Source organism: Parabacteroides hominis (genome assembly GCF_014287585.1).
Lineage (GTDB): Bacteria > Bacteroidota > Bacteroidia > Bacteroidales > Tannerellaceae > Parabacteroides > Parabacteroides hominis.
This window is the reverse complement of record NZ_JACOOJ010000018.1, coordinates 57,672-98,894: the sequence shown is the minus strand read 5'-3', so window position 1 is coordinate 98,894 and position 41,223 is coordinate 57,672. Positions and strand designations below refer to the sequence as shown.

The window sequence follows — 41,223 nt, the reverse complement described above, 5'->3', positions numbered from 1 at the left end:
GTAAACGTTCTTGAAGTTTCTGCAGACGATGTAATTGCAACAGACAACGAAACAATCGCAACATCTGAAGTAGCCGTTATCGCAGGCGAAGGCCAGGTAACGATCGCTAACGCTGCCGGTAAGAAAGTTGTTATCAGCAACATCTTAGGCCAGGTAGTAGCCAACACAGTAATCGCTTCTGACAACGCTGTAATCGCTGCTCCCCAGGGTGTAGTCGTAGTAGCTGTCGAAGGCGAAGAAGCTGTCAAAGCAATTGTAAAATAAAAGAAACAGAACAATTTCCCTTGCCGGGGGATTGATCCCCCGGCAAAAGAAAGATATTTTATAATCAAATAATTCTAAAGTGTTTGGCCGTGTGCCCGTTAAACGGCAATTACCCTGCGACAGGCGAACAAGCGGTCAGATTTAATATTAATAATACTAAAGTATATTGAAATTAAAAGTTCAATGTAGCCTGTAACCCTGTGAAGGACGAAAGCATACAGAAAACAAGCCCCGGAGGTGATCGACATCTTCGGGGCTTCGTTGTTTTAAGATTTGAACCGTTAAAAATTGATTTACCTGTTACTTTTGGCTTGATCCAAAAGTAACCAAAAGATCAAGGCTTAACCGTCCGGTCTACTCCGGGCAAAGGCTACGCTTTCTCTTGGGATTGCCGATACCGCCGGTTCTTCTGCGACCCCGTGTCAAGCACGGGGACAAGCCTGTTCCCGCACTTGATGCGGGATCGCAAAGAAACAGACGGTATCGGCAACCCCCCAAAGCCCCATCCGCCTCTCTTTTGCCGTCTGCTTCAGCAGACGGTTTAAAAAGCCTGGAGGCAAAGCCTCTTCCTTTGTGGGTTTTAACCCCTTTCATAGATTACATTTAAAGGGGTTAAAAACCCACAGAGGAACCGGCAAAGCCGGAACACAATCATCTATCCGTCTGCTGAAGCAAACGGCAAAAGAAACCTGCGGCATGAGGCTTGTCTCAATTGAATTGCAAAGGAGCAGGCGGTATCGGCCATCCCCAAAGAGCCGTCAGGCTCTATTTCCGGCCTAAGCTGGTGAGCGTTAAGCGCAGAGACCGCAGTGAGCGACCGGAGCGTCTGCTGTCCCAAGCGAAGCGAGTTTCAGACGCGACAGCGAACGAAGGGAACGGAGTAGCGAAGCAGGTTCGGCCTTGATCTTTTGGTTACTTTTGGATCAAGCCAAAAGTAACAGATACATGTACCAGACCAAATAGTTTCCTGCACGTATATTTTTAACTACCGGATGAAAGCATTCATAGAGAATTGCATGTATCTTTGCAGCCGGTATAACATAAAAACAATCTGTATGTCAATCTCACGCTTTAATGCAGTGGAGAAAGCATCCAACCGAAAGGCCGTGGAAGCCATTACTCCCAATCAGAAAGTATCCGAATATTATGGTGAGAACGTCTTCAACCGGAAGGCAATGCAAAAGTATCTCTCCAAGGAAACCTACAAAGCCCTGACCCATGCCATCGACAACGGAACCCCGATCGACCGCGAAATTGCCAATCATGTGGCTGCCGGCATGCGCATGTGGGCACTGGAAAAAGGAGTCACACACTACACACACTGGTTCCAGCCCCTTACCGACGGGACAGCCGAAAAGCACGACGCATTCGTCGAACATGACGGAAGCGGCGGCATGATCGAAGAATTCAGCGGCAAGCTGCTCGCCCAACAGGAACCGGACGCTTCGAGCTTCCCAAACGGCGGATTGCGCAACACGTTCGAAGCCCGCGGTTATTCAGCCTGGGACCCCTCCTCACCTGCGTTTATCGTAGACGACACCTTATGTATTCCGACCGTATTCATCGCCTATACCGGTGAAGCGCTGGACTACAAAACCCCGCTGATCCGCTCCATCGAAGCCCTGAACAAGGCTGCCAAAGATGTCTGCAATTATTTCAACGAAGATGTGGGCAAAGTCATCACCTATTTAGGTTGGGAACAGGAGTATTTCTTAGTGGACGAAGACCTCTATTCCGCGCGCCCGGACCTGTCGCTGACGGAACGTACCCTCTTAGGGCACGAAAGTGCGAAGAACCAGCAATTGGACGACCACTATTTCGGCGCCATCCCCTCCCGTGTACAGGAGTTTATGAAAGATCTGGAAACAGAATGCTATAAGTTAGGCATCCCGGTCAAGACACGCCATAACGAGGTTGCCCCGAACCAGTTCGAGCTGGCGCCTATTTATGAGGAATGCAACCTGGCCAACGACCATAACCAGCTCTTGATGTCGGTGATGAAACGTGTTTCCCGCCGCCATAACTTCCGCGTGCTGCTCCACGAAAAGCCTTTTATGGGTGTGAACGGTTCCGGCAAGCACTGTAACTGGTCGATGGGAACCGATACAGGCATCAACCTCTTCTCTCCGGGAAAAGACCGGGAAGACAACCTGCGTTTCATCACATTCGTGGTCAACTCGCTGATGGCTGTTTATAAATACAACGCGTTGCTGAAAGCCAGCATTGCTTCGGCTACCAACGCACACCGTCTGGGAGCCAATGAAGCGCCTCCCGCTATCATCTCTTCCTTCTTAGGAACACAAATCACCGAAATCCTGGACAAGTTCGAGAACTGTTCCATCGAAGACGCTATCGAGGTGGACGACAAGAAACGCCTGCACCTGGGCTTCGGACAGATTCCTGAACTGCTGTTAGACAATACGGACCGTAACCGTACCTCTCCTTTTGCTTTCACCGGAAACCGTTTCGAATTCCGTGCATTGGGATCGTCGGCCAACTGCGGCTCAGCCATGTTGGCACTGAACTCCGCCGTTGCCTACCAGCTCCGCCAGTTCAAACAGGATGTCGAGGCATTGCGCGCCGAAGGGAAAAGCAAGGAAGCCGCCATCTTCGAAGTGCTGAAAGCCTACATCAAAGAATCCAAACCGATCCGCTTCGACGGAAACGGCTACGGCGACGAATGGAAGGAAGAAGCTGCCCGCCGCGGACTGGACTGCGAAAACAGCGTTCCGTTGCAATACGATGCTTACCTGAAACCGGAAGTCATTCAAATGTTTGAAGAAACCGGTGTTTTAAGCCAGAAGGAACTGGAAGCCCGCAATGAGGTCAAATGGGAAATGTATATTAAAAAGGTACAGATCGAAGCCCGTGTCCTCGGCGACTTGTCGATGAACCATATCATTCCGGTCGTCCTCCACTACCAGTCCCTGCTGCTCAGCAACATCATGAAGCTGAAAGAGACTTTTGATAAAGAAGAATACGATGATCTCTCAGCAGAGCCACGCCGCCTGGTGCGTAACATTTCCCAACATGTCAACGCCGTAACCCGGATGACAGACGAAATGGTGGAAGCCCGCAAAAAAGCAAACCGCATCACGGATTTGCGTACCAAAGCGATCGCTTACCACGATACCGTCGCTCCCTACCTGGACGAAATCCGCAGCCATATAGACGAGCTGGAACTGATGGTCGACAACCAGATGTGGCCGCTGCCAAAATACAGGGAACTTTTGTTTATCCGTTAATTTAGATTAATCGTTTAATTATAATGCAAGTATGAATAGTTCGTATCTACGGATTATTCATACTTTTGTTTTTATAATCACTTAAATCTACGTGAATATGAATACAAAAGCACTCCTTCCCGCTATCTTTTTCCTTTTGGCAAGCCTTGCAAGTTGTGATTCCTCCGCCCCGAAATCGTTGGTGGCAGACGACGGCAGTGTCAGGATAATCGAAAACCCGGACGGCCCGCTTTACATCTGCGACCTGAAAGCGGCAAGCGATACGGTCGATATCCCACTTAGCGAATTGGTCGAAGACTGCCGGATCGTGCGTTTCGAAACCTCCGACGAGGCCCTGTTCAACGCCTGGTGGATCGAGGTGAGCGACAATTATATTTGTGTACGGCAGGAATCCAACGTAGTGAAGCTATACGACAAGGACGGAAAATTCCTCTGCAACGTAGGCGCAATGGGGAACGGCCCCGGCGAGTATTCGATGACTGTCTACGACGAAATCATCGACGAACAGGGCGGCCACATATTCTTCTCTCCCTTTTACGGGAAAAAAATCATGATGTACGGCCTCGACGGGAAGTGGATAAAAGATATCGACCTGCCCGGACAAATCAACAAGCCGAAAATCGAGATCAATGCCGACGGTACGCTCTCGGTCGTCCACATGCCATTTGAAGAAGGAGCGCCGATCGCTTTCCGGATGGATACGGACGGGAACATACTGTCACAGATACCGGCACGCGACTATATGTTGGCGAGAAATTTCGACGGTGAGATATTCTCCTACCGGAATACCGGGACATTCGACTTCTTCTATACCGGCATCGACACGACTTTCACATACGATACGGAAGTAAACAAGCTGATCCCCCGTTTCACGATTAACTTTCCGGATTTTGCTCAAAAACCTATCCATATTTACACGGAACTGCCTGATCATGTCCTTGTCCACTACTACACTTGGGACAAAGGCCGGTTCACACCCGGAGGGAATATATTGATAGACAAGAAGAAAATGTCGTCTTCCCAATACCGCCTGGTCAACGACTTCTACGGGAATCTTCCGATTCCCAATCCGAACAGCCGCTTCAACAAGGGCAGATTCATTTTCAATGTCGAACCGGCTACACTTCAGGAAATGATCGAAGCCCATCTTTCCTCCGGCAAATGTCCCGGCCAGGACAAAGCCAAGCTGAAAGAGCTGGCGGCAACCCTGCATGAAAACGACAACAACCTGCTATTTGTCGGGAAGTTGAAAAGATAGAGTCAGATATTCGCTCATCTGCTTATACACGGCATGGACATCCAAAGGTTTGGATATATGGGCGTCCATGCCGGCTTCCTTACTTTTCTCCACATCCTCTGCAAACGCATTGGCAGTCATGGCAAAGATCGGAACCGTACGGGCATCAAGACGTTTCAGCGCCCTGATATGCCGGGTAGCTTCGTAGCCATCCATATTCGGCATCTGTATATCCATCAAAATCAGGTCGTAATACCCTTCAGGCGAATCTTCGAACGCTTTCACCGCCTGCACGCCGTTTTCGGCACTTTCCATACACGCACCGGTAGCGCCGATCAGTTCCATCGCAATCTCCCGGTTAAGCTCGTTGTCTTCAACCAGCAAGATATGCTTACCTTTGAAATCATAATCGACCGCACTGTAGCCGTCCACAGGATCGGACAGTTGGCCGAAATCGGAAAAACGGGCCGTCTCGCCCTTTTCCTTGACTTTGCCGAAAGGCAGGTCCACCGTGAAGGTGCTCCCGCTACCCAACACGCTCTCCACCGACACGTTCCCGCCCATCAACTCGATAAAGTTCTTGACAATAGCAAGGCCGAGACCCGTTCCTCCGTATTTGTGGGCGACATCGATATTCTCCTGTTCGAACGACTCGAATATCTTGCCGTAATTCTCTTCGGAGATACCGCAACCCGTATCGATCACTTCGAAACGGATATGCACGTTATCATCATCTTCGGACGTCCGGGACACACGGAGTTTGATCGATCCTCCGGCAGGCGTGAACTTCATGGCGTTCGACAACAGGTTGGAAAGGATTTGGTTCAGGCGCAAAGAGTCTCCGACCAACTGTACCGGCATGTCACCTGCCAGCAGGGTTTCATAGTCCACCCCTTTGTTGCGTGCCTGTTCATGATAGAGGTTTTCAAATATTCCAAGAAAAGCCCTGAAATCGAAAGCCTCCAAGCGCAGTTCCACTTTCCCGCTTTCGATCTTGGACATATCCAGCACATCGTTGATAAGCATGAGAAGATGCCGGGAAGACATGACTACCTTTCCGAGGCAGTCTTCCACCTTAGCGTCATTGTCCAGATTTTGCATGGCGATGGCACTCATCCCCATGATGCCGTTGAGCGGCGTGCGTATCTCATGGCTCATGCGGGACAGGAATTCACTCTTCGCCCGGTTAGCCGCCTCTGCCCGTTCGAGGTTGTTCTGTATCACCGTTGCTTTCATCCGCGCCCGTGCAACCACCAACACTGCCGTTACCAGAATCAGCAGGATGGAGATCACAATAGCGAGAAACAACACGGGATTGGCATAAATAAAGTCAGAAAGAGAAAATTCGCTTACCACGATAGCCCCCAGGTTCCGGTCGCGTATGACAGCCTTTTCGGATTTGGAAAGATTATTGATCGCTTTGTTGAGCACCGTCAACAGATCCGGGTCGACCGGGCTGGACAGGGCAAAGCTGATCGCGCTCTGGTCATTGTCCAGAATGACGGGAGCAAGGTTGGAGAAATGATATCTCTGAAGGTCCTGCTCCATTTGGGAAGACATCGCATACACGAAATCGACTTCTCCGCGGTTGACCGCCAGCAATGCCGATGTTATGTCTGTAAACGTGCGGACCTCCCTTGCCGGAATTTCAGCAGGCAACCGCTGCCCTTCCACCACGGCGCCCACCAACTGTTCACCGGGAAAGTTACAAGCCTTGTTGCGTGCCACGATATTGTTCAAGTTCATGTACGACGCCGAGAGAGCCAGCCCATCCCGAATCGCATCATTTTCGGAACCCGGAAAAAAGCCCAATATATCAGCCTTCCCCTGTTGCACCAAACGGACCGCCTCATTATAACTCTTCACATGCATATACGAGAACTGCAAGCCGGTAAACTTCTTTATCTCGTTCAGCACATCCGCAACAATACCGGAAGAGCTTTCGCCACCCGTCCCCTTTTTATATAAAGGAAGACGCTTCTCCGGAATAGCCACCGTGATCGTTTCCTTTTCCCGGATATACGCCAAGTCCCGGTCACTGAGCTGGATATCGACAAACCGTACAGGGAAATTTGCAGCATAATGTTCGGCCGCGAAATTGGGATTGGCATCCAGAATCCGCTCCAACGCCATGTTCAAACCGTCCAGGACCTCCTGGTTTCCGGGATTCGTCACAATGTAAAAAGGTTGCGAATCGTAGGCCACCACCACCCTGACAGAATCCTTCTCATAAGAAATATTATTCAGCAGCAGATCGATCTCGCCATTCATTAGAAAGTCATGCCCTCCCCTGCCACTCACGATCTCATCAAAAGTTAAATACCGGAAGTTACAATGCAGGCCATTGATCGCTATGAACTCCTTGAGACGGCGAATATTCTCCCTGGCATTTTTATAAACCCCGATCGTTTTCCCGTTCATGCTCTCCAGATCATAGCTGTGGATGCTGCGATCGTCATAGCGCGCCAATAAAACGGAACGGCTGTACCCGGTATTGTAGTCAGGATAAGCATAAAACTGCTCTAAGCCGGGTATATAAAAGTGTCCTCCCAGCAACTCATACTTGCCTTCTTTAAAATCTTTCAGCAGAGTCTTGTTGTCCGTATCGATATATTCGTATTCCCAACCGGTATATTTAGCGATCTCGTTGAGATAATCCACCAACAAGCCATGCCGGCTTCCATCGGCAGCCGTCCAGCTCATACCTGCTACTTGCGGAAAGGCCACCCGGAGCAGACGTCTCCGGCTTTCTTCAGCCCGGCCTGGGGCACTCGATACCAACATCAGGAATGCCACCAAACATAAAACGATGTGCTGTCCGAAATGTTTACGAAGCAAATCCGCTATCATTACCCTATTCATGTATTATTTTTCTAATATCTTCGCAAATATAAGCACTAATTTTCATGTTATCTATAAATGATATTTGCATTTTCCCTTGTCTATCTAAGATTTTCTCGATACCTTGCCCCGTATTTCGAAATTCAGGGCAGCCTTGGTTTCAAGAAACTTTTATCTCTTATGACAGATACATATAAAAAACAGCTACAAAAGGCCGGAGTCAATTTAGACAAAGCCCTGAACCGTTTCATGGGAAATGAAGCGATGTATGACAAATTCCTCTTCTCTTTCACACAGGAGAAAAGTTTCGGAAAATTGGAAGAGAGCCTGAACAATAAAGACATTAAAGAGTCCTTCATACTGGCCCACACGATGAAAGGAATCGTTGCAAACCTGGAAATCCAATCTCTTCTGGACCTGCTATCCCCCATGACGGAGCAATTAAGAAACGAAAACATGGAAGGAATCGCAGAACAATGGGAACTGTTGAAAAGCAGATACAATGAGGTTTGCAACTTGATCAAGGATAATCATTGAGGGAGCACCTCCGCCGAAAACATTTCCGCCGGGAGCACTACCGGAACGACAGCTTCCCGGTAGCCGCATTCCAGCAAACGGTTCTCCGGGAAGAGCCTGCGTTGCGCCCGTGACATTCCGCCCAACAAAAGTTTTTCAAAAATATTCCTTCATTCCTTCATCCGCCACCTTACGCGGCTAAGCATAAGCGATTTGCAGATGAAGGATTTTTCATTTTATCTCCTCTACATGATAGATATTTCCCCGCTGAACATGGCGGCAAACCACATTGTTGCGGCGCAGCAGGCGGCCGAAAGCGTTGATTGTCGAGTTGCCGAATGTAAGACGGCTCCGTTTGCGAATCCGCTGCATGATCTCTGCCGCAGGGAGCCATTCGCCGGACACATCTTCTCCTTCGGGCACGGAACGGAAATATTGCAGGAAAAGCTGCTCTTCGACGGGAACCTGTTCGAACACTTCGTTCTGGCGGGTCACGGCCTTTTCCTCCTCGCGTGTCAGCCAATAGCGTTCGCCGGAGCGAAGGGCGTGGAGAGCCTGGGCGTACAACTGGTCATACTCTACCGGCCGGCGGTGGTCGATCTCCCCCTTTATCTCCACACAAAGGAAACGGCGGCTACCGGTCGGATCGGACAACAAATCCATATTATTGCAAGTCCCGACAAACCCGGCATAACGTCTCAGGGCACGGACACTCGACTTATAAGGACGCCGGGCGTTCACCTCCGGCTTCTGAAGCAGGTGTTTCAGGAAAGACTGGCGGGATGAACTTATCGAATCGAACTCGTCGATATTGATCAGGGCAAAACGGTGCAGCATCAGTTCAGCATCCCGGCGGTTCCCGAAATCGACACTGTCCGTATAGAACTCGCGCAAGGCGGGAGGCAGCAGATTGCGGCACCAGGTCGATTTGCCGCACCCCTGGTCACCGACCAACAGGGGCAACACGCTGTTGGCATGCGTCCGGTTCATCTGTTTCCACTGCGCGACAAGCCCTAAGAACCAAATATAAAAATGATCCGGCCACAACCGCGAAGCCGTCGGCACAGTCCCGGCAAGCCGGCGGATACGATCCTCCCCGTCCCATTCGGGCAGATGGTCCAGGTAATCGTCCAACGGGTTGAACGCCGGTATCTTGTTGGAATAGACATAACGTTTCACATCCCGGTCCCACAACTCCAGCCCTTCCGCCTGCGCCTGCAAGGAGATCGTGTTCAGCACCTCGTCGGTAACCGGGAAAAAGTCGTAATAGTAGGAACGGCGTTCACGATATTCCACCTCTCCTTTCAGCTCGTTACGCCGCAGCTCATAGCGGCGCTTCATGAATTCCTCCATACGGATCACAAGGTTCTGGCAGGCGGGCATCGCCGGTCCCGCCCCGAAATACCGGTCCAGCAAATAGGCGTTATGCACGGCAGCACGCAGTTCCATCTCGTTCCGTTCGAAATGAGCGTTCGCCAGCGACCATTTCACCACATCTTCTTCGGGCACGCCGGCACGCAAACAATTCTCCGCCAGCCGGACCAGCAAGGCATCCGCCGTCTGTTTTCCGGCTTCCCCTCCGGTTTCTTCAATGGCCTTCTTCAAAGCCGCCTGATAAAGCAGGTAGACCGAATGGCTCCGTTCGTTCCCCGCCTCCATGCGTTCGAGAGGCAGCGTCTCCCGTCGCTTCAACTCCCGGAACGTGGCTCCGGCCGGCATCTGCAAAGGCTGTCCGAGCGTCGCCGGGACGGCAGACGGGTTATAATAAAGCTCCGGATCATGGGAGAGACGGCACGCACGGTCGACAGCCGGTTGTTTATAAGTGATGTCCCGTTGCAACTGCATCCGGTAATAGTTATACGCCAACCGGTAGGCATGGGCATGAAACCATTCCGCCAGTTGCCGGTCCTGCGGCAAAGAGCCGTCAGGCAACGTAAAAGGGACGACGATCTTCACGCTTTTCCCGCTCGAACCGATAAAAGCCAGCAAAGTCTGCAAAGATGCGGCCGCAGCGTTTTTCACCTCCGTCGCCTCCTTATAGCCGGACAGATCCCCGACTTCCAACAGCACAAGTCCGTTATATCCGGCCATTTCCATCACTCCTTTCTTCTTCCTGAACCCGGCGCCGAAAACGACACAAGGGAGCTTGGCCGATGCCGGACACGGATAGCCCGGCGAATATTCCTGTAGTTTTTCACGAAACCCGACAACCGGCTTACCGGTCCCAGAGTCTCTCATGTTTTCGATTAATTCATTAAGGGAAAGCATCTTGACGGACTTACATCCGTCTTTAAACTGTGTTACATTCATTCTTAGCTGATTTAAAATTAGCATATCTTGTAAAGATAAGACAAAAAGATAGATACAACAAGCCTTTTTCCCATTATTCTTTGTACCTTTAGTGCCATGTTTGTTCTTGTCCGACAGCAGTGAAACGCTTGTAAGACACACGACAAACAAGCGTCTCACAACTGTCGCACAAGCGTCCGGCAGTTGTGAGGCGGGATAGGACATGGCAGTCAAGCGCTAACAAGTGCAATGTTTAACCTTAATATAATACGGATATGTGTGCAAGATATAGATTAGTCCGGAATCCGGACCCGACAGGAGAACATAAGAAACAGGCTTTACATCCTCGTGTCGTACCTTACGGGACGGTACGCATCAATGACCTGATGTACCAGGTCGAATCACGTAGCGGCCTTTCGGCAGGAGATGTCAAAGGGGTTTTGCAAACGCTTGCCGACGTGATGGCCGACAAATTGGAGGAAGGATATATCGTCGAGTTAGAAGGGATCGGCTTTTTCAGCATCTCGCTTTCCTCGCGCCCGGTCATGGACAAGAGCGAGATCCGAAGCGAATCGATCCACTTCCGCAACGTCAACTTCCGTTGCGGGAAATACCTGAAAAAGAAGCTGAAAACGATGCGTCTCGAACGTATGCCGGAAACCAAATCGACTCTCCCGTCCTTTGAAGAACGGCTCCGCCGCCTGACAAACCACCTGAACTCGCATCATTTCATCACATGCGGCGACTACCGTAAATTGACCGGCTGCTCCAAATACCGCGCCCTGCAAGACCTGAACAAACTGATTGATGAAGGAAAATTGACGAAACACGGGTATCGGAGCACGAGGGTTTATTCATTTCCGTATTTCTGAATTATTGGGGATTACTTGAAACAAGTTGTTACGGCATAGAGTGGTACATTCGTCATCCAATCCTGTTCCCGATAATCCGACATAGAGAAACGCAATCCGTGCATACCAGGGCGTGAAGACACAAAGGTATAAAGCGATTTTGCCCGAAGATTCTCTTCCGCTTTCGCCTCTATCGGTACTATTTCGCTACCGTACTGAATCAAGAAGTCGATCTCCAACTTCGCATCATTGCTATGTTTCCTATCTTCCTTATTTTTCCATTCCCTGAGTCGTTCTATGATATTTCTATACATAACAATCTTTTATTTAATGACATCGCATGCAAATATACATTTTTCCAACCGAACATAGGACGTCAAGCAACATTTTTCATACCGAATTTCAGCCTCATAAATACATAAATCTTACCGAATCAAAACAGATTCCCTTCATCCGTAGGCGAGTAAGGGACAATCGGATAGGCTTACGGATGAAGGAGTGCTGATTTAATTCGGCAATTTCACAGAAAAAGTGCTGATTTAATTCGGCAATTTCACAGAAAAAGTGCTGATTTAATTCGGCAATTTCACAGAAAAAGTGCTGATTTAATTCGGCAATTTCCGTATATTTGCCCATACGAACTATTCAACCGGACAGGACATGGAACAGCTTATAGAACTTTTCAGGAGATTGCTCAGACTCACCGACACGTCTTATGTCAGATACCTACATCGTGAAAGACGACATCGAATACGGACACAAGAATATCATTCCGCTTTGGCATTTCGGGTTTAATTATTAAGGATTTATTCATTTCCTTCAGCCGTAAGCGAGTGAAGGTTAACCGGATGGGCTTAGGGCTGAAGGAATGAAGGATTATTTTTGGGAAAGTTTATTTGCAATGGATAGCTGATTTAATTCGACAGTTTCAATATATTTGCTAATCATTGAATCTAACGCCTTTCTCCCAGAGAGGCAGTAACTTTTTTACAATGTGGGGCTTTTCTTGCGCTATATTTTTGCGCTCGATACGGTCCGGCCCGTATTGATAAAGTTCGGTGATTGTTTCTCCTTTTTTATTGTAACGAGTAAAACGATATTCCGGAGTTCGGAGTGTTATACAATTTCGGTAATAACTGTAAGCGGCATCTGTCCATTTTTTGTCATTAGGATTGTTGAGCAAGGATGCAAAACTATGTCCGTCCAGTCCTTTGGGTAAGGAGATTTTGCAAAGTTCCATAAGAGTCGGATAAATATCTATAGAACTGACAATCCGGTTATTTTTAATCCCGGGTTTGCACTTGGGGGCTTTTATTACGAGTGCACTGCTTAGAGAGGTTTCATGTAGTGTATGTTTCCCCCAAACACGCAGGTCTCCTAAGTGCCATCCATGATCTCCCCATAGAATAATAATCGTATTATCCATTTTTCCGCTGGCTTCAAGGGCATCCAACACTTTTCCCACTTGAGCATCCATATAACTTACGCAAGCGAAATAGGCGTGACGGAGTTTGCGTGCATATTCGTCAGAAACTCTATTTTCGATGGAAGGCATTTCGTCACCTAATTGATAGCTCTTGAATTCCGCGCTTTCATGTAGGCTGATCGGATCACATCCTTCCGGAATGTCGGGCATAGGAGAAATGGGGATAGAGGCTTCATCATACATATCCCAATATTTTTTAGGGGATGTGAAAGGCAAATGAGGTTTGAAGAAACCGACAGCCAGGCAGAACGGCTCATTTTTAGCTGTTAGCTCGTTTAGCTTTTTGACCGCCAGATTTGCCGTTAGTCCATCTGGATAACCCTCATCGCCAACGTCTGCACATTCGTATGGTTTCACTTGTTTCTTACGATTTTGCCGATTACTTCCATCTGCATATCCGAAAAAGGCGTTCCAACCGTTCCCCCATTTCCCTGCATCGAAAAGCATTTCATCCCAACTATAAGGCAGTTCCGGCTTATCGGTTTTCGGAGCATCATAGCCATACAGGCAACCGTCGACATAATGGCTTATCTTTCCAATGCCGACAGTATAATAGCCATTCCTGCGTAAATGATGGAACATTGTTTCCGGGATTTCCCCTTCCGGTTTATCAGACAGTCTTGTTCGGCATGCTTCGTTGGAGAGATCCGATTTGTCCTTAGGAAAATGTCCTGTCAACATGCTGGCTCGTGACGCTCCACTTGTCGGGACTTGTACATAATGCTGGAAAAATAAACTGCCTTGTGATGCCAGTCGGTCAACGTTTGGGGTTTTCACAACAGAGCCATAGGCCCCTAATTCACGGCGAAGGTCGTCTACACATATAAAAAGTATATTGGGCTTCGTCTCATTTGCCTTTTTTTGTGCGTAGCCTTGAAAGGGCAATGCCAGCAAACAAACCGATAGCAAAGGATAATTATTTTTCATGATGTCTAAATTAAATGTGAATACAAAGGATTTATAAATATAACCTACCGGTTGATAATAACCGGTAGGTTTAGGAATTATTGTTGATCGTCTATGACTGTTAATGGAGGAATATTTTTTTCGTACCCGATATAACCTTTATTCTGGTTAATGGTTCCTCCCTGGTTACTATCGATGGCGTTTGCCGGGATAGGCCAAAGGACGTGGAATGGGCTTATCTTGAATACGTTTGTTCCCCATAAAATATCACCTGCCTTATAAAATTCATTTTTGGCTATAGTCCGATCATACCAGAAATTCTTTTCGGAGAAATTTTCTAAGGAATAGCCGTTTAACCCTTTTTCAGCCATAATAAAGGCAATTCTGGTTAATTCCGTTTTTCTGAATTCTTCTGCGAAAAGTTCTCTGGCTCTTTCATCTAAAATATAATCTATTGAAACTTGCGAAGCTACAATTGGATCGGCTTTCGCACGTACTCTTACCGAGTTTATATCGGCAGCGGCTTTATCTGTTTGGTTTAACCAATAGTAGGCTTCTGCTCTTAAAAGATAAGTTTCAGCCAGTCTGAATAAATACCAGTCCGAATGTCCTCCGTATGGCTGATCGGGTCTTTCTTCATCTTCGACATACACCTTATAATAAGGGAAAGGATACCAGCAATGGATGGTATCTTTGGGATTTGTGTATTGTATCTGTACGGGTTGTCCGAAATATTTGGAAGATGGATTGTTGTAAATGAATTTATCGACGGAGAACCAGTTTACTTGATTGTCATGTCTCAAGTCCTTATTACAGTTATTCCATATTTCATAATTGTAATAACTGCAAGGCCGGACATAGCCGACTCCTCTTCCTATTTTTATGACAAACTCATTTCCTTGTGTATCGATAGTTCCTCTTTTTCCATCGGGATCTTTCATGTAGGACGAATTCCACCAGGAGGGAACATAACGACGCATGGCCTGGGTGCCTCCACTTATTTCTGCTTCCGGAAATCCGTAGCGTTCCTGTACGACAAGGATGCCTTCTTTATTTGAAGATGAGCTTTTATTGTCTTTTTGATGGAGATCCCAGATCGTATTAAACTGAGGATCGGAAGCATCTACCCCGAAGCGGTCAGTCATTAAAAAGTGAATTCCGTCGTTAATGACCGCAGAAGAGGCGTCGACAGCTTCTGTGAATTTTCCATTTGACAGATATATTTTTGTAAGTAAATGGTTGCCGGCTGCCTTAGAGACTGCTCCGGGAACAACTGTTTGGGGTAGCCACTGGACGGCCCATGCTAAATCTTCCTCTATTTTTGCAAGTATCGTTTTTCTCGAATGTGTATAAAAGTCGATTTTAGGAGCCGTATGTTCTATATTCAAAAAGGGGACATCTCCATATAAATGGACTAATCTATAATACCAATAGGCTCTGTGAAAATACGCTTCGGCAATAATTGCATTTTTGATTTCTTCTGTGTCGAATTTGCCATTGCCGATACGCGACAGAATTACATTCGCATTTCGTATCTGGTTATATCCTCTTGTCCAGATCTCATGGAAGTCATAGGTCGTACCGGTTCCTGTCGGTAATACTTGAGTATCGAAATTATGTATAGCATTGGCTGCTTTATTGGCACTGATTGCGATATCTGAGGCGATTAGCTCAGAAGCCAGACCTCCTCCCTCTCCATAAAAATCGGGGCGTAAGTTTTTACGGAGATTAACCAGTATTCCGTTAAATCCAGCCTTATCCGTGTAAATAGATTCCGGCGTGAAGATAGAAAGGGGCTTTATCTCCAAGAAATCGTCTCCGCATGAAACGGTTGTAAACAGAGACGCACAAATGATATATTTTATCCAGTTTTTCATAACTTGTTTATTTATAATGTGACATCGATTCCAAATGTAAAGATTCGCGGCATAGGAGTATTTCCAGATTCAGGATCCCAACCGGACCATTTTGTGAAAGTTAGCAGGTTACGTCCACTTAAATATACTTTACAATGCCCTACTTTCAGGTTTTTGAGAATATTTTCCGGGATATTGTATGCTATGGATAAGTCTTGCAAACGTACAAAACTGCTCTTTTCATAAATGTTATACCCAGGTGTGTTTACCGTATTTAACCGTGTATATTTGTTTGTCGGGGTTTCCGGAGTCCAGTAAGGCAATGCATAACTATTGGCTCTGTCCTCGACATTAGATGTGTTGCTCAATAAATTGTTCGCTCTCCAATGTCCTAAATCTGCACGGATGAAACAAGAAATCTGGAAATTTTTGAAAAGAGTAAAGTCATTTCGAAGCCCTAAACGAAAGCGTGGCTTCGTATAACCTTGAAATACTTTATCTTCTTGGGTAGATACTCCATCCCCATTAGGATCGTATAATTTGACATCGCCAGGAGCTTTTCCGAATGATTTAGCCAATTCTTCTTCTCCAAGTTGGTAAATACCAAGGAATTTGTAATCCCATATCCGATCTATTGATTGTCCGATAAACCATCCATTGTCGATATCATCACCTTCTCTTTGGCCGATTATATTGCCATTTTCGTCTAAAATATCGATCATTTCTCCATAGAGATGTTTGATCTTGTTTCTATTAAATGAGAACGTCAATGTCGAGTTCCAACTGAAATCCTTATTTTGGATATTGTAACTATTAAGAGTCATTTCAAATCCGTTGTTTTGCAATTCTCCCATATTAGACATTACATTGTCGTATCCAATAATTGTCGGCAGGCTACGTTTTAACAACAAGTCATTTGTAATCATGCTATAATAATCAACCGAACCATTTAACCGGCTGTCTAAGACGGAAAAGTCCAGACCTAAATTAAAAGCTTTAGTCTTTTCCCACTTTAGATATTGGTTCGCCAGTGAACTGCTGTATATGCCTGAGATCAATGTGCTTCCAGTCAGGTATTTGTTTGTTTCAAGTTTTGCCAATGCATCATAAATCCCTATATCCCGGTTACCGTTTATTCCATAAGAGGCTCTGACCTTGAGATTATTTATCCATTTGATATTGAAGAACGATTCGTCTGATAAATTCCAGGCTAAAGCTCCGGATGGAAAAGTAGCGTAAGGATTTTCCATACCAAAAGCCGAATATCCGTCTCTACGAATAGATAGAGTTAGGAAATAGCGGTTCATGAGCGTGTAATTCAGACGGCCCATTATTGCGGTACCGGTCGAATAAGTATCTTCGTTTTTAATAGTAGGTGATCCTCCCGCCCCTAATTGATGGAAGCCTAATGCTTCACTGGGGGTGAAATTTACATTTTCACCGGTATCTTTCCATGTTTGTTTCTTTTCTGCATTGTATAAGAACGTTGCATAAAAATCATGAACTCCAAAAGTTTTTTTCCATGAAACGATGTTGTCTATTTGCCATTCGTAAAGCGAATAATTGATACGCTGTCCGAAGCCTCCTGTCTTATTGCCACTTGGGATGCTTGACGGATCATAGTAATAATTTTTTTGCCAATCATAGCGGTTGATATAAGAGACTTTGTAACTAAAACCGAATGGCAGTTTCAGATCGGCATACATGGTGGCAAACAGATTTTGGGTGACATTGAATTTATCCCGTTTTTTGTATAAAAGAAATGGGTTTTGTTCAATTCCTGAATCGTCATGAGGATACCATTTTAGTTCTCCGTTTTCATCATAAGGTTGTCCCAAAGGACTCTGACGGCTTATATTCGATAATTTGATGGCTTCATTACTTTCATCTTTGTTGCTAAATTGAGCATTGATTCCCACAGTCAGGAATTCGGCAACTTTGGTATCTGCATTAATTCGGGAACGGATTGTTTTATACTCATCTCCCTTTATATAACCTTGATTGTCCGTATAGCCTAATGACCAGTAATATTTAGTTTTGCCAATGCCTCCGGATATGTTTACATTGTAGTTTTGCCTTAATCCGGGACGTGTAGCTTCTCCATACCAATCATAGGCATTTCCATTCAGATAGTTTTGTTGTTCGATATCACGCAAATTCAGACGTGTCATCCAAGTCAAAATTGGATCTGACTGGAATGACGCATCGTACTTTTGCCAAGTATCGACATCAATGCCTTTCGGTAACTGATTGGGACTATTGTAATATCCTTCCGGCTTGTCTGGATTTATTCTGCGTTGGAAATCTTGTCTGCGTTGGATGAATCCAGACAAATCATTCGGTTTGATTTCATTGGTGAAGTCTGTTAAACCCAGTTGGGCGGAGAAATTTATACTCATTTTGTCTCCTTTGCCTTGTTTGGTATTGATAATTACAACACCGGCAGCAGACCGCGAACCGTAAACGGCAGCAGAGCTGGCATCTTTCAATACGTCTATAGTCTCAATATCCGATGGATTGATATCATTGATAGAACCATTGAAGATAACTCCATCCAAGACAATCAAGGGTGAATTGTTAGCTGAGAGTGAAGCGGGACCTCGTATTTCCATTTCACTTGCTCCGGAAGCAGAAGTTCCGATGTTGGAGTTAAAACCAGCAACGGTTCCATTCAACATATCTAAAACGTTCGTACTTTGCTGAGTGGCATATTTGTCGGCTTTTACTTGAGCAATAGCTCCGGTAAGGTCTTTCTTCTTGACTGCCCCGTAACCGATTACGACAACTTCCTCCAAAGTTTGTTGATCTTCTTGCAAAACCACTTTTAACGTAGTTTTTTGGTCAATTGCGATTTCTTGTGAAATATAACCAATATAAGAAATAACGATAATATCTTTATTTGATATATTATCCAGGCTGAAATTTCCGTCTATATCTGTAATTGTTCCGTTAGTTGTTTCTTTAACAGACACATTTGCACCAATCACCGGCTCACCGTTCTGATCTTTGACAACACCGGTCACTTTTTTTTTCGTTTGTTGCGAAATTGCTTTTTCCGTAGAAAGTATAATCTTCTTATCCACCACCGAATAACGCACATTAGTACCAGCAAAAATATTATCCAGCACTTTAAATATATCACTCTTATTTGCATCAATCGACACCTTTCTATTCAGATCGACATGCCTTGTGTTAAAAAAGAAAGAGAACTCCGATTGGTTTTCAATCTCATATAGAACGGTCTGGACTGTCTGGTTCTGCATTTTCAGGTTAACGGTTGTTTTTTGCGCATAACTGTTCGTGGCTTGTACCAAACTGATCGAACAGAATAGTAAGAAGATGTATAGCTTCATAACTCTTGGAATTTTGTTTAAGGTAAACCAAAGCGACTCTGGTACCCAAAACAGTTGGGTATTAAAATGTTTTTGCATAACTTTGTTGTGATGTATTTAATAAAAAATGATTTATTACTGCTTGTCGCCAAACAAGCGTTTTAAAGTCAATTCATTTCATCCGGGAGAATACGCCAATATTTTTCCGGATGTTTTTCTTTACGGAGGTCTGTTTTTCATGTTTTCTTGATTGTTTAATAGATTTCTATTCTCGTTTTTTCATTCATGGTATCCTGCGTATCTAAATAACGCCATTTGATATTAGATGATATTTTGAAGATTTCCAATATACGCTCCAACCGTTGATGACTGAAAGATCCGGTAAATGCTTCACCACGGAGACGGTCATTGGATAAGACGAAAGTTACATTAAACCGCTTTTCCAGCATCCGCAAGGCTTCGGGCAGAGGGGTCGCCAGGAAAACAATCTTTCCGTCTTTCCAGGCAATCTCCGACTCGCCATTCGTTTCTGTCAGTTGTATCCGGGAAGAAGAAGAATCATAGGTCAGTTTCTGTCCGGGTTTCATCAGTACGGCCGTGGCCCGCTCGTTTTTCATATAATCGAAACGCACCTTTCCTTCTATCAGGGTAGTAGAGACAAAAGCGTCTTTTTCGAATGCTTCGACATTGAATGAAGTACCCAACACCTCTATTTTTGTTTCATGGGGAGTAGAGATGACAAAGCCATGTTCCGGGTCTTTCTGCACTTCGAAAAATGCCTCTCCCTGCAAAGTCACCCTTCTTTTGTCCTTATCGAAGGAAGACGGGTAAGACAGTTTCGATTCCGAATTAAGGTAGACAACAGAACCATCCGGCAGATTAACCGTAGTCGTCATGCCCGGATTCGTTTTTACTTCGATCGTTTGGGCGATTTCTACCGGGCGGGGTTTCAGGTTTTGTATACCGAAAGCTATCAAAAGAGGAATAAACAGAATCGCTGCAACACGTTGCAGCCAAGTAACCACAGTTACTTTAGGGCGAACACTGTCCTTGCTCATTTTTTGACAAACAGAAGACAAGGCTTTCTCCGTATCCACTTTCGATAATACCTGCATCGTATCCGTTGCCAGATAAAGAGTATGGATCTGCTTGGCAATCCGGTAATTTTCATCCGATTGCCTTATCCATTCCTCGACCTGCCGGCATTCCTCGACTGTCGCTTCGCCGGAGCAATAGCGGGGAAGAAGGTATTCTATCATATCTGTATTCGGTGTTTCCATGTCTGTCTTTATCCTTGTTTACCTATTAGACAAGAGAAGTCGAACGGATTCCTAAACGAAAGGCCATCTTTTTTCAATATTTTTTTTCTACCACAAAAGATTTATCTTTGTGAACAGATATATGGAAGGAGAAAAACTACAAACCACAGAGGAACGCTTTTTACTTTCAGCCATGCAACATGGAGATCTAAAAGCCTATGGTGTCTTGTTCAGAAGATACTATCCGATGCTCTGTGCTTATGCAACTAAGTTTGTGGAGTTAAAAGATGCCGAAGAGATCGTGCAGGATGTGATGCTGTGGTTATGGGAAAACCGGGAAACGCAAACCTTCGAAACGTCTCTAAGCCAATATCTGTTCAAAACCGTCTATCATCGCGCCATCAACCTGATTGTCCGCCATCGATCCCAACTAAGAGCCGATACTCTTTTCTACGAAAATATGCAGGAGATGCTACAAGACACCGATTTCTACCAACTCGAAGAACTGCAAAAAAGGATCAGGGAAGCGGTAGACGCTCTGCCTCCCGCTTACCGGGAAGCTTTCGTCATGCACCGCTTCGATAATAAAAGCTATAAAGAAATTGCCGAAGTCCTGCAAGTATCTCCCAAAACCGTCGACTACCGGATACAACAGGCATTAAAGCAATTACGGATAACGTTGAAAGATTATTTGCCGTTGATCCTGTTATTGCTGCCCAGAAATATTCTGTCGTAAACGCAGCACACATCCGCTATTCCCGGTCAGGCCGACAGTAACCTCATTGCGGTTATCCAACTTGATCTTCTTGATATCGACGACATCCTTTTTCTTCTCGGAAGCCTGGTAATAAAGTGTGGCGGTATAGCCTTTTTTGTTTTTCAGAAAATCAAGGGGCAAGGTGATTTGCTTCTTTTCTCCGGCATTCAACATACTTACATACCAATCGGAACCTGAACGGCGGGCGACCACAGCGTATTTACCCATTTCTCCCTCCAGGAAACGAGTTTCGTCCCATACGGTCGGGATAGAATTATAAAAACGGGTTGCGGCATCAGTTTTGATCACAGACTCGGCTGAGCCTGCACCACCGGCCCGTCTCGGTGATTTTTCGGGGCGGTCATACCAATAGACAAACTGCCAGGGACTATAAATAGCGACCAATTTAGCCAATTGGGCAGCACGTCCACCCATCTTTTCCGTGACTCTTTCCGCAAAATAACAGTTGGTATAGTCACCCGCTCCGCAGATCATGCGATTATATAATGTATAGATAGCCTGATCTAACGACGGACTTTCTTCGTCACCACGAATGCCTTCCTGAGTCAACAAATTCGGATAGGTGCGCGAATAGCCTGTCGGACGATACTCGTCGTGGATATCAACCATCAATTCATATTTGGCAGCTTTGCGCACTGCCTGATGCAACCACGCCGTAGCATACTGGTCGCCCACATTCACAAAACCATATTTCACACCTTTGATCCCCCACTTCTTATATAAAGGCAGGATTTCATCCAGTTGCTGATGCAGTGCCTTTTTATTCACATAAACCAGTATTCCAACTCCTTTTGAATTGGCATATTCTATTACTTTAGGCAAATCGAGCGGTCCTTTCGAACGGGCCGGATCGACCGTAACCGTGGTTGCATCCGATTTCACATCTTCTTCCGCCCCATACCAACCGGCATCAAACAGCACATAGGCGATATTGTTTTCTGCGGCAAAATCAATACAAGCCATACTGCCTGCCGTAGTCAACGTAACTTCACGAATCACCTGTCCGGGCTTGATCCAGCTGGTATTCGCTATTTGATTAGGTTCGTTCAGGTTAAGGACGAAGTAATTATTTTCGACTAATTTTCCCGGATGCCCGGCGACCATCACATAACGCCAGGGAGATCGATAGCCGGCCAGATCCAGATTGACTTTTCCCGACAAAACAGATTGTACCCCGAATCCAGTCTCACTCTTCTCCAACTTCATGCGGGAGTAATCGACAAGAGCAGCTTCTCCGATTGCGACAAACCGGTTATCATTGACCCGGATCACCTGCGGACGATCGGCAGCCCCTTCCAATGCACTCAACTTTGTTTCGGAATAAGCACCTTGCGCCATACCGGTCACCCAGGTCTTGCAATCTTCCTGAAAAAGAAATTGCGTCTTCTCATCGGTTACCGTACGGTTCCAAAAATCCAGTTTATCGAAGGCATAACGGAATGCCAGCCCCTCATCGTAGAGACGAACACACAACACCATCTCTTTCAGGTTCTCATCCGACTGAAGCGTTAGCTCAACCTCATTATACCGGTCCGTCACGACCGAACGCTCCCCATAGACGGGTTGCCAGGTCTGATCGACCGATTCACGTTTTTGGTTAGTCACCTTCCAGTTCCCTTTCAGGATATTCTCATCCAAAGAGAACTGCAAAGTCTTTGCCGTCACCACTTTTTCACTATTGGCAAATAAATCTATTTCTACATTCTTCCCCCCCGACTTTGATATCGGCATTCATTTTTCCGGAAGGGCTGACAAGCGGAAAAGTTGCTTGCTCACAAACACGCATAGAGGGATTTTTCTTAATAACGAGACACGCACCACCTCCGGGAGCCAGCTTCAAGGCCAGTTTATCATTGTTTGTCAGTTGCCGGGTCGTAACCTTCAGGCTTTCTCGGTTTGTCAAGTAGTGTGCATCGTCGCCGTCTTCAATGACTTCGACAGTATAGTTTCCTTTTTCCAGGAAAGAAAGAGGCAAATCGATTGTTCTTCCGGATTCATTCGTGGCCGCACCGACCAGGTAGGCCTCATCCGTTTCCCTCATCATAACGATATATTCCCCGATTTCACCGGCCAGGGTACGGCTCTCTCTCCACGGCATCTTCTGGGCAGACAGGAAATTCAGCAATACCGGATATTTCCGGTAATATTCCGGAATATCCGGCAAAATAGTCACACCCGAAAAAGCGATCAACGTACGGGCAGCCTCCGAAACTAATGTCGAAGGAACCGGCTGGCTCTCATCCACACGTGTCGTATGCCCTTGGCGAAGGTCGAACATCCCGTTGTTCATATCGACCGGGCCGGCAACCATATTGACAAAGACAGTTGTCACAAACGTTTTAGGCTCGAACACATGATGCCCGTCCAATTGCGCGTGGCAATATTCGCGTGTCACGGCATTCGGCCAAGTACGCATCTGCCCATAAGGATGAACCGGACCGTCATGGAAATCGACTAACAGGCGGTTTTGCGCACAAAGCTCGGTAATCTTCTTCGTCCACTGGTTCTTTTCTTCCTGTGTTCCACTCATAAAACCATATTTAACCCCGGCAGCACCCCAATCGCCATACTGTTTCAAAGTCTTTTCTATCGGATATTTCCGGCCTCCGACATCATTCAGATAAAGCCAGATTCCGACACCTTTCTCTTTTCCATACTTCAACAGCCGTTGTACATCCTGCGCTTTTTCTCCTTCAACCGGATCGGAATCCGATTCGAATTCCGGCCCGTACCAATTGGCATCCAATACCAAGTATTTAAAACCCTGTCCGGCAGCAAAATCGACCATCCGCACCCAGGAAGGATAAGACATCTCATACGTAAATCCATCCCACACGGCTCCGTTGATACGCCAGTCCCAGACCGCCAATCCCGGTTTTACCCACGAGAAGTCATAGCGAGGATTGGGATTCGGATTCAATAGCTCCAACAAATGCGAATCGGTCAACGTGCCGGGTGTCTTCCCATACAAAACGACACGCCAGGCTGAAGTATATCCCGGCGACAAACAAGCCGGCTTGGAAGCGACCGAGAAAAGCGATTCTCCCCCTTTGGATTGTAAGACAAGAGGTGCTCCCGTTTCCAGGCAGGCTTCATGAATAGCCATATAATGATTAGCCCCGGCTTTGACGGTCATCACCGGCAAACGGGTTCCATCTGTTTCCGTCAACTTTTCAGGTCCTATATTATGATTCTCGCCATTATAGAACCAAGCCGTATAATCCCCGGCAAAGTTATAGCCCGTCAGTTCTGATTGCACATTTACACGTTCTCCTTCTCCCTCCGGTATTTTATAACAGAAAGCAAAGCCGTCATTATACCCCCGGACCACCAACTGCATCCGCTGAGGTTGCCCGGCCGGATTCAGCAAATCGATCACCAATTCATTGAAATGATCTTCGACCACAGCCCGCTTTCCCCAAAGCGGTCTCCATTCATCCCGTACTTGCCGGTCAGATACTTTCTCTATTTTCCAATCGGAAGAAGGAACGGTCTCCTGCGATTCCAACTTGAAGCCCAGCGGGGATTCTTTGATTAACACATCCCTATCCGCGGCAAAAGTATAAGTCAACAAACCGTCGTTGTGCCGTTCTATCCCCATCATTAACTTTTTATCAGGAGAGAACACCTGGTAAAGCTTTGGCAGATGTTGAGCAGAGGCCATATTCACTCCCAGCCATACCAATAGTAGTAAAACGAATGTTACAATTCTTTTATTCATAAGATCATAATATCTTTCAGACAAATATAAGAACAAAAAGAAGGTTTCCATCACGGAGACCTTCTTTTTCTTAAACAAATGTGTCTAAACTAAATATGTTATAGTGTTATTGGTGTACCATTATAGAAGTCCAGGATCTTGGCACGGAAGATGAAGTCATACTTGGATTGTGCCTGCTCGGACAAGCTCTGGGCATATTTCGTCTTGGCCTCGCTATACTCGAAAACGGTGCTTTTGCCGGCGGCATAGCGGTCTTCGGCATACGAAAAGGCTTCTTTGCTGGCGATGACCGATTTGTCGGATGCGTTATATTTCTCCTGGGCGGCGGTTGCATTATAGAAAGCCTGCTGGATTTCCTTATATAAGGCTTTCTTTGTATTCTCCATCATCAACTCGCGGTTGCGGATATTGATACGGGCGGAGCGGACACTGTTGCGAACCTGGAAACGGTTGAACAAAGGGATGCTCAGGCTGAAGCCGATCGTCTTACGCCCGTTATTCTTCAACTGGTCGTTAAAAGCCAGGTTCGTATAGTCGCCATCGCCGGAATAATGGTAATAGCCGTTGCTGTAGCTGGCGCCGAAATTCAGTTTCGGATAGTAACCGGATTGCGCCACTTTCAGCATCTTCTTCTGGCTTTCCAAGAGATATTCCTGCTCCTTGATCTGCGGCTTGAAGGCGACGGCATGGTCATAGACATTGTCCGGAGGGAGGATGCTGCTCATATAGCGTTCGACGGCATCTTCGAATTGAGGGACCACAATGTCGAAATTCTCGCCGTCGCGCTCCAGTTCGAGGCTTTGCGTCAGGTCGAGCAAGGCGAGTTTCACATTGTTGCGCGCTTCGGTCAGCGAGACTTCGTCCTTCGCCAGTTGCGCTTTCATGTCGTATAACTGGGAAAGGGGAACTTTCCCGTTCTTTACCAATGCTTCGGTTTTTACGACCTGTTCATTGCTCAGCGCGACCTGCAACTCGGCAATCTTCTGGACTTCCTTATTATACAAAACCTGCAAATAGTAGGAAGCGACATTGATCGACAAGTCTTCCTTCGCTTTATTCAACGTTTCGACAACCGCTTTCAAGTCCAGCTTGCGGGCAGCGATATCGTTCGGAATGCGCAAGCCGTCGAATATCGGCATGCTCAAAGAGACGGATGCCGAGGTATTGGCCGAGTTCTGATCCACAATCACACCCGATTTGGAAGGAGAACGTCCGAAGTCGAAGTTCTGTCCGACATTGGCATTCAGATCGGGCAACCAACTGAACTTGCTGGTGTTCAATTCCACTTTCCGGCTTTCCTGGTCCTGCTCTCTCTGCTTCAGATCGATGTTATGCTCGATTGCATAGCGGATGCATTCTTCCAAAGACCATTGTTTGGCTGGTTCCTGCCCCCAAGCAAAAGTACCGGAAAGAAATAAAGTCGTAGCTATTATTAATTGGTTTCTCATCATTTTTACTGTTTACAATTATTTCTTATTCGGATCGACAATCGCCCCGCGTACCTTTTCGTTTTCGGACAGGCCTTCCTTGATCTCGATCTTGATACCATCGGACAAGCCTACCTTAACGGCACGCTTTTCAAACTTCTGTTCCGGCTTTTCCGCTTTTACCACCTGCACGAAGGTCGAATCGCCGCTAAACTCGACGCAGCTTTCCGGCACGGACAAAACATCTTCGGCACGCTTCAACACGATCTCGGCATTGGCACTGTAACCGGCACGGATAAAAGCATCGCCGGGCATGTGTACGGCAGCCTTCACTTCAAACAGGACGGCTCCGTTCTCTTCCACTCCCTTAGGAGCCACATATTCCAGTTCGGCATCGAACGTACGGCTTTCCATCGCGCCGACCGTCAGTTTGATCGGCATCCCTTCGTGGATGCGGCCGACTTCCGTCTCATCCACTTTGCCCTTGAAGATCATATTGTTCATATCGGCAACGGTAGCGATCGTCGTACCGTCGTTGAAGGTGTTCGACTGGATCACCGAGTTACCGACCTTGATAGGCACATCCAGGATCATACCGGTGATAGTGGAACGAACCTGAGTCGTACTGGAAGCGGCAGACCGTTTGGAGATACCTTCGCGGATGATCTCAAGAGCATCCTGAGCATTCTCGGCCTCTTCCTGCGCCTTCTTATAGTTGGCAAGAGAAGTCTCGTAATCTTCTTTGGAGATAACTCCCTGTTTGTGCAATTCTTCATCCCGCTTGAACGTGGCGCTGATCTGTTCGAGGCTGATCTTCGCCACCCGCACACGCGATTCGGCGCTGTTCAACTGGACCATTTCGGGGATAACCTTGATACGGGCAATGATCTCCCCTTCTTTCACCATTTGTCCGGCTTCTTTCAACAATTCGGAGATGATACCCGACATCTGCGGTTTGATAAGGACTTCGTCGCGGGGTTCGACCTTTCCGGTCGCCACGGTTTTCGTCTCAATCGTGTCACGTGCAGGAGTAACCAACTCATAGACGGTAATGACGGGTTGCGCTTTCTTCCATAAGAAATAGAAAGTGCCGATAACAGCAGCTCCCACTAATACCAAAAAGATGATCCGCAGGACTTTTTTTACGATACGATTCTTCATAACTATATCTAATTTTTAATTTTCAATTCTCTATTTTCAATTATCCCTATTCTTCCCTGATCGCGTCGATAGCCTTGATCTGCATAGCCCGCCAGGCGGGGATCAACCCGGCAAGGAGACCGCTGAACAGCAGGATTACGGTAGCGGAGACCGCTGTCCCGATATGGATTTCGGGATTGGAGAAGAACGTTTCGTTAGACGAACCTCCTCCACTTGCCATCGCATTGTTCACCACATCGAGCAGGAACACCCCTGCGCTAAGCCCGATCAGCCCGGCAAGGGAAGTCAGAAGCAGGCTCTCGCTCATGATCTGCGAAATAATATCGAAAGGCTTCGCACCGATCGCACGGCGCACCCCGATCTCGCGTGTCCGCTCCCGGACCGTCACCATCATAATATTACTAACCCCGATGATTCCCGCCAGCAAAGTACCGATACCGACCAGCCAGACCAGTATATTGATACCGGTGAACAGCATGTCGAATGTTTCGAACTGCTTGGCTATCGTAAAGCTGCTGATGGCATGTTCGTCCGTCGGGGAAATCTCGTTCTGCGAACGCAGGACCGTCTTTATATCTTCCACCATCTTGTCGCAAGAGTAACCGTCGTCGGCCGTCGCACACAGGAACCAGAACTTGTCTCCCTGGTTGGAAGCCTGCTGGAGGGTCTTGAACGGGATCATCACGCTCTCCTCCGTACGCCCGCCGATCTGGGCACGGGGCTTCGGCTTGATCACGCCGACCACCTGGTAATAGATGCCGTTCACCCGTATGTACTGCCCGACCGGATCTTCATCCGGGGCAAAAAGGACTTCGCGCACGATATTACCGATCAGGCACACCTTCCGCTTTTCGATCATGTCGATTTCATTCAACAGGCGTCCGGCCAGGATATGCTGCGTTTCGATATTGAAATATTCGGAATAGACGCCACGCACGTTATATGTACCCGCTTTCTGTCCTCTCACCACATTATTTTGTCCGCCCCATTGCATGATCATCGGCGAAAGATAGCGCACTCCTTTCACACGCTGGCGGATCGTCTCCAAGTCGCGGTTGCGCATCTGCCAGTAACGCCCTTTCTTATACCCTTTGTAGGGTTCGCCGGTCCGTTCGGAAAAGAAGAATGCGGAGTTCGTCGAAAAACCGTCGACGTTCTTCAACACGCCATTCTTAAAACCGTTGCCGGAACCCAACAGGATCACCAGCATCAGGATGCCCCAGAACACACCGAAGCCGGTCAGCAGGCTACGGGTTTTATTACGGGTGATCGTCACCCATATTTCCACCCAGCGATCTATATCAAATATGAACATAATCTTTCTATTTTCAATTACCAATTATTCATTGCGCATGGCCTCGATCGCCGTGATCTTGACCGCCTTGCGGGCAGGGAAATAGCCGGCCAGCACGCCTGCCCCGATGATCAGGGCCGTAGCGGACAACGCCACACTGAGGTTCACCGTCGGATTCAGGAAGATGCTCATGTCATCCTGCGAAACATTCTTTCCGGCATTCATCATCTCCATAACCGAATTGATTCCTTCCGTCAGCCCGATCCCTAAGATCATGCCCAAATAGCCGAACACTGCCGTGATCAGGATCGATTCGACAATGATCAGTTTCAGGATGGAGAACGGAGTCGCCCCTATCGCCTTCCGGATGCCGAACTCCCTCGTCCGCTCACGTACCGTTATCAGCATGATGTTGCTCACGCCTACGATCCCGGCAGTCAGTGTCCCGATGCCGATCACCCAGATAAAGAGGGCGATACCGTTCATCATCCCGTTCAGCATCATGAAGTTTTCGAGCGTGCTCCACATACCGATCGCCCGCCGGTCTTCGGGGTCGAACTTATGCCGCGCTCCCATCTGCTGGCGGAAACGTTTCTCGAAAGCGTCAAATTCTTCCTGTGTGGAAATACCGTTAATGGTAAAGATGATGTCATCCAGCCCGTAGCCGGCGTTATACAAGGTCTGCGCCGTACTGAAAGGGATATAGGCCGGCGCGTTGTTGTCGTTGTCCTCCGCCTTATAGACGCCGATTACCTGGTATGCGACACTCCCGGCATTCACATATTTGCCCAACGGGTCCTCGCCTTTGAAAAGGACTTCTTTCATGCGGGGGCTCAGGACAATCACCTTCCTTTTTTCCTTCACATCTATATCATTGATAAAACGGCCGTTCCCAACCGTCATTTCGATATTGTCGATCACCGCCTTCGACGGATGCACGCCGTTCAGGGAGTAGGCGTTATATTCGTCTCCGTAGGAAAGCGTATCGCTCCGGCTGATACTCGCCGTAATCAAGTCCACTTCGGGATTTTCGCGCGGGATGGCAACCAGGTCTTCATCCTTGTACTCGATCCTCCGGTTCATCTGCATTCCTTTGTACGGCTTGCTCGTGTAGCGCGGCCATGTCTCCACCCGGTTCAGGCTGAAATTGCGGAAGTTCGACATGATGCCGTTCTTCATCCCGTTGCCCGCACCCAAGAGGACAATCAGCATGAAGATCCCCCATGCCACGGAGAATCCGGTCAGGAAGGTACGGAGTTTATTCTTTTGGATCGTACTCCATATTTCTCGGAAATTATCAAAGTCAAACATGTCCCAATCCTTTTTCTATTGTTTCTATCAGACCGTCTTTCACGCGGATAATGCGGTCGGTTGCCTCGGCCACGGAAGGTTCGTGCGTCACGATCACCATCGTCAGCCCTTCGAGGTTTACTTTCCGGAGCAGCTCCATCACCTCGACCGTCGTCTTGCTGTCCAACGCTCCGGTCGGCTCATCCGCCAGGATCACCTGCGGCTTGGCAATCAGGGCGCGGGCAATGGCAACACGCTGTTTCTGCCCGCCAGACATTTCGTTCGGCATATGTTCCGCCCAGTCTTTCAGCCCGACCATATCTAAATATTCCAACGCCATAGCATTCCGTTTCTTCCGGCTTATACCCTGGTAATACAGGGGCAAGGCAACATTTTCCATCGCATTTTTGAATGAAATCAGATTAAAGGACTGGAAGATGAAACCGATCATCCGGTTACGCAGTTCCGCCGCGCGGGTTTCGCTCAGATTGCGGATCAACTGCCCGTTCAGGGTGTAAGTGCCCGTATCGTATGTATCCAGTATTCCCAAGATATTCAGCAGTGTGGATTTTCCCGATCCGGACGCGCCCATAATAGACACCATCTCTCCCTTCTCTATATCCAGGTCTATGCCTTTCAAAACGTGCAGCGGCGCACCGTTGAAATACGTTTTGTTAATTCCTTCCAGATGAATCATCATATTTGTTGTTACTTTTTTCTATTAGACGAACATTTTGCAAAATCGTTACACTAATAGGAAAATATTTTGTTATTAACTGCCACAAATATATATCTTACCAAGATACCTTGTATCGCAAGGTACTAATAATTACAATATATTAACGTTATGTACGGACTCTGGAAAACGATCCACAAGACATACATCCGCCTTATGCCATCAAAAAGATTCTTTTACAGCATATAAAAGTAGTTTAGCGCCGTACTTTTCTTAAATCTCGGTCGGCGATTATGTAATCAGCGCCGGCGATTACATAATCAGCGACTGTGATTTTATAATCAGCGGCGCTGATTACAGAATAGTAGGTGAGGAAACTGAAAACAGAAGGCTTATAAAAACACTTTCAGTACGGTTTCTCTGAAAAAATACTGATAATTACCGTACCTTTGCACCCTCAAACGGAACAAATAACATTACATTAATATAATATGGTAACAATAGGAACACCGAAATCGGCTACCGCAACGAAAGTTTTGCTCTGCGGTTCCGGCGAATTAGGCAAAGAGTTTGTAATCGAGTTACAGCGTTATGGAGTGGAAGTGATCGCTTTGGACAAATATGCGGACGCTCCGGCCATGCAGGTCGCCCACCGTTCGTATGTAGTATCGATGTTGGATGGGGATGCTTTGCGCGAGATTGCAGAAAAAGAAAAACCTGATTATATCGTTCCCGAAGTGGAGGCTATCGCGACACAGACGTTGATGGAACTCGAAAAAGAAGGATTCCATGTCATCCCGACCGCCCGTGCCACTTGGTTGACAATGAACCGCGAGGGCATCCGCCGCCTGGCTGCCGAGGAACTGGGCTTGCCGACCTCTCCTTATCGCTTTGCCGAGACGGAAGAGGAGTTTATCGAGGCTGTCAAAGTTATCGGGATGCCGTGTGTCGTCAAACCGATCATGAGTTCGAGCGGACACGGGCAGAGCGTGATCCGCAAAGAGGAAGACATCGACCGCTCTTGGCATTACGCGCAGGAAGGCGGACGTGCCGGCGCCGGAAAGGTGATCGTCGAGGGGTTTGTCGATTTCGATTACGAAATCACCCAACTGACCGTTCGCCATATCGGAGGCACTTCATTCCTGGAACCGGTCGGACACGTACAGGTCGACGGCGACTATCGCGAGTCCTGGCAGCCACAGGCGATGAGCCCGGTTGCCAAGGAAAAGGCACGCGAGATCGCAGGCAAGATCACGGAGGCACTCGGCGGCCGCGGTATTTTCGGGGTCGAATTGTTTGTAAAGGGCGAAGATGTCATCTTCAGCGAAGTCTCTCCCCGTCCGCACGACACGGGAATGGTCACGATGATCACGCAAGATCTTTCGCAGTTCGCCTTGCATGCCCGTGCCGTATTGGGCTTGCCGATCCCGAATATCGCTTTCCACGGTGCAGGCGCTTCGCGTGCCGTCGTGGTCGAAGGGGACAGCACCCAGCTTTCGTTAGGCAACCTGGATAAGGTACTGGAACAGCCGGACACCCAAATGCGCTTCTTCGGCAAACCGGAAGTTCACGGACATCGCCGTATGGCTGTGCTGCTGGCACGCGGCCTGGATGTGGCCGATGCACGCCGGAAGACCGGGGTGATGATGGAGCGGTTGGAGATAAAGTTATAATATTCAAGGCGGTTTCAACCCAACACTGATGCAGGTGAAGCGATAAAAAAATAATCGCCATCGTTATAATGGGCTTTGATAATATCAGCAAATGTTATATCTTGATATTTGTCTGTGGAATAATTAGTAATCGGATATTATTGCTTATTTTTGCTTCAAAGAAACTAAAATAATAAAGTCTTATGGAAACAACAGCAGTAAGAAGGAGTAATCATGGTGCAAACGTAAAACGTTGGCGGGAATGGCGAAACATCAATCAGGATGTATTGGCTGAAAAGATCGGCGTGTCACAAGCGGCTCTTTCTGGATATGAAAAAAGAGACAAATTGGAACCTGAAATATTAAAGAAGATTTGTGATGCATTAAATATTCCGGAAGAAGCAATTACAGAAATGGACTCCGATACAGCCATTAATATTATTTCAAGTACTTTCAACGATCACGCATCTGGAGTAAACTACTATCCGACTTTTAATCCAATAGACAAAATAGCTGAGCTTTACGAGCGCCTATTAAAATCAGAACAAGAGAAAGTCGCCATTCTACAGGAAGTAATACAGGATCAGAAATAGCAACGGATTATCTCACCCGATTTCACTGTTTCCAGTAGCCGGTAATACAGGTAACGGTTGCTGATAATCTCCTTACGGGTGATATATCCTCCATGTTGCTCTATCAGATGTCTCAATTTATCATCCATATTATTTTTGTCTCATGCTTATAAAACTACGGCATTTATTTCTAAGTGCCGTAGTTTTGTACATACTTTTACTGACTGGTTCTTTGTGTAAGATTTTTAGCTTTGGCACAACGCTGATGCTGGTGAAGCGATAAAAAAATAATCGCCATCGTTATATTTGACTTGCAGACAAAGTTTCTCCGTGACCCAGGCACTCATTATATAATTATAATCATACGTCCGGTTACAATATTCGATATAATCCTTCAAGTCCTTCTGATCGTCTAAAAACAAATACGAACTATCACACAAAGTGTTTCCATCAAACAAACAACTGAGCGTAGCATTCCTAAAACGAATTTCAACAGCACAGTTCTTCTCCCCCTTACAGAGATATTCCAAAATACAAACTTCTTTATTTTCGAATAACGAAGGAGTCTTATCCAAAGAAAGACCGATTACTTTGAAGGCGGAACAAAGTTGTTCTGCACATTCACCTTCCGAAACAAATAATAATGATGTATGAGCCATAATATATATTTAATTTGAGTTTCATATGCAAAGAATTGAAATAAAAGCAATGCCACCTATCAGTTCGATTAATAAAATATCAGAATGAGCCATAATAATATCAGCAAATGTTATATCTTGATATTTGTCTACAGAATAATTAGTAATCGGATATTATTGCTTATTTTTGTTCCAAAGAAATTTAAATAATAAAGTCTTATGGAAACAACAGCAGCAAGAAGGAGCAATCATGGTGCAAACGTAAAACGTTGGCGGGAATGGCGAAACATCAATCAGGATGTATTGGCTGAAAAGATCGGCGTGTCACAAGCAACCCTTTCCGGATACGAGAAAAGAGACAAACTGGAACCTGAAATATTAGAGAAAGTTGCTAAAGCATTAGATATTCCAATAGAAGCTATTACAGAAATGAATGATGGAACTTCCATTAATATTTTTTCCGGCACGTGGAAAGATAATGCTTATGCTTCTGGCTATATAACCTATATTGCCAATATCAATCCTTTAGAAAAAGTTATCGAGCTTTACGAGCGCCTGTTAAAATCGGAACAAGAGAAACTCGCCATCTTACAGGAAGTAATACAGGATCAGAAATAGCATTGGCTATAGATAAAACTTTTGCACAACAAGAATGCTGCCTTCCGTGTTTTGTATATAAAAAGAAAGGAAAATAGAAATGAGACTGACTTATATCTATCATAGCGGTTTTGCGATCGAGGCAGACGGATTTGCCATTTTGATCGATTATTACAAAGACACAGGGAAGTCGCCGGAGAAAGGATTCGTGCATGAGGAACTGTTGAATCGCGCGGGTACATTATATGTATTGGCATCCCATTTCCATCCGGATCATTTCAATCCGGAGGTTTTGAAGTGGAAAGCATACAAAAAAGATATCGTCTATCTTTTCGGCAAAGATATTTTGAAAAGGAACCGGGCAAAGAAAGAAGACGCGATCTATCTCAAAAAAGGAGATACCTACGAGGATCATAACCTGCGGATCGAGGCATTCGGATCGACGGACTCCGGCATATCCTTCCTGATCGATACCGAAGGGAAACGGCTTTTCCATGCCGGCGACCTGAATAACTGGCACTGGAAAGACGAATCGACACCCGAAGAAGCCGCAGAAGCAGAAAAGGACTATCTGAAAGAATTAGACGACCTGGTAAAGGTGACCGACAAGCTGGATGTCGCCATGTTTCCGGTCGATCCGCGTATCGGGACCGATTTCATGCGCGGCGCGCAACAGTTTGTAGACCGCATCAAAACCAACATCTTTGTCCCGATGCATTTCTGGGATCGCCCGGCAGAGGTGGCCGCTTTCGGGCCTTACGCGGAGTCGCGCGGTTGCCGGTACGTGCTGATATCCGTTCCGGGAGAGGGGACAGACATTTGAGAATTAAGAATTAAAAATTAAGAATTAAAAAATAAAAAATAAAGAGAGGATGGAGATAAAGAGCAGATTCGATCATTTTAATATTAATGTCCTGGATCTGGACAGAAGTATTGCGTTTTATGGAAAAGCGCTTGGTTTGAAAGAACATCACCGCAAGGAAGCGGCAGACGGTTCGTTTATCCTGGTTTACCTGACAGACAACGAGACAGGATTCCTGTTGGAACTGACCTGGCTTCGCGACCGGAAAGAAGCATACGAATTGGGAGACAATGAAAGCCATCTCTGTTTCCGTGTAGCCGGCAATTATGACGAGGTACGCGAATACCACCGCGAACTCGGATATATTTGTTTCGAGAACACAGAGATGGGCTTGTACTTCATCAATGACCCGGATGATTACTGGATTGAGATTTTACCTGTTAAAGAACATATAAGGTAACATATTCACGCCTATTTCGGTTTTTTTTGAATAAAATCATTGCGCCTTACCAGATTCCTCTTATATTTGCTTTCCAGAAAAAGCATTATTAATCTAAAATATAAAATCATGGAGAAGCCTTATGTAGTAGGTATCGATATAGGTGGTACCAATACTGTTTTTGGCGTAGTAGATGCAAGAGGAACAATCTTGTACAGTGGATCAATTAAAACCGGTAAATATACCGATATTGACGAGTATGTCGACGAACTTGCCAAAGGTCTGGCATTGGTGATCGACCAGGCTGGCGGCCCGGAAAAGATAAAAGGTATAGGCGTTGGAGCTCCTAACGGCAACTTTTTTAACGGTTGTATCGAATTTGCTCCGAACCTTCCCTGGAAAGGTAAAATTCCTTTGGCACAACTGATCAGCGAAAAGCTGGACGGAATACCCGTTGCATTGACAAACGATGCGAATGCGGCTGCTATCGGTGAAATGACGTATGGCGCAGCCCGCGGTATGAAAGACTTTATCGTGATCACACTGGGAACCGGTGTCGGTAGCGGTATCGTGATCGGCGGTAACCTGGTTTACGGACATGACGGATTTGCAGGCGAATTAGGTCACGTGATCATGCGTCGTAACAACGGACGTCCTTGCGGTTGCGGTCGTCAAGGTTGCCTCGAAGCGTATGCTTCTGCTACAGGTGTTGCCCGTACGGCACGCGAATTTCTGGAAATCCGTAAGGATGACAGCTTGCTTCGCGAATTGGACCCGGACGAAATCACTTCAAAAGATGTGTATGACGCAGCAATGAAGAACGATAAGTTGGCTTTGGAAATCTTCGAATTCACTGGTAACATCTTAGGTGAAGCATTCGCTGATTTCGTAGCTTTCTCAAGTCCTGAAGCGATCATCCTGTTCGGTGGCCTGACCAAATCCGGCGATCTGATCATGAACCCGATCAAACGTTCAATGGAAAAGAACATGCTGAAAGTGTTCGAAGGCAAGACAAAACTATTATTCTCCCAATTGAAAGAAAGCGATGCTGCCGTATTAGGCGCAAGCGCACTGGGCTGGGAAGTGAAATAATAAAGACACAAAGCTATTTCAGGCACGGATTTCGCGGATTACACGGTTTGTCAGAACAGTGAAATCCGTGTAATCCGTGCCTGACTATTAAATATAAAATATCATGTCCCATCCTTTACATCAATTTACGTATTGTCCGAAATGCGGAGCCAGGACATTTGTGGAACGCAACGAGAAAGCTAAACAATGCACGGCCTGCGGGTTCGTCTATTATTTCAATCCTTCCTCGGCTGTCGCCTGCTTTATCCGTAACCCCCAAGGAGAACTGTTGCTGGTACGCCGTGCCAAAGAACCGGCCAAAGGGACGCTCGACCTGCCCGGCGGTTTTGTCGACATGGACGAATCAGCCGAAGAAGCCGCCCACAGGGAAGTGAAGGAAGAAACCGGACTGGAATTGACAGATTGCCGCTACCTTTTCTCCATTCCCAACATTTATCCTTATTGTGGTTTCGATGTCCACACCGTCGATATGTTTTTCGAATGCCTCACCGAATCCTTCAACGGAGCAAAAGCAGAAGACGATGCTGCCGAGATCATTATCCTGCCCGCCAACCGGTTGAATCCGGACGATTTCGGATTGCAATCTATCAAAAAAGCAGTAGACCGCTATATAAAGTAATATATTTCTTATATTTGCAACTTAGAACCAACATATACCGTTATATTTATATATATCTGTATTATAAAAGCTAAGGAGTGATGAAAAGAATACTTATTCCACTGTGCATAGTGGTGGGGAGTCATGTCGCATACGGGCAGCGGTCGTACCAGTTTGATGCACCTGATCGCCTATTTGTAGAAGGAAAAGAGTTGTTTAGTTTAAAAAATTATGCCGGTTGCATTGACAAGCTGGAAGCCTACAAGCAGCATTCCACCGATGCCGACCTGATCCAGGAGGCAGACTACATGCTGGTCTATGCCGCTTATGAACAGGGGCGCCCCAATGCAGACGAGTTGCTAAAGGACTACTTGGAAGAATACCCGGCTTCCCGCCATAGCAACGAGATCGATTATATGATCGGTTCCGTCCATTTCGAACGCGGAGAATATGAAAAAGCGATCTTCTGGTTCAACGAGGCCGATATCGACGTGTTGAGTCCCGAACAGCAGGAGGCCTATTCTTTCCGCCTGGCTTATTCGCTGTTGCAGACCGGCGAGATGGAAAAGGCCCGCGGCTACTTCGCCCGGATCGGACAGATCGGAGACAAATACAAGGAGGCTTCGACCTATTATGTCGCCTACATCGACTACGCGATGGGGAATTACAACAATGCCCTGATCGAGTTCTCCCGCCTGAAAGAGAACCCGAAATACCGCGAACAGTCGCAATACTACATCGCACAGATTTATTTTATCCAGAGCAAATACGAAAAGGTGGTGAAAGAAGGTGAAGAACTGCTCTCCCTCTATCCCGATAGCAAGAACAACAGCGAGATGTATCGCATCGTTGGTGATTCATATTACCACTTGGGCGACCAGGGAAAAGCGATCCAGATGTTGAGCAAGTATGTTTCATCTACGGAAAATCCGCTCCGCAGCGATTTGTACATCTTAGGTGTATGCTACTTCAACAAAGGGAACTACAGTAGCGCGGTCAACGCCCTGAGCCGGACCGTACGCCAGAACGACGAGCTGACACAGAACGCTTACCTCTATCTCGGACAGTCTTACCTGAAGTTGGGCGACAAAAACAATGCCCGCATGGCCTTCGAGGCTGCCGCCACCTCTTCTTTCGACAAGCAGATAAAAGAAGTCGCCATGTACAACTACGCACTGCTGATCCACGAAACGGCCTTTACCGGATTCGGCGAGTCGGTGACGATCTTCGAAGACTTCCTGAACGATTTCCCGAACTCGCAATATGCGGACAAGGTGAACGACTATCTGGTAGAAGTCTACCTGACCACCAAGAACTACGAAGCCGCCCTGAAATCGATCAACAAGATCAAACATCCGAGCACCAAGATCCTGGAAGCCAAACAGGACATCCTTTTCCAACTCGGGACACAGGCTTTTGCCAATGTCAAGCTCGACGAAGCCGTCAGCCTGTTCAGCCAGGCAATCACGCTCGGTTCTTATAATATGGAAGCCCGCAACGACGCCTATTTCTGGCGCGGCGAATCTTATTACCGCATGGGCGAATACGAGAATGCGATCTCCGACTACCGCACATACCTGAACAATACGCGCCAGCGCAATACGGACATGTATGCTCTGGCTTATTATAACTTAGGTTACAGCTATTTCAAGCTGCGGGATTACAGTGCCGCCCTGAACCGCTTCCGCCAGTATGTCGACCTGGAGAGCAACCAGCAGGCGGCATCCCTGGCAGACGCTTACAACCGTATCGGCGACTGCCTGTATCAGAACCGCCAGTTCAGCCTGGCAGAAGAAAACTATTCACGTGCAGCCCAATTGTCTCCTTCCGCGGGTGATTACTCGATCTACCAGAAAGGATTTTTGCTTGGTTTGCAGAAAGACTATAGAGGCAAGATCAGCGCAATGGACCGCCTGATCAGCGAATATCCGGAATCACAATATGTAGACGATGCGTTGTTCGAGAAAGGACGCTCCTATGTCTTGCTCGAAAACAGCTCTTCCGCCGCACAGGCATTTGAAAAGCTGATCCGCGAATTCCCGCAGAGCAGCCTGGCCCGTAAGGGTGGCATCCAGCTCGGTCTGCTTTACTATAATGACAACCAGCCGGAAAAGGCGCTCGCCGCCTACAAGCAGGTGATCAGTAACTATCCGGGTAGCGAAGAGGCTAAAGTCGCTTTGCAGGATTTGAAATCCGTCTATATCGACCTCAACGATATCAATGCTTATGCCAACTATGTCAACTCGATAGGCGGCAATATCCGCTTGGAAGTAGGCGAACAGGATTCATTGACCTATATCGCCGCCGAAAAACTCTTTATGCGTGGCGACAATGAAGGAGCACGCCGTAGCCTGGCGGGTTACCTGCAAACATTCCCCGAAGGAGCGTTCAGTTCGAATGCGAACTTCTATTTAGGAAGCATCGCTTTCGCCAAGAAAGAGTTCGACGAGGCGATCCAGCGCTTCAAATCGGTGATTGCAAGCAATGACACCAAGTTCCTCGAAGAATCGGTTGCCCGCACGGCAGAAATCGAATACCTGGGCAAAGATTATCCGGCTGCATTGGAAAGCTTCAAACGCTTGCAGATCGTAGCCGAAAGTCCTGAGAACAAACAGGCTGCCCGCTTAGGTATCATGCGCTGCGCTTTGCAGACCGGCCAGCAGAAGGATGCCCTTCTGGCGGCAGACGAGTTGCTGAAAGAACCGAAGCTCTCTCCCGAACTTGAAGCAGAAGCCCGTTATGTACGCGCGAAAGCCTATATCGACCAGAAACAGGCGAACAAGGCGCTTGCCGACCTGAAAGAGTTGAGCAAAGACACGCGCACGGTACACGGTGCTGAGGCCAAATATCTGTTGGCCCAATTGTATTATGACACCAACGATGACAAGAATGCCGAAAAAGTGCTGATGAACTTCATCGAGAACGGTACGCCTCACCAATACTGGCTGGCTCGCGGATTTATCCTGCTGGCCGACGTTTATATCCGCCAGGGTGACGACTTCCAGGCTCGCCAGTACCTCACCAGCCTGCAGAACAATTATAAAGGGGATGACGATATCGCCGGTATGATAGAAAATAGATTGGGTAAACTTAAGAACTAAGAAGAAGTGATGAAGACAATATATAACATCAAAGCATTGTGCGTGATGGCCCTCTTGGGAAGCGTCGCAACCGTCAGCGCACAGGAAGACAAGACGAAGGAAAAAGACCTGAACCGGGAAATGACGCTCGAACGCGAATATGACCCGACCGTACAGGATGCCAGCAAAGTGAACACATTGCCAGTCATCAAAGAACCGGTTGTCAAGAAGATGCCGATCGACTACGCGACTTTCACCGTCCCGACCGATCCGGAGAAGGAAATCAGCCTCCTGCCCTCAGGCAATATCATGACGGATATCCAGTACAACAAACGCCGCGGTTATTTCAACTTCGGCGGCGGCACGTATCTGAACCTGAACGGCGACCTCGGCTATCATATCCTGAGCACGGACAAGGACAAGCTGAATATCTGGTTCTCCCATCGCTCGACGAACGGGAAGGTGAAATATATCGAGATATATGATGATAAAGTAAAAGCTAAGTTGAACGACAACTTAGGCGGCCTCAACTTCAAACATGTGTTTGACAAAATGTCGCTGGACATGGGGCTTAAATACGGATACTCCGCATTCAACTACTACGGAGCACCTGTTCCCAGTCCCGAATCGTCAGTCACGCTGGACCCAGCCGCTTTCGACCGTGAAACCAATCAGGTAAACCAGGCTATCCAGGCAAAGATCGGAGTCGAATCGAAAGAAGACGCTCCTGTCGGCTACCTTCTGGATCTCGGATATACCAACTTCTCCCATAAATATGCGTTAAGCAAGGAACAGGACGGACCCACGGAACATACCTTCGACGTCAAGTTCGACCTGAACGCCCGTTTCGGCGGTGAGCAGCGCATCGGATTAGGGGGTAACGTAGAATACTTCAATTACAGCCTGCCGACAATGGGCGGACAGGAATATCTGGAATTTGAGAACCATGCCGAAGCAACCCTTTCACCTTATTATAAGGTGTCGGGAGACAACTGGAATCTAAAGTTAGGTGCGAACATCATGTTCGTGACCGGTGACAACAGCAAGTTTATGGCTTCACCGAATATCACGGCCGATGTGGAAGTTGCCGATAAAACACAGCTCTACCTCGTTGCCGGCGGCAAGCTGTACTCCAACAGTATGTACGATATTTCCCAGGTCAACCGCTATATCAACCCGGCGATGGAACTGCTTCCCTCCCGCAACTATCTGGATGGAACGGTCGGTATCAGAAGCGGTATCGCTCCCGGCTTCTGGTTTGATGTATTCGGAGGATATAAGATCACGAGTGATGAAGTTTTCTTTGCTCCGACACTCCTTGCTC

General features: G+C 47.0%; 32 protein-coding genes (1 of these 32 cut by a window edge). 15 read left to right on the top strand and 17 right to left on the bottom strand.

All coding sequences use genetic code 11. The annotated features are described in order from the left end of the window. From H8S65_RS11405 to H8S65_RS11395, 3 genes are all read left to right on the top strand, one after another. The coding region (locus tag H8S65_RS11405) for a DUF6383 domain-containing protein (RefSeq protein ID WP_186930099.1) at window positions 1-264 on the top strand (264 nt) is incomplete at its 5' end. 1,055 nt (window positions 265-1,319) lie between these two features. Further along, the gene (locus H8S65_RS11400) at window positions 1,320-3,509 is read left to right on the top strand and encodes a glutamine synthetase III family protein (RefSeq protein ID WP_186930098.1); all 2,190 of its coding nucleotides are present in this window, start codon (window positions 1,320-1,322) and stop codon (window positions 3,507-3,509) included. 97 nt (window positions 3,510-3,606) lie between these two features. After that, the gene (locus tag H8S65_RS11395) at window positions 3,607-4,767 is read left to right on the top strand and encodes a DUF4934 domain-containing protein (protein WP_186930097.1); all 1,161 of its coding nucleotides are present in this window, start codon (window positions 3,607-3,609) and stop codon (window positions 4,765-4,767) included. Here H8S65_RS11395 and H8S65_RS11390 read toward each other — a convergent pair. After that, window positions 4,741-7,608, bottom strand: coding sequence for an ATP-binding protein (locus H8S65_RS11390; RefSeq protein ID WP_255489180.1), 2,868 nt, complete (start codon window positions 7,606-7,608; stop codon window positions 4,741-4,743). The genes H8S65_RS11395 and H8S65_RS11390 overlap by 27 nt on opposite strands. Window positions 7,609-7,767: 159 nt before the next feature. On the opposite strand from H8S65_RS11390, the gene H8S65_RS11385 reads away from it, so the two are divergent. Beyond that, window positions 7,768-8,124, top strand: a complete 357-nt coding sequence (locus H8S65_RS11385; RefSeq protein WP_186930096.1) for an Hpt domain-containing protein — start codon at window positions 7,768-7,770, stop codon at window positions 8,122-8,124. Here H8S65_RS11385 and H8S65_RS21050 read toward each other — a convergent pair. Then, a complete protein-coding gene (locus H8S65_RS21050; protein ID WP_255489178.1) occupies window positions 8,118-8,240 on the bottom strand; it encodes a hypothetical protein in 123 nt (40 codons plus the stop codon). The genes H8S65_RS11385 and H8S65_RS21050 overlap by 7 nt on opposite strands. 94 nt (window positions 8,241-8,334) lie before the next feature. Further along, window positions 8,335-10,413: a BT4734/BF3469 family protein gene (locus H8S65_RS11380; RefSeq protein WP_186930095.1), complete on the bottom strand. Its 2,079-nt coding sequence runs from the start codon at window positions 10,411-10,413 to the stop codon at window positions 8,335-8,337. Between the two features lie 254 nt (window positions 10,414-10,667). Here H8S65_RS11380 and H8S65_RS11375 point away from each other — a divergent pair, with 254 nt between their 5' ends. After that, window positions 10,668-11,264 (top strand): HU family DNA-binding protein, encoded by a 597-nt coding sequence (locus H8S65_RS11375; protein ID WP_186930094.1) that lies wholly within the window; start codon window positions 10,668-10,670, stop codon window positions 11,262-11,264. Between the two features lie 11 nt (window positions 11,265-11,275). Here H8S65_RS11375 and H8S65_RS11370 read toward each other — a convergent pair whose 3' ends face one another. From H8S65_RS11370 to H8S65_RS11350, 5 genes are all read right to left on the bottom strand, one after another. Beyond that, a complete protein-coding gene (locus tag H8S65_RS11370) occupies window positions 11,276-11,557 on the bottom strand; it encodes a DUF4143 domain-containing protein (protein ID WP_186930093.1) in 282 nt (93 codons plus the stop codon). A gap of 626 nt (window positions 11,558-12,183) precedes the next feature. Then, on the bottom strand, window positions 12,184-13,656 hold the full coding sequence (locus H8S65_RS11365) for a sulfatase (protein ID WP_186930092.1): 1,473 nt from the start codon (window positions 13,654-13,656) through the stop codon (window positions 12,184-12,186). A 77-nt stretch (window positions 13,657-13,733) separates the two neighbouring features. Continuing rightward, the gene (locus H8S65_RS11360; protein ID WP_186930091.1) at window positions 13,734-15,512 is read right to left on the bottom strand and encodes a RagB/SusD family nutrient uptake outer membrane protein; all 1,779 of its coding nucleotides are present in this window, start codon (window positions 15,510-15,512) and stop codon (window positions 13,734-13,736) included. Window positions 15,513-15,523: 11 nt separating this feature from the next. After that, on the bottom strand, window positions 15,524-18,844 hold the full coding sequence (locus tag H8S65_RS11355; RefSeq protein ID WP_255489177.1) for a TonB-dependent receptor: 3,321 nt from the start codon (window positions 18,842-18,844) through the stop codon (window positions 15,524-15,526). 233 nt (window positions 18,845-19,077) lie between these two features. After that, entirely contained in the window at window positions 19,078-20,103 is a 1,026-nt protein-coding gene (locus tag H8S65_RS11350) for a FecR family protein (protein WP_186930089.1), read from the bottom strand. Between the two features lie 121 nt (window positions 20,104-20,224). On the opposite strand from H8S65_RS11350, the gene H8S65_RS11345 reads away from it, so the two are divergent. After that, window positions 20,225-20,818, top strand: coding sequence for an RNA polymerase sigma-70 factor (locus tag H8S65_RS11345; protein WP_186930103.1), 594 nt, complete (start codon window positions 20,225-20,227; stop codon window positions 20,816-20,818). Here H8S65_RS11345 and H8S65_RS11340 read toward each other — a convergent pair. From H8S65_RS11340 to H8S65_RS11310, 7 genes are all read right to left on the bottom strand, one after another. After that, window positions 20,789-22,591, bottom strand: coding sequence for a glycoside hydrolase family 97 protein (locus H8S65_RS11340; RefSeq protein WP_222616278.1), 1,803 nt, complete (start codon window positions 22,589-22,591; stop codon window positions 20,789-20,791). The two genes, H8S65_RS11345 and H8S65_RS11340, sit on opposite strands and share 30 nt — an antisense overlap. Continuing rightward, complete coding sequence (locus H8S65_RS11335; protein WP_186930088.1) at window positions 22,536-24,581, bottom strand: glycoside hydrolase family 97 protein; 2,046 nt, start codon at window positions 24,579-24,581, stop codon at window positions 22,536-22,538. Before H8S65_RS11335 ends, H8S65_RS11340 begins: the two co-directional genes overlap by 56 nt. Before the next feature lie 98 nt (window positions 24,582-24,679). After that, window positions 24,680-26,029, bottom strand: a complete 1,350-nt coding sequence (locus H8S65_RS11330) for a TolC family protein (RefSeq protein WP_186930101.1) — start codon at window positions 26,027-26,029, stop codon at window positions 24,680-24,682. Between the two features lie 18 nt (window positions 26,030-26,047). Beyond that, entirely contained in the window at window positions 26,048-27,169 is a 1,122-nt protein-coding gene (locus H8S65_RS11325) for an efflux RND transporter periplasmic adaptor subunit (RefSeq protein ID WP_186930087.1), read from the bottom strand. Window positions 27,170-27,215: 46 nt separating this feature from the next. Beyond that, entirely contained in the window at window positions 27,216-28,478 is a 1,263-nt protein-coding gene (locus H8S65_RS11320; RefSeq protein WP_186930100.1) for an ABC transporter permease, read from the bottom strand. A gap of 30 nt (window positions 28,479-28,508) precedes the next feature. Beyond that, window positions 28,509-29,774 (bottom strand): ABC transporter permease, encoded by a 1,266-nt coding sequence (locus H8S65_RS11315; protein ID WP_186930086.1) that lies wholly within the window; start codon window positions 29,772-29,774, stop codon window positions 28,509-28,511. Next, window positions 29,767-30,450, bottom strand: a complete 684-nt coding sequence (locus tag H8S65_RS11310) for an ABC transporter ATP-binding protein (RefSeq protein WP_005650440.1) — start codon at window positions 30,448-30,450, stop codon at window positions 29,767-29,769. The genes H8S65_RS11315 and H8S65_RS11310 overlap by 8 nt, the downstream gene beginning before the upstream one ends. A 470-nt stretch (window positions 30,451-30,920) precedes the next feature. Here H8S65_RS11310 and purT point away from each other — a divergent pair, with 470 nt between their 5' ends. Then, a complete protein-coding gene (gene purT, locus H8S65_RS11305) occupies window positions 30,921-32,102 on the top strand; it encodes a formate-dependent phosphoribosylglycinamide formyltransferase (RefSeq protein WP_186930085.1) in 1,182 nt (393 codons plus the stop codon). A gap of 182 nt (window positions 32,103-32,284) precedes the next feature. Continuing rightward, window positions 32,285-32,674: a helix-turn-helix domain-containing protein gene (locus tag H8S65_RS11300; RefSeq protein WP_186930084.1), complete on the top strand. Its 390-nt coding sequence runs from the start codon at window positions 32,285-32,287 to the stop codon at window positions 32,672-32,674. Here H8S65_RS11300 and H8S65_RS11295 read toward each other — a convergent pair. Then, entirely contained in the window at window positions 32,665-32,802 is a 138-nt protein-coding gene (locus H8S65_RS11295; protein WP_186930083.1) for a type IV toxin-antitoxin system AbiEi family antitoxin domain-containing protein, read from the bottom strand. The two genes, H8S65_RS11300 and H8S65_RS11295, sit on opposite strands and share 10 nt — an antisense overlap. A 96-nt stretch (window positions 32,803-32,898) precedes the next feature. Beyond that, window positions 32,899-33,312 (bottom strand): hypothetical protein, encoded by a 414-nt coding sequence (locus tag H8S65_RS11290; RefSeq protein WP_186930082.1) that lies wholly within the window; start codon window positions 33,310-33,312, stop codon window positions 32,899-32,901. Between the two features lie 198 nt (window positions 33,313-33,510). On the opposite strand from H8S65_RS11290, the gene H8S65_RS11285 reads away from it, so the two are divergent. From H8S65_RS11285 to H8S65_RS11255, 7 genes are all read left to right on the top strand, one after another. Continuing rightward, on the top strand, window positions 33,511-33,909 hold the full coding sequence (locus tag H8S65_RS11285; RefSeq protein WP_186930081.1) for a helix-turn-helix domain-containing protein: 399 nt from the start codon (window positions 33,511-33,513) through the stop codon (window positions 33,907-33,909). A gap of 79 nt (window positions 33,910-33,988) precedes the next feature. Continuing rightward, window positions 33,989-34,711, top strand: a complete 723-nt coding sequence (locus H8S65_RS11280; RefSeq protein WP_186930080.1) for an MBL fold metallo-hydrolase — start codon at window positions 33,989-33,991, stop codon at window positions 34,709-34,711. Between the two features lie 49 nt (window positions 34,712-34,760). Further along, on the top strand, window positions 34,761-35,150 hold the full coding sequence (locus H8S65_RS11275) for a VOC family protein (RefSeq protein ID WP_186930079.1): 390 nt from the start codon (window positions 34,761-34,763) through the stop codon (window positions 35,148-35,150). A gap of 108 nt (window positions 35,151-35,258) precedes the next feature. Beyond that, a complete protein-coding gene (locus tag H8S65_RS11270) occupies window positions 35,259-36,221 on the top strand; it encodes an ROK family protein (protein ID WP_186930078.1) in 963 nt (320 codons plus the stop codon). 103 nt (window positions 36,222-36,324) lie between these two features. Further along, window positions 36,325-36,840, top strand: coding sequence for an NUDIX domain-containing protein (locus tag H8S65_RS11265; protein WP_186930077.1), 516 nt, complete (start codon window positions 36,325-36,327; stop codon window positions 36,838-36,840). 80 nt (window positions 36,841-36,920) lie between these two features. Beyond that, window positions 36,921-39,920 (top strand): tetratricopeptide repeat protein, encoded by a 3,000-nt coding sequence (locus H8S65_RS11260; RefSeq protein WP_186930076.1) that lies wholly within the window; start codon window positions 36,921-36,923, stop codon window positions 39,918-39,920. 9 nt (window positions 39,921-39,929) lie between these two features. Beyond that, window positions 39,930-41,223, top strand: the 5' portion of a protein-coding gene (locus H8S65_RS11255; RefSeq protein ID WP_186930075.1) for a TonB-dependent receptor. 458 nt of this gene lie beyond the right edge of the window; the window shows 1,294 of its 1,752 coding nt (coding positions 1-1,294); the start codon lies at window positions 39,930-39,932; its stop codon lies off the right edge, out of view.

Coding starts and splice junctions, on each gene's coding strand:
- H8S65_RS11400 (WP_186930098.1), top strand. CDS start 1,320: ATGTCAATCTCACGCTTTAATGCAGTGGAGAAAGCATCCAACCGAAAG.
- H8S65_RS11395 (WP_186930097.1), top strand. CDS start 3,607: ATGAATACAAAAGCACTCCTTCCCGCTATCTTTTTCCTTTTGGCAAGC.
- H8S65_RS11390 (WP_255489180.1), bottom strand. CDS start 7,608: ATGAATAGGGTAATGATAGCGGATTTGCTTCGTAAACATTTCGGACAG.
- H8S65_RS11385 (WP_186930096.1), top strand. CDS start 7,768: ATGACAGATACATATAAAAAACAGCTACAAAAGGCCGGAGTCAATTTA.
- H8S65_RS21050 (WP_255489178.1), bottom strand. CDS start 8,240: ATGTCACGGGCGCAACGCAGGCTCTTCCCGGAGAACCGTTTGCTGGAA.
- H8S65_RS11380 (WP_186930095.1), bottom strand. CDS start 10,413: ATGAATGTAACACAGTTTAAAGACGGATGTAAGTCCGTCAAGATGCTT.
- H8S65_RS11375 (WP_186930094.1), top strand. CDS start 10,668: ATGTGTGCAAGATATAGATTAGTCCGGAATCCGGACCCGACAGGAGAA.
- H8S65_RS11370 (WP_186930093.1), bottom strand. CDS start 11,557: ATGTATAGAAATATCATAGAACGACTCAGGGAATGGAAAAATAAGGAA.
- H8S65_RS11365 (WP_186930092.1), bottom strand. CDS start 13,656: ATGAAAAATAATTATCCTTTGCTATCGGTTTGTTTGCTGGCATTGCCC.
- H8S65_RS11360 (WP_186930091.1), bottom strand. CDS start 15,512: ATGAAAAACTGGATAAAATATATCATTTGTGCGTCTCTGTTTACAACC.
- H8S65_RS11355 (WP_255489177.1), bottom strand. CDS start 18,844: ATGAAGCTATACATCTTCTTACTATTCTGTTCGATCAGTTTGGTACAA.
- H8S65_RS11350 (WP_186930089.1), bottom strand. CDS start 20,103: ATGGAAACACCGAATACAGATATGATAGAATACCTTCTTCCCCGCTAT.
- H8S65_RS11345 (WP_186930103.1), top strand. CDS start 20,225: ATGGAAGGAGAAAAACTACAAACCACAGAGGAACGCTTTTTACTTTCA.
- H8S65_RS11340 (WP_222616278.1), bottom strand. CDS start 22,591: ATGCCGATATCAAAGTCGGGGGGGAAGAATGTAGAAATAGATTTATTT.
- H8S65_RS11335 (WP_186930088.1), bottom strand. CDS start 24,581: ATGAATAAAAGAATTGTAACATTCGTTTTACTACTATTGGTATGGCTG.
- H8S65_RS11330 (WP_186930101.1), bottom strand. CDS start 26,029: ATGAGAAACCAATTAATAATAGCTACGACTTTATTTCTTTCCGGTACT.
- H8S65_RS11325 (WP_186930087.1), bottom strand. CDS start 27,169: ATGAAGAATCGTATCGTAAAAAAAGTCCTGCGGATCATCTTTTTGGTA.
- H8S65_RS11315 (WP_186930086.1), bottom strand. CDS start 29,774: ATGTTTGACTTTGATAATTTCCGAGAAATATGGAGTACGATCCAAAAG.
- H8S65_RS11310 (WP_005650440.1), bottom strand. CDS start 30,450: ATGATTCATCTGGAAGGAATTAACAAAACGTATTTCAACGGTGCGCCG.
- purT (WP_186930085.1), top strand. CDS start 30,921: ATGGTAACAATAGGAACACCGAAATCGGCTACCGCAACGAAAGTTTTG.
- H8S65_RS11300 (WP_186930084.1), top strand. CDS start 32,285: ATGGAAACAACAGCAGTAAGAAGGAGTAATCATGGTGCAAACGTAAAA.
- H8S65_RS11295 (WP_186930083.1), bottom strand. CDS start 32,802: ATGGATGATAAATTGAGACATCTGATAGAGCAACATGGAGGATATATC.
- H8S65_RS11290 (WP_186930082.1), bottom strand. CDS start 33,312: ATGGCTCATACATCATTATTATTTGTTTCGGAAGGTGAATGTGCAGAA.
- H8S65_RS11285 (WP_186930081.1), top strand. CDS start 33,511: ATGGAAACAACAGCAGCAAGAAGGAGCAATCATGGTGCAAACGTAAAA.
- H8S65_RS11280 (WP_186930080.1), top strand. CDS start 33,989: ATGAGACTGACTTATATCTATCATAGCGGTTTTGCGATCGAGGCAGAC.
- H8S65_RS11275 (WP_186930079.1), top strand. CDS start 34,761: ATGGAGATAAAGAGCAGATTCGATCATTTTAATATTAATGTCCTGGAT.
- H8S65_RS11270 (WP_186930078.1), top strand. CDS start 35,259: ATGGAGAAGCCTTATGTAGTAGGTATCGATATAGGTGGTACCAATACT.
- H8S65_RS11265 (WP_186930077.1), top strand. CDS start 36,325: ATGTCCCATCCTTTACATCAATTTACGTATTGTCCGAAATGCGGAGCC.
- H8S65_RS11260 (WP_186930076.1), top strand. CDS start 36,921: ATGAAAAGAATACTTATTCCACTGTGCATAGTGGTGGGGAGTCATGTC.